Raw genomic sequence first — 55,973 nt, 5'->3', positions numbered from 1 at the left:
AGATAGGTGATGTCGAAAGCGCCGGCATGGGTCGCGCCATCCGCCCCCACCAGCCCGGCGCGATCCAGCACGAAGCGCACCGGCAGCCCCTGCAAAGCCACATCGTGCACCACCTGGTCGTAACCACGCTGCAAGAAGGTGGAATAGATGGCGCAGAAAGGGCGGAACCCTTCAGATGCGAGCCCGGCGGCGAAGGTCACCGCATGTTGCTCGGCAATGCCCACATCATAGGTGCGGCCGGGGAACGCCTTGCCAAACTGATCCAGCCCGGTGCCGGAAGGCATGGCCGCAGTGATGGCCACCACCTTGTCATCGCGCCGGGCTTCCTCGATCAGGCTTTCGGCGAACACGCGCGTATAGGTGGGCGCGTTGGATTTGGCCTTCACCTGCGTGCCAGTGAGCACATCGAACTTTGACACGCCGTGATACTTGTCGGCACTGGCCTCGGCGGGGGCGTAGCCCTTGCCCTTCTGGGTAACGACATGCACCAGAATGGGGCCGCCCTTGGCGTCGCGCACATTCTTCAGAACCGGCAACAGATGATCGAGATTGTGCCCGTCGATCGGCCCCACATAATAGAAGCCGAGTTCCTCGAACAGCGTGCCGCCAGAGAGGAAACCGCGCGCGAACTCCTCTGCCCGCGCCGCGCCGCGTTCCACGAATTTCGGCAGACGACCGGCCAGTTGCTTGCCGATCTCCCGCAGCGAGCGATAGGTCTGCCCCGAGATGAGCCGCGCCAGATAGGCCGACATCGCCCCCGTAGGCGGGGCAATCGACATATCATTATCATTGAGAATAACGATAAGCCTGCTGTCCATCGCGCCGGCATTGTTCATGGCCTCATAGGCCATGCCGGCCGACATGGCCCCATCACCGATAACGCACACCACATTGCGATCCACCGCAGCCAGATCACGCGCCACCGCCATGCCCAGCCCGGCTGAAATGGAGGTAGAGGAATGCGCGGCCCCGAACGGGTCATAAACGCTTTCGGCACGCCGGGTGAACCCGGAAAGGCCGCCGCCCTGCCGCAGGGTGCGGATGCGATCTCGCCGGCCGGTGAGAATCTTGTGCGGATAGCACTGGTGGCCCACATCCCAGATGAGCCTGTCATGCGGGGTGTTGAACACATGGTGCAACGCCACCGTCAGTTCCACCACACCCAGGCCCGCGCCGAGATGCCCGCCGGTGACGGAGACGGCATCAATCGTTTCCGCCCGCAATTCATCCGCAAGCTGGGGCAATTGTTCTGGCCCAAGGCACCGCACATCGGCAGCATCCTTGATGGTATCGAGCAACGGTGTTTTCAGGGACGTCACAAACCCACTCCGCGCCGGTCCTTGCCGGCAATCCGAGGCTTACACAGGAGAAGCCCCTGACGCAACGCGAGAGGCCGCTTCTGCTGTTCAACTGGCGATGAACTGTGCGACGGGCAGCAAAGCTGCACCGGCATATGTCTCACTGCCGTGTGTGCCGGAAGGCGCCTCTCATTTCTTCATGGACAGGAACAGGCAGACAGAACGAGATAACAGACGAGTCGACCTGCGCAACCCTTTGCCCTGCAACATAGCGACAGTGGCTCGGCCTTGGAACCTCTGAAAAGGTCGCGCACACATCATCCCCCCTGACGCGCCGGCGGATCGAACACCCCCCGCAGCTTGCCGGCTCGCACCATAACGCGATGCGGATTGGCCAGCAGCGCCGCCAGCAGGCAGCCGCCCACCAGTTTTGCCGCCAGAGCAAGACGGGAGCGGGGCCGGCCATATTTGGCCCGCACATAATTTTCCGATTGCTGCTTGAAGCGATTGATGCGGAAAGTCTGCCTCAGGCCTGGTGTGGAAGAGCCGCCTCCCTCATGCACCACCTGCGCACCGGGCACCACGATGATGGGCACCTGCCGGGCAATGGCCCGCAGGGAAAGATCATCATCCTCATGATAGAGGAAGATCCCCTCATCAAACCCGCCCAGATCGAAAAAGGCCGCCCGCGACACCAGAAAAGCCGCGCCATGCACGAAGCGGGTGCAATAATCTCCCGCAATCTCCTGCGGTTTCAGCCGCGCGCTGCGGGGCACCTGTTCAAAAATGGTGCCTTCCTTGCGCATCAGCCGGCCCTGCTCGCTGACGATGGCAGGCATGAGAATGGCAGGCTCCCCATAGAGGCGGGCGGCGGCCAGCAGCGTTTCCATCGTATCCGGGCCGAGACGGGCATCAGGGTTCAGAAACAGGATGTAAGGCGTGGTTGCGGCGCGGGCCCCGGCATTGCAGGCCGCGCCGAAGCCGGCATTGCGCCCCATCTCCACCAGCCGGGCCGGGCGCGAAATTTCATTATACCAGCCGGTACCCTGTGGGCTGGCATTATCCACAATCACCACATCGCAGCCGGCCGGCACACTGGCCACGGCCGCTGGAATCACCGCCGCACTGTTATAGGTGACAAACACCACGCTCACCGTTGCTGCGGCATGCGCACCGGACTGTTCTGAACCGGAATGTTCCGAAAAAGGCGCGGTTGAAGCGGACAAGACATTCTCGCCGTGGAAGGGCCTGAGGCCGGCCCGCAAAAACAAAGGCGCGCCCGGCCGGGGCAGCCTGCGCACGGAGTGGGACGCTCATATCACGCCCTGCACCTCATGCGATACAGTGAAACGTGAGACGCAGCGCGAGAACCGGAAATGTATATTCCTCCTCATTTTCAGGAAACCGACCCGCAACAGATCCGCGATCTCATCGCGGCAGCCCCCTTGGCCAGCATTGTCGCGCAGACGGAAAGCGGGCTGATCGCAAACCATATTCCCCTGCTCTCTACGCCTGATGGGGCGCTGATCGGCCATATTGCGCAGGCCAATGACATGCATCGGCTGATCCGCGACGGACAGGAGGTGCTGGCCATCTTTCGCGGTGAGGATGCCTATGTGTCCCCGAATTTTTACCCGACAAAGCCGGAACATCACCGCCATGTGCCCACATGGAACTATCAGGTTGTGCACATATATGGCGAAATCCGCTTCCAGCATGATGAGAAATCCAGACGCGCGGCTGTAGGTTTGCTGACACGCATGCAGGAGCGCCGACTGAATGGCGATGCGGCATGGCGCATGGCCGATGCGCCGGCCGATTACATGCAACAGATGCTGGATCATATTGTCGCCCTGCGCATCACCATCACGCGGACGCTGGCGAAATCCAAGCTCAGCCAGAACCGTGGAGAACGCGATTTTACCGGCGTTGTCAGCGGCTTGCGCAAAAGCGGGCATGAGGCTCTGGCCCGTTGCATGGAAGCCTCTCGCCACGACATGCAGGGCAAAGGCTGAAAGCCCGGCCCTGATGGGGCTCCATGCGTCGTCGTGGTTTCAATTGTGCAGTCTAGACTTGTTCTGCAATGCAGCAGGCCCTATCCCCAACGATCAGAACGCCTATGGCTGAACCGGCAGGACCTGGAGAGCCGCCCCGGAAGAGGATGGATGGAATGGACAACAAGGCACAGGCCACCGGCTCCAAGCGGTGGGTGAAGGTTTGGGATGGCCCTGTCAGGCTGTTCCACTGGGCCCTCGTGGCGCTGGTTGCCACGGCTTATATTTCCGCCGAAACGGGCAAGCTCGATCTGCACTTCATGGTGGGGTACACCATCCTCACTCTGGTGCTGTTCCGCATTCTGTGGGGGCTGGTGGGTTCTGATACAGCGCGCTTCACCCAGTTCATCAAGAGCCCGGCCGCGGCCTTTGCACATCTGGGCCATGTGCTGCGTCGCCAGCCCGAGGATGAAACCGGCCATAATCCGGCTGGTGCTTTCATGGTGGTGGCTCTGCTGGCCCTGCTGCTGTTCCAGACCATCACTGGCCTGTTCTCCAATGATGGCCTGTTCGAGGAAGGCCCCCTCGCCCACCTTCTGGGCGGCGGCTGGAGTGATACACTGACCATCTGGCACGGATTCAGCTTCGATCTGATCGTGATCGCCGTGGTGGCCCATGTGGCGGCCATCCTGCTTTATGCGGCACTGCTGCGGCAGGATCTGGTGCGCCCCATGGTGACAGGCTGGAAGCGCCTGCCGCAGAGCTTCTCCGCGCCGCATATGGCCCCTGTCTGGCTGGCGCTGGCCATGCTTGTGCTTGCCGCCGTGGTCGTCTGGGTAGTGGTCAATATGATTGGCGCGGCCTGAACTGCCGCTCTTTCATGCAAAAGGCGCGGACCACTCAGGGTGGCCGCGCCTTTTTTCGTTTCTGCCCCTGCTTCACACTCAGGCCGCAGGCTCCGCCCGCAACCGGCCATAGGCCACCGAGAGAAAGGCGCAGGACAACACCACCTGCAAGGGCAGAAGCACCAGTTGCACCATATCCCCCATTTCCATGGAGATGGTCGCGCCAATCGAACCCAGAATGACAAAGGGGATGGAGAGCACCATCGGCACAAAAACCAGCTTCAGCGTATTGCCCCGCCCCATCGCCCAGGCATCAGCCCATGGCATGGGCGTGCCCAGCGCGCGGGACGGCAAACGCAGCGCCAGCCGGGAAACAACCACAATGCCGACGACAGACAGCGCCATGAAGACAAGGGCTGCGAGAATAATCATCGGCGTACTGTCCTCCAACGAGAAGAACAGCAGCGCCATCAGCAGCGAGGGGCCCATCCAGATCGCGGTCATGATGAGAATCAGCAAGATACAATCCAGCAGATAGCTGAAAAGCCGCCCGCCTCCATGGCCCAGAACCGTGGAATCCAACTGCGCCTCACCACGCAGCACCTCATTATGAGTGAGCAGCGCCAGACCGATGCTGGCAATGCCCAGCATCAACCAGCCCATGCCGCCCAGTAGCGGATCAACGAAGTTCAGCAGCCCCACCAGCGCGCCGGCGGCCATATAGGCGGCCACTGCAAGCTGGTGCCGCAGCACAATGGCCACACTCCACTGGATGCTCCATTGCAGGGACTGCACGAAGGGAAGTTTGCCGGACGATTCGGACATGAAAACACCGCCACATTTCAGCATTTCGGTTTTCGGCCGGCAGCAGCCCCCAAACCATAGCCCATGGCCACAGCGCCCGCCCCTCACCCTTTCGCATTGAAGCGGGTTGAACGCAAACCCGACCACAGGGCGCCTTGCCTTCCTGTTCCACGCTGGCCACCTCCTGTGCAGAGGCCGCAAAGCAGGAGCCTGACATGAAAGCGGCTCCAGACCAGAAGGCGTGGAGCCGCAAAACTAAAATTCTGCAAGATGAGGTGCTGCAAGATAAGCCCCCGCAGCACTCACAGGCTCAGCGCGCCTTGAAGGTCTGGTGGCAGGAGCGGCAGCCCTCGCCCACCGCCGCGAATGCGGTCTTGAAACCTGCTTCAGTCACACCCGCAGTGCGGTTTTCGGCGACGGAAGCCTCAAACTTGGCAATGGCGGCCTCAAAACCGGCGCGATCGCTCCACACGGCCGGCTCAGCCTTGGTTTCACCCACATCCGAACCCGCAGGGAACAGATCGGCATAGCCCTTCATATTGTTCTGAAGGGTGGTGAAAATGGCTTCAGCCTTGGCGGCGTCGAAGGGAATATTGCCCTTCGCCATATCGGCGCCAATCTTCATCTGGCCGCCCATTTCCTTCATCAGCGTCTGGCGCTGCTGAAGGACATTTTCCGCATGAGCCACAGAGAAGGTCGCCGTTGCAGCAGCAAGGCCGGCAAGAAGGGCGGTGGTCACGGTCAGACGCATTGTCAGCTCCCGGTCAGGATTCGAATGTGTGGATTATAAGCATTCAAATTTCAAAATGACGCGACGGAAGCCGGGTTAAAGCGTGACCGAGGCCGTTTTGTGCCCATATCCGGCAAATATTCACAGTCTGCGCCACAGAAACACGACAGGTCAGCCCCTCACCAGCATATCGGAGCATTGACGGCCGCATGGGAGAAAGGCATCAGACATGGGCACATGCCTTTCATCCGCATGACGAGCCCAGTAAGAAGGCCCTTTGTACCGGAGGGTGAAACGCACATCGTGACGGGCAACACTTCCAGCATTTCCGCATCCCGGCTTTCAGGCCGCCCCGTTCTTGTCACCGGCGTGGCTGGATTTATCGGCGCGGCACTGGCGCACCGCCTGCTCGGGCAGGGCATTCGCGTGGTGGGGGTGGATAATCTGAATGATTATTATGATGTACGCCTGAAGCTGGCCCGGCTTGCCACACTGCAATCCCAGCCCGGCTTCACCTTCGAGAAGCTGGATCTGGCCCAACGGGTGGAAACAGCGGCCCTGTTTACCCATCATCAGCCTGTTCAGGTGGTGAATCTGGCGGCGCAGGCCGGGGTGCGTCACTCGCTGGAAAACCCGGCGGCCTATGTGGATTCCAACCTCGTGGGTTTCGCCAATGTGCTGGAAGGGTGCCGGCATAATGAGGTGGAACACCTCATCTTCGCCTCCTCCTCCTCCGTTTATGGTGCCAACACCCTACAGCCCTTCTCTGTGGAACAGGGGGCGGATCACCCCATCAGCCTCTATGCCGCCACCAAAAGGGCCAATGAGCTGATGGCCCACAGCTATAGCCACCTCTATCGGTTGCCGGCGACAGGGCTGCGTTTCTTCACCGTTTATGGGCCTTGGGGCCGGCCGGATATGGCCGTGTTCCTGTTCACGGACGCCATCTGGCACGGACGCCCCATTCAGGTGTTCAATGATGGGCATATGAGCCGCGACTTCACCTATATCGACGATGCTGTGGAAGCGGTGATGCGCCTGCTGGACCATGTACCGGGGCCAAACCCGCAGTGGAGCGGGAAAGCGCCGGACCCGGCCAGCTCCAGCGCACCGTGGCGTCTCTACAATATCGGCAACCACGCCCCCGCCCCGCTGAGGGAACTGATCTCCCATATCGAGGCGGCGCTGGGCCGCAAGGCTGTTCTGGATTTTCAACCCATGCAGGCCGGAGACGTGGAAACCACCTATGCGGATGTTTCCGCCCTGGCCCATGCGGTGGATTTTGCCCCACGCACCGATCTGAAAACCGGAATCACCGCTTTCGTAAACTGGTATCTGAACATCTATCTGCCCCGGATCGTGGCGGGTTGAACGCAAACGCGCCCTTGCGAACGCGCCCTTGCAAAACTGCGGGGCAGCCCTTTTCAGGCCCGCCCCCGCAAATGCGTCATGCCCGCCCTTTTCATGTTCTGCCGGGGGGGGGTGCCCGCAACTCAGGCGAAAGGGGCCACCAACTGTTCCAGCTCGGCCGTTACCTGCTCCAGCAACGCCTTATCCCGCGTGCGGGCAACCAGATGGGTCTTGAAGCCGCCATCTTCATCACGGAACGGATAAGAGCCGATCAGCACCTTCGGATAACGCCCGGCCAGCTCTGAAAGCCCGGCGGCAATATCCCCCTCGCCCGTATTGGCCTTCACCGTATGGGAAAGCATGGGCCGGCCCTTTTCCAGATCCGGCAACACCACTTCCAGCATGGATTGCATGATGCGTGGCACACCGGCCATCACGATGACATTTCCGATGCGGAAGCCCGGCGCCTTGGAAACAGCATTGGCCACCAGCTCCGCCCCCTGCGGAATCCGGGCCATGCGCAAACGCGCCTCATTGAGCCTGTCTTCGGGAATATATTCCAGCAGCAGCTTGCGGGCGCGCGGGTCCACATCAATCGGCACGCCAAAGGCGCGGGCGATGGAGTCCGCCGTGATGTCATCATGGGTGGGGCCAATGCCCCCCGTGGTGAAGACATAGGTAAAACGGGCGCGCAGGGCATTCACGGCGGCCACGATGTCCTCTTCGACATCCGGCACAATGCGGACCTCGCGCAGATCTATGCCCACTTCGGTCAACCGCTCGGCGATATGGCCGATATTCTTATCCTTGGTGCGCCCGGACAGAACCTCATCACCAATAATAACCAGCGCCGCAGTGACCAAATGGGCATCGTCCGCCTCAAACATGACCATCCTCTTTCAAATTCTGCCCAAGGGTAGCGCACATTCAGCCCATTTCATGGGCAAACAGGGCGCGAGAATCTATCTGAACAGATGTCTTTTCCTGTTCTCACTTGTTTGGCACGATGTTTGTAAGGTTCCAAGACGCTCCACCCGCACATGGAGAGGCAGTCTAGATGCAAAAAGCCTTCAACGAGATGTCCTTTTCCGATGGGCAGGTCCGTCCTGCCTATGAAGCCTTGCAGCGCTGGCTGGAAGGCGTGCCCCAGGACGTGCTGGACCATCGACGCAAGGAGGCTGAATATATTTTCCGGCGCATCGGCATCACCTTCGCTGTGTATGGCGAACAGAATGCGCAGGAACGCCTGATTCCCTTCGATATCGTGCCCCGCATCCTCACCCAGGGCGAGTGGGGCACCCTCGCGCGCGGGCTGGAGCAGCGCGTGAAGGCGCTCAATCTCTATATCCGGGATGTCTACAGCAAGCGCGAAATTCTGAAGGCGGGCCTGCTGCCGGAAGAACTGGTTTACCAGAACCCGGCCTTCCGCCCGGAAATGAATGGCCAGCGTGTGCCACATGACCTGTATGTGCACATTGCGGGCATCGACATCGTGCGCACTGATCCAGACACATTCTATGTACTGGAAGACAATGCCCGCACGCCCTCCGGCGTCTCCTACATGCTGGAGAACCGGGAAATCATGATGCGCCTGTTCCCCGAGTTGTTCGCCATGCACAAGGTGGCGCCGGTGGAACAATATGCCGATGACCTTCTGGCCACACTGCGCTCGCTCTCGCCGCGTGGCGGACATGAGCCGAATGTCGCCATCCTCACCCCCGGCATCTACAATTCGGCCTATTACGAACATTCCTTCCTCGCCGACAAGCTCGGCGTGGATCTGGTGGAGGGACGCGACCTGTTCGTGAAGGATGAGGTCGTCTATATGCGCACCACCGAGGGGCCCAAGCGGGTGGATGTGATCTACCGCCGGCTGGATGATGAATTTCTGGACCCTCTGGTGTTCCGCCCTGACAGCATGCTGGGCGTACCGGGGCTGATGAGCGCCTATCGCGCCGGCAATGTCACCCTCACCAATGCGGTGGGCACCGGGGTGGCGGATGACAAGGCCATCTATTCCTACATGCCGGAAATCATCCGCTTCTATCTGGGCGAGGAACCGCTGCTGCCCAATGTGCCCACCTGGCGCTGTCGCGAACCCGATCACCTGAAATATGTACTGGAGCATCTGCCTGAGCTGGTGGTGAAGGAAGTCCACGGCTCTGGCGGCTATGGCATGCTTGTCGGCCCCGCCGCCGACAAGGCGCAGATCGAGGCGTTCCGCGCCAAGCTGATCGCCGCGCCGGACAATTTCATTGCCCAGCCCACGCTCGCCCTCTCCACCTGCCCCACGCTGGTGGAAAAGGGGCTGGCCCCGCGCCATGTGGATCTGCGGCCGTTCATTCTGAGCGGATCGGACAAGGTGCGCATCGTGCCCGGCGGGCTCACCCGCGTCGCCATGAAGGAGGGTTCTCTCGTGGTCAATTCCAGCCAGGGCGGCGGGACGAAGGACACCTGGGTTCTCGACACCTGAGCCGGCAGGCCGGCGCGCCCCGCGGGCGCACACCGGATGTCTCTCCCCGTCCAGCCCTTTCACCCCTCCGATGATGGGTTACTCAGATGCTCTCCCGCACCGCTGATAATCTCTTCTGGCTCAGCCGCTATGTGGAACGGGCCGATTGCCTCGCCCGCATTCTGGATGTCGCCCAGCGCCTGGCGCACACACCCGTGGGGCCTGGCGTTTCCACCAATGAATGGGGCTCCGCCGTGCTCAGCGCCGGATGCGCCGATCAGTTCACCGAACGCTATGGGCCGCTGGATGAGGCCACGGAAGAGAATGTGGTCTCCTTCCTCGCCTTCGCGCCGGATAACCCCTCCTCCATCCGCAGCTGCTTCGAGGTGGCGCGCACCAATGCGCGTTCCGTACGTACTGCACTGACCTCGGAAATGTGGGATGTCATCAATTCGGCCTGGATCGACCTGCGCAACTTCCCCAACCGTGCCCTGACACGGGAGGAACTCTCCCGCTTCCTGGCCTTCGTGAAAGAAACCACGCTGCGTTATGATGGCGCGACCTTCCGCTCCATGCTGCGCAACGATGCCTACTGGTTCGCCCGCTCCGGCGCACAGATCGAGCGGGCCGACAACACCGCCCGCATTCTGGATGTGAAATATCATGTGCTGCTGCCGGAGCAGGAGCATGTGGGTGGCCCGCTGGATTATTTCCAGTGGTCCTCCATTCTGCGCTCGGTCTCCGCGCTCACGGCCTTTCACTGGGTGTATCGCGACAGCGTGAAGCCCTGGCTGGTGGCGGATCTGCTCATTCTCAACCGCCAGATGCCGCGATCCCTGGCCTCCTGTTATGAGAGCCTGACGCGCAATCTGGATGAGCTGGCCGGCGAATATGGCCGGCAGGGCCCTTCCCAGCGCCGGGCCCGCGCCATGCTGGCCCGGCTGAGCAATTGCGAGATTGAAGACATATTCCAGACCGGCCTGCATGAATTCATCACGGAATTCATCTCCGACAACAACAAGCTCGGCGGCGCCATTGCGGAGCAATATCTGACCTGAGCCCATCCACATGACGGGACGGCGGCTCCGCCCTCCGCCCCGCCCCAACCCCATTCAGGCTGCGACCAGGAGGCTGCCATGCGTGTCCGCATCCGTCACGAAATCACCCAGCATTTCGAACCCGGCAGCCGCAATATGGCTGCCATCGCCCGCCTTACACCCCGTTCCTGCGAGAGCCAGTTCATCCAGCGCTGGACCCTTGATGTGGATGCGGATTGCTGCCTGCACACGCAGGAAGACGCCTTTGGCAATCTGTGCCATGCCTTTACAATTGATGGGCCAACCGACAACCTCACCATTATCGCCGAGGGCGAGGTCGAAACGCAGGATACATCCGGCATTGTGCGCGGCACGGTGGAGCGCCAACCCCTTTCGCTCTATCTGCGCCAGACCGAGCTGACCCAGCCGGATGCTGCCATCATCTCCTTTGCCGAGAAACTCTCCCGCAGCAAGGAAGACCCGCTGGCAGACCTGCATGCGCTCATGGCCGCCGTGCATGACAGCGTGAAGGAAGACACCCGGACCGTGAACGGCCACACGCTGGATGCTGCCAGCGCGCTTGAAAAGGGGGCGGCCTGTTCGGGCAGCATCACCCATCTCTTCACCTCCACGGCGCGACATCTGGGCCTGCCGGCGCGACATGTTTCCGGCTATTTCCGCACTGATGACAAGGGCGCGGTGCGCCACTGGGCCGAGGCCCATGTGCCGGAAATCGGCTGGATCGCCTTTGATTGCGGCCAGAAAATCTGCCCCACAGAGAACCATATCCGCCTGTCCATCGGGCTGGACGCTCTGGCTGTGCTGCCCCTGCGCAGTGTGGGCGAGGAGATTGAGGAGCAGGTTATCATCCAGAACGGCCGCAAGCCGCGCTGCCATCCGCGCTGCCACCAGAGCCAGGAAGATCTCAGCAATCCGCGTGTGGAAGCTCCGGATACGGTGGACATGGCCCATGCCCGCAACCAGAGCCAAAGCCAGCAACAAAGCTGAATGGCGCACATATGGCCGCGTCCCGGACACCCCCATTCAGGGCGGCGCGGCTGCATTGCGCCTTTATCCCTCTTGACCGCGGGCACGTGGCCTGCATTCTCGGCGCAGATCCATCCAGCGGGAGCCGAGAACACCATGAGCACCAGGCCGGCCTATGACAATGAGAATATCTTTGCCAAAATCCTGCGCGGCGAAATGCCGGCCCACAAGGTCTATGAGGATGACAGGGCCTTCGTGTTTCTGGATATCTTCCCCCGCGCGCCCGGCCATGCACTGGTGATCCCCAAGGCACCGGCCCGCAACATCTTCGATATCACGCCCGAAGATCTCGCCCATGTGGCGAAGGTGGCCCAGACTGTGGCCCATGCCGCAATCGAGGCCTATGACGCGGATGGCATCACAGTGATTCAGTCCAATGAGAAGGCCGGCGGGCAGGAAGTGTTCCACCTGCATGTGCATGTGATTCCCCGCTATGAGGGCCAGCGCCTCAAGCCCCCGGCGAGCGAGATGGAAACCCCGGAGGTTCTGGCCGGGCAGGCTGCCAAACTGCGCACGGCTCTCGGCCAGTAAAGCCGGGCCTCAAGCCCCGCCCTTCAGCCGGGGCACCTTACCAGAACGCAACTGGGCATGGACCGGACGCACACAGCACAATGCTGAGGTCTGGCCCGCTTGCCTGTCCCGTCTTTTCCGTGCGCGGCCCGGCTGCGCACGTTTTGCCTGCCGAGGCTGCGCGGGCATCGTCTCACGGCAGGTAGTATTTCATGGATCTCGCCATCGTCTCCCTCTCCGCCCGCCCGCTGGTTGCCAGTGCGGCCCGCGCCGGCCTGTCCGCACTTGCGCTGGATCTCTATGGACGGCCGGATCTGTGCCGCAAGGCCGGCAAGGCGGTGCAGGTTCCCTCACGCCCCCAGGCTGGGGCCAATGGCCTGCCCGGCTTTGATGGCCCGGCCCTGCTGGACGCCCTCGCCACCCATGCCCCCGCCGGCATGCCTGTGATTCTGGGAGAAGGGTTGGATGCGGAACCGGAGTTGCTGGCCCATATCGCCGCCCGCAACCCCATTCTGGGCAACACCCCCACAACGGTGCAGGTGCTGAAAGACCCCATGGCACTGGAAGCCCTGTGCGGCCATCTGCGCATTCCCTTCCCCGCCATCTGCACCGAGGCTCCCGTGCCGGAATTCTTCACCCGGCCGGTGCTGGAAAAGCGGATTGGCGGTAGTGGCGGCTTGCTGGTGCGCCTGCGCGCAGCAGATGACCATGGTGCGCCTGCACCGGGTTTCTATCTCCAGCGAGAGGTTGAGGGCCGCCCCTATGCCCTGCTGCTTCTGGCCAATGGACGGGAGGTGGTGGAACTCGGCGTGGCGCGCCTGTGGCAGGCCGGCGAAGAGACCGCCCATTCTTTCCGACACAATGCGATGACCGGCCCGGTGGAGCTGCCCGCCGCCCTGCAACCCGCCATCAGCGCCGGGGCTCGCAATATCGCCCTCGCCTGCGGCCTTGTGGGACTGGTGCGCGTGGATGTGATGGCGAATGACAGCGGCTGGCATGTGCTGAATGTCACACCGCACCCGGACGCCAGCCTTGACCTGCTGGACACCGAAAGCCAGCCCGCTTTGCTCGGGCTTCATCTGGCGGCATGCGGTGGCCGCCTGCCCGCCCGGCACCCCACCCTGTCTCAGGTGCGCGCTCTGGCCCGCCTGCGTGCACCGCGCCGCATGACCATGCCGGAAGCTTTCCTGCATCCACACTTCCCCGCCAATGCCGTGCATGATCTGGCCCCGGCCGGTGCCATGCTGGAGGAAGGCGCGCTGATTGCCAGCCTGCATGTCAATGCGCCTCGTCCCGCAGAGGCGGAAGCCAGCCTGAACGATCTGTTGCGCCCGCTGCAACACGCGCTCTCCCGGCAGGTCTGAGGACAAGACGGGCCAGCCGGCCCCCATCCACATTTCCCGTCTTTACAGCGCCCGGCTGATCTGTACAGGAAAGATCAGCCGGCATCTGGTGCCAGCATCCCCGCTGGTCAATGCAGACGGAAGAACAGATGGTAGATCCTTCCCTTCCCTTGAATGCGGATGTCTTCACCCATGTTCGGGTTCTCATTGCCATTGTCATGGGCCTCAGCCTCACCCGGCTTCTGACGGGGCTCAGCCGCTTCACGCAGCCCTCGCACAAAAGAAGGGTCTGCTTTGTCCATATTGGCTGGACCCTCTATCTGATCCTCTGTCTCATCAATTTCTGGTGGTTTCAGATCCGGCTGGCGAACATCACGGCCTGGACCTTCGAGCATTACGCTTTCATATTTTTTTATGCGGCCCTCTTCTTTTTTACATGCGCCACGCTTTACCCCGACAAGCTGGACGACATTGATAAGATGGATGAGTATTTCCTCTCTCGCAAAACCTTGTTCTATGGCTTGATTGTCGCCATCAACCTGACAGATGTGATTGATACCTCTATAAAAGGCAGTCAATACATCAAGTATCTGGGCGTCAGCTACCTCATTCATATTGCCATCATTTCTATTCCCAGTCTCTTTATCATGCGCTCCACCACGCGTTTTTATCATATGATTTTCGTTAGCTTCGCCATAGTGGAGCAGATGCTCTGGATTTACTTTCACTACAGCTCCCTCGCCTGAAGCCGCCGGCCGCCTCCCCGTGTTTGCCGTGGCCGCCGGCTTGCGCCATAAGGGTGCAAACAACAGCAGCGGCCATGAGACAGGCCGCACGCCAGCCAATGACCCAACCGGCGGCCGGTGCAGGACAGGAGAGTGAGCGTGGTGAGCGAAATCGTGACCCTTCAGGCTTTTCTGGAGCAGTGGGCGGGCGAAGACCCGACAAAGGCGGAGATTGCCAGCACGGTGCGCACCATTGCCAGCACAGGCGTGGGCATTGCCGACCTGGTGGCGCGCGGCCCGCTGGAAGAGGGGCTGGCCAGCGCACGCGGCACCGATCCCAACGCCGGCGGCGACACCCAGAAAGAGCTGGATGTGATCGCTGAAGAATGCCTGCGCGCCGCCCTGCGCGAAACGCCCGTGGCCTATCTCGCCTCCGAGGAAAGCGAAGAGCTGATCGCCCTGAACCCGCGCGGCAACCTCGTTGTGGCGGTAGACCCGCTGGATGGCTCATCCAATATCGACACCAATGTGTCGGTCGGCACTATCTATTCCATCCTGCCCTTCAGCGATGAAGAGCGGGAGAACCCGAACGCCGCCGTGATGAAGCCCGGCACCAACCAGCTCGCCGCCGGCTTTCTGGCCTATGGGCCCGCCACCATTCTGGTTTCCACCCTGGGCGATGGTACGCAGGTCTTCGTTTATGACCGCGACCGCTCGGAATTCATTCTCGCCCGCGAGAAAGTGGAAATTCCCGTCGAAACCAAGGAATACGGCATCAACCAGTCCAATATGCGCCAGTGGGATGCGCCCATGAGCGCCTGGATCAAGGATTGCCTGGCTGGCGCGGAAGGCCCGCGCGGCAAGAATTTCAACATGCGCTGGGTGGGCTCCATGGTGGCGGATGCCTTCCGCATTTTCACCCGTGGCGGCGTCTATCTCTACCCTTCCGACAAGCGCAAGGGCTATGAGAATGGCCGCCTGCGGCTGATCTATGAAGCCTTCCCTGTCGCCATGCTTACCGAGCAGGCCGGCGGCGGCGCCACCGATGGCAAGACCCGCATTCTGGACATTACCCCCCACCATATTCACCAGCGCATTCCGCTGGTGTTCGGCTCGAAGGCCGAGGTGGAAAAGATCGCCTCCTATTACTGAACTTGTCCGGGCAGGGTGCATGCGCCCTGCCCGCGCCTCACAGCCGGGAAGCTGACATGAACACGCCGCTGATTGCCCCCTCCATGCTCGCCAGCGATTTTGCCCGCCTTGGCGAGGAAGCGCGCGACATCACCACCGCCGGTGCGGATTATATCCACCTGGATGTGATGGATGGCCATTTCGTACCCAACCTCACCTTCGGGCCGGATGTAGTGCGCGCCCTGCGCCCCCACACAGACAAGCCCTTTGATGTGCATCTGATGATCTCGCCGGTGGAGCCTTATCTGGAGGCTTTCGCCAAGGCGGGCGCGGATATCATCACCGTGCACCCGGAAGCAACGCCCCATCTGGATCGTTGCCTGCAAGTCATTCGCGGGCTTGGCAAGAAGGCCGGCGTGGCGCTGAACCCGGCCACCCCGGAAAATGTGCTGGAATATGTACTGGACAAGGTGGACCTTGTGCTGGTGATGAGCGTGAACCCCGGCTTTGGCGGGCAAAGCTTCATCCCTGCCATTCTGCCCAAGATCGAGCGCGTGCGCGACATGATCCGTGGTCGCGATATCCGCCTTGAGGTGGATGGAGGCGTCAACCCGGAAACCGCTGCCCTGTGCGCCCGCGCGGGTGCGGATGTGCTGGTGGCCGGTTCTGCCGTCTTCAAGGGCGGTATTGAGGGCTATCGCGCCAATATCGCAGCCATTCGCGGCTCTGCGGCCAATGCCATGGGGCTGATGGTGTAATTGAGCGCCCCATCTTCGTGCCTCGCGGGTCATATGCCTGTTTGCAAAGGCCGCCTCACATGGGTGAGGCGGCCTTTGGCATATGCGACGGAAATGGGCGGAAGGATATGCCCCCACCCCGCAGCCCCTATTTGTGAAACGCCTTTGCAAGAATCTTTGCCGGCCAGAGAGGGGCCATATAAATTTCTCACAGACAGCGGCTGAGAATCTGATTGCCCTGCCAGCCATTCGAGCCCGACCGGATCTCTCCAGCATTGAAAGGCAGCCCTGGAATGCGTTTCATCAGCGGTGTGCTTGCGCTTCTTGCCCTGCTCCTGGCCCTGCCCGCGCAAGCCCAGACCACCGGCCCGCTGGAGCCTATCAACAGATCAAGCCCGTCTGAAACCTATAATTCCTTCCTCGCCACGGCCAAGCGGCTGGAACATGGCTATGCTGACTATGTGCAGGACAAAAGCCCTGCCAAGGTCAAGGCCATGCAGCGGGATTTGCGGCGCATCCGCCAGCTGATGGATCTGAGCACCCTGCCCCATGCCACCCAGGCCAAGACAGGCAACGCAGCCGCCGGCTATCTTTATGATATTCTGGCCCGGTTGCCCGCACCTGCACCAGACAGCATTCCAGGCGCAATCCCCGGTGAAGACAAGCTGCCCGAAAAATGGACTATTCCGGGCACAGATATTCAGATTGCCCGCGCTCAAAATGGGCCGCGCGCGGGGGATTATCTTATCACGGCAGAGAGCATCTCCAATATTCCTGAATATTATTTCAGTATTATTGATAGCCCTGTCCTCCAGAAGCGCATCTACCCTTACCTGCATCGAGAGCAGGTCAGCGCAACCGGCCCTCTGATTCCAGATTCACTGACCCAGAATATCCCGGATCAGCTCAAGGTTTACCACCTCAACTCCCCCCTCTGGAAGATTCTTGCCATTGGCGTGGTCATTCTGCTGACATTGGTCTTGAGCCTGTTGTGGACAAGAGTGGCGCGAAAACTGGCCCGTACAGGTGGAGCCATACGGCAATGCTGGTGGAAGCTGACCATGCCGCTGGTCTTTCTGGGGCTATTCTCTCTCAGCGAGTGGTTCATCTTTTCCCAGATCAATCCGGCAGGCATGATGGCCGCAGGCGAGAGCCTGTTTGCCACCTTCATCTTCTATACGGCAGGTGCATGGGCTGTATGGCTGGCCTGCTTCCTGATGATCGCCATTCTCATTCATTCTCCGCACCTTCCAGAGAACAGCAACAATGCCACGCTGATCCGCCTGACAGGCCGCATATGCGCGCTGCTTCTGGCGGGCGGCATACTGGCCTATGGTGCAAATGAAATGGGCATTCCGGCGCTGGGGCTTGTCGCGGGTCTGGGCGTGGGCGGTTTTGCGCTGGCCCTGTCCTCCCAATCCACCATAGAGAACCTGTTCGGCGGGCTCTCCCTGTTTGCCGACAAGCCCTTGCGCATTGGCGACTATATTGAATTTGGAGAAGAAGTCGCGAGTGTTGAGAATATAGGGCCGCGCTCCACCCGTCTGCGCGCCCTCAGTGGCGTTCTCTACACCGTACCCAATGCCGACATCGCGAAAATGCCCATCGTCAATTACACGATGCGCGAAAAATGCTTTCTCAAGCAGGATATTGCCGTACGCGGAGATACACCCCCGGAAAAACTGCGCGCCTTGCAGGACAGGCTTCTGGCCATGCTGATTGCTGAAGAGATAGTGGAAAAGGATACCGGCTGGCCGCGCGCGCGTATTGATACGATTGGCTATGGGCGCATCAATATTCAGCTCAGGGCCATTATCGAAACCTCCGAATATTATGTCTTTCTGGCCTGGCAGGAACAGATCATCCTCGCCACACTGGAACATATGCGCGAACTGGGCGTGGAACTGGCCCAGCCCCTGCCCGACCTGCGCAATATGCAGGCTCCATAAAGCGTGACACGGCTCGGGAGCCGGCCTGCCCGGCTCCAAACGGCCACAAGAAAAGCCATGGCTGACCGGCGGATGCGTATGGGACGCTTATCTGCCCCCTCAGCCGCGCGCAAGAAATGCGCCGATCCGCTCCACCGCCTCCCGCATATCCGCCGCCGAGCCCGCATAGGAGAAGCGCAGATACTGGCGACCATGGAAGGGGTCAAAATCCAATCCGGGCGTAGTGGCCACATGCGCCGCATCCAGCAGCTGCGTGGCAAAGGCCACGCTGTCATCAGTGAAGGCCGAGACATCCGCATAGAGATAGAAGGCACCATCCGCCGGCAGAAAATGCTTCAGCCCCGCAGCCGGCAGCCCTTCAGTAAGAATACGGCGGTTTTCCTCATAGCCGCGCTTCACGCCATCCATCTCCTCGCGACCATCAAAAGCCGCCTCGGCCGCAATCTGCGAGAGGGTTGGCACCGAGATGGAGAAATTCTGCTGCAACCGCTCCATGGTGCGGGAAAGGCCGGGAGGAACCACCATCCAGCCCACGCGCCAGCCCGTCATGCAGAAATATTTGGAGAAGGAATTGATGACAGTCACATCTTCCCCGATCTCCGCCGCACTCACGGCCGGGAAGGCATAATCCAGCCCGTGATAAATCTCGTCCGAGATGAAGCTGATACCCAGATCCCGCGCGCAGCCATGCAAGGCAGAAAGCGCCGCGCGGTCCATCATGGTGCCGGTGGGGTTGCCTGGACTGGCCACCAGAACGCCCTTGAGAGGCGCCTCGCGATGAGCTGCGACAAGCTGCTCCGGCGTCAGCGCGTAACGATCTTCCGGCAGGGTTTCGATCAGCACCGGCTCACAGCCCAGCGCCGAGAGCACATGGCGATAGGGCGGATAACCCGGCGAAGCAATAGCCACCCGGTCTCCAACATCAAACAGCCCCAGAAAGGCGAGAATGAAACCGCCGGAAGAGCCATTCGTCACCACCACCCGTTCCGGGTCCAGCTCCAGCCCGTGCTGTTCGGCATAATAGCGGGCGATGCGGGCGCGCAGAGAGGGAAGCCCCAGCGCCGCCGTATAGCCTACCTGCCCGGCCTCCAGCGCGCGGGCAGCGGCCGTGCGGGCGGTGAGTGGCGCGGGGGCCGCCGGCTGGCCCACCTCCAGATGCATCACCCGCCCGCCACCGGCTTCAATACGTGCGGCATGTTCCATCACATCCATCACGATAAAGGGGGCGACCTCACTGCGCTGCGAGGGGCGCACGGCCACCAGAGCGGGCGCAGGACGGGTGAGGCGGGAGGCAAGCGTGTTCATGGTCACTCAGCTTTCAGGGCGGCGCGACAAGTCGCGCACACCGCAAGGCACAAAAACAATAGGGCGGAGAACAGCAGAAAGCGCGGCATACCGCAACGCCGTGCACCATAACCCATAATGGACGCGGGCTTTTTGCGGGCACAACCGGCTCTTGCCTCAAATTATCCGCGAAGAGCATGGTATGGGGGATTGTCCCCTCTCAGCTTCCCGCAAAGGTGGGAGGCTGCCAGTATAACCAGCCGGCTCGCACCGGGCCATCAGGAGACGATGACAAAGGCCATCTGGAAAAAGGCTGCCAGCGCCCCCTTCGCCGCACCGCCAGCCCCTTCCCCTGCCTGCGCCCCGCGCCAATGGCTGGCTCCGGCCCTGCGCGCCCTGCTGCTGGGCGCAGCTCTGCTGACGCCACTTCAGGATGCCGCCCGTCACTCTGCCCAGGCGCAAGCACAGCAGAACAGTCCGGTTCTCATTCGCGACACCGAGATTGAAAATCTCATGCGCGATTACACCACCCCCATCCTCTCTGCGGCTGGCCTTGGACGGCAGAATGTAGAAGTGGTTCTGATTCAGAACCCTTCCTTCAACGCCTTCGTGGCGGATGGGCGACGCATCTTCGTCAATACCGGCGCGCTGATGGATTCGGAAACGCCGAACCAGATCATCGGCGTGCTGGCGCATGAAGCCGGCCATATTGCCGGCGGCCATCTGGCCCGGATGCGTGAGCAGATGGCCGGGGCGCAGGCCATGGCCGTGGTCGCCATGATGCTGGCGGGTGCAGGCGTTGCAGCCGGCGCGGCCGCCGGCATGGATGGTCGCGATCTCGGACAAGCCGCCGCCGCCGGCATGACCCTGCCACAGCATATGCTCCACCGCTCACTCCTCTCCTACAAGCGCAGCGAAGAACAGACCGCAGACCGCGCCGCCGTGCGTTATCTGGACGCCACCGGCCAATCCGCGAAGGGCATGCTGGAAACCTTCCGGCGTTTTCAACGCGACCAGTTTTTCGTGAGCCAGCGGATTGATCCCTACATGCTCAGCCACCCTCTGGCGCATGAGCGCATCGCCGCGCTGGAGACTTTGGCCAAGGCCAGCCCCAATTATCACCGGAAGGATTCGCCTTCCCTTCAGGCCCGGCATGCTCTGATGCGCGCAAAGCTTGTGGGCTTTACCCAGCGGCCGGATATGGTGGCCCGCAAATATCCCTCTTCCGACCATTCCCTCGCGGCGGATTATGCCCGCGCCATCTCGGCCTATCGCCATTCCGACATGAACAGCGCCCTGCGCCGGATTGATGCACTGATTGCCCGCGCGCCGGACAATCCCTATTTTCACGAACTGAAGGGGCAAGCCCTGCTGGAAGGCGGACGCCCGGCACAGGCTGTCGCCCCCCTGCGCAAGGCCGTGGAGATGACAGGTGATGCGCCATTGATTCGCGCCATGCTCGGCCAGGCGCTGGTCGGAACTGGCAAAAGCGGGCGCGGCAAGGGTGCGGCCAAAAGTACAGGTTCCACCACGCAGGATGCGATTTATGAGCTCATAAAGGCTACGGTGAGGGAGCCGGATTCGCCCTCCGCATGGCGACAGCTCGCCATTGCCTATGGCCAGCGGGGAGACAAGCCGAATGCCGACCTTGCCGCCGCCAATGCCGCATTGGCCTCTAGCGAATTTGAAACCGCGCGGCATCTGGCCGCCCGTGCCCGCAGGGGCTTTTCTGCCGGCTCGCCCGGCTGGCTGAAAGCCGATGACATTCTCAAACTCGAGCCGCCCAAGCCCAAGGCTTCGTCTCGCCGCTGAGCACCCCATTCCTGTTTTGCAGTTTTATCTGAGGGAGAACTTCATGCGTCCTCGTTTCGGCCTTGGCGGCCGCCTTGTTCCGCTGGCGCTCGCCGCCTCTGTCGTCGCCGCCACGCCGGCTGCGGCCTTCACCGATGAGGAGAAGAAGGAACTCGGCCCCATCATCCGCGAATATATCATCACCCATCCAGAGGTTCTGGAAGAAGCCATCACCGTGCTGGAGGCCCGCCATAACGAGGCCCAGGCCGAACAGCGCACCAAGGCGCTGGAGCAGGTGCGTGAACTGGTGCTCACCAGCCCTCACAATGTGGTGATCGGCAACCCCAAGGGCGATGTCACCCTTGTGGAATTCTTTGACTACAATTGTGGCTATTGCCGCAAGGCCATGGTCGATCTCAAGCAGCTCATGAAGAACGACCCTAATCTGCGCGTGGTGCTGCGGGAATTCCCGGTGCTCGGTCAGGCTTCCGTGGAAGCGGCCCAGGTGGCCATTGCGCTGCATATGGTGGCGCCGGATAAATACCTGGCCTTCCATGAAGCCCTGTTCAACACCCCCGGCCCGATCGACCGCGAGAAGGCCCTTGCCGCCGCCGAAAGCGTGGGCGTGAATGTGGAAGAGCTGGAAAAGAAAGCCTCTTCGCCCGAGCTGAACGCCTCACTGGATGAAACAATGAAAATTGCTTCCGTCCTCGGCCTCAATGGCACGCCCTCCTACATTGTGGGCGATCAGGTGGTTGTCGGCGCTGTCGGCCACGACAAGCTGAAGGCCGCCATTGCCGCCACCCGCGCGCAGAAAAAGGCCGCGCAGTAAGGTCTTTCCTTACGTTTCTCCGGCAGATTAGGCCGGTGCAGGTTTCAGGCAGCTCCACCTTTGGCGCAAACCGCCAAAGGTGGATAAAGGCCGGCTGGAGCCTGCCGCTTTCGTGGGGGGCTTTCCTTGTGGCGAGAGCGCTCCTATAACCGGCGCAACCCGGCCATATGGGGCCGGTCGACAGATCAGGCAGGATGTCCAATACCATCCACGTCCTCAACGGGCCTAACCTCAATCTCCTCGGCACGCGTGAACCCCAGATTTATGGGGCCGACACTCTCGCCGATATCGAAGCCTTGTGCCGCCGCGAGGCGGAACGCCACGGCTTTGCCCTTGTGTTCCAGCAAACCAACAGCGAAGGCACGCTGGTGGATCTGGTGCAGGCGGCCCGTGGTGCGCGTGGCATCGTGCTGAATGCGGCGGCCTATACCCACACCTCGGTTGCCCTGCGCGATGCGGTGGCGGCGGTGGGCGTGCCCACCATAGAGGTGCATCTGTCCAATGTTTTCGCCCGAGAGGCGTTCCGTCACCACTCCTATCTTTCTCCGGTGGTGCGGGGTGTCATCTGCGGCTTCGGGCCACAAAGCTATGCTCTGGGCATAGCGGCGCTGGCTTCCACCCCAACAGCATGATCGCCACTGCCCCTTTCCACCCTCGCGCCGGCCAGATGAGCCGGCATGCGAACCGGCGGAACGGAGCGGCAAGAGCAGGAACATGATGAAACCCACCAAAGCCCCGTTCGATACCGAACTCGTCAAGGAAATCGCCAATCTGCTTGCTGGAACCGATCTGACCGAGATCGAAGTGCAGCATGAGGATCTGCGTATCCGCGTGGCCCGCACCCCGGCGCCCGTCACTGTCACCCAGATGGCTCCGCAGGCTCTGGCTGCGGCCCCTGCTGCTGCGCCTGCGGCGGCCCCTGCCGCCCCCGCAGCCGAAGCTGCCACCCCGGCAGACCTTGCCAAGCACCCCGGCGCCGTTCCCTCCCCCATGGTGGGCACCGCCTATCTCTCTCCCGAGCCGGGCGTCGCCCCCTTCGTGGATGTGGGCAGCACGGTGAAGGAAGGCGACACGGTGCTGATCGTGGAAGCCATGAAGACCATGAACGCCATTCCCGCGCCGCGCTCCGGCACGGTGACGCGGGTTCTGGTGGGCAATGCCCAGCCAGTGGAATATGGCGAGCCCCTCCTGATCATCGAATGATGTGCGCAAGCTGAGGGCCGGCTGATGTTCAAGAAAATCCTGATCGCCAATCGCGGCGAGATCGCCCTGCGCATTCTGCGCGCCTGCAAGGAACTGGATATCGCCACGGTGGCGGTCCACTCCACGGCCGATGCCGACGCCATGCATGTGCGCCTCGCGGATGAGAGCGTGTGCATTGGCCCGCCTCTGGCGCGCGATTCCTATCTCAACATTCCCTCCTTGCTCGCGGCCTGCGAGATTACGGGGGCGGATGCGGTGCATCCCGGCTATGGCTTTCTCGCCGAGAACGCCCGCTTTGCCGAGATTCTGGAAGAGCACAATATCCACTTCATCGGCCCCAAGGCGGAGCATATCCGCATTATGGGCGACAAGATCGAAGCCAAGAAAACCGCGCAGAAGCTGGGCATTCCGGTGGTGCCGGGCTCAGATGGCGGCATCACCGATGATGGCGAAGCGCACCGCGTAGCGGCCGAGATCGGCTTCCCCGTGCTGGTGAAAGCCGCAGCCGGTGGTGGTGGTCGCGGCATGAAAGTGGCCTATAGCAAGGACGACCTGTCCTCGGCCCTTTCCACGGCACGTATCGAGGCCAAGGCCGCCTTTGGCGATGATGCCGTTTATCTGGAAAAATATCTCTCCACGCCGCGCCATATCGAGGTGCAGGTACTGGGCGATGGCCAGGGCAACGCCATTCATCTGGCCGAGCGTGATTGTTCACTCCAGCGGCGTCACCAGAAAGTGTGGGAAGAAGCGCCCTCCCCGGTCATCTCAGAGGCCCAGCGCGCAGAAATCGGCGAAACCTGCGCCAAGGCCATGCGCGAGCTGAAATATCTCGGCGTGGGCACCATCGAGTTCCTCTATGAGGACGGGAATTTCTATTTCATTGAAATGAATACCCGCATTCAGGTGGAACACCCGATTACCGAGATGATTACCGGCATCGACCTCATCAACGAGCAAATCCGCGTCGCCGCGGGTGAGCCCATGACGGTGAAGCAGGAAGACATCAAGGTGGATGGCCACGCCATTGAATGCCGCGTGAATGCCGAGCACCCCACCAGCTTCCGCCCATCTCCCGGTCGGATCTCCCATTACCATGTGCCGGGCGGCCTTGGAGTGCGTGTCGATTCCAACGCCTTTCAGGGCTATGTGATCCCGCCCCATTATGACAGCCTGGTAGGCAAGCTGATTGTGCATGGCCGCACCCGCGATGAATGCCTGAGCCGGCTGCGCCGCGCGCTGGATGAATTCGTGGTGGATGGAATCGACACCACCCTGCCCCTCTTCCGCACGCTTGTGCGCACGCGGGACATTCAGGAAGGTCGTTACGACATTCACTGGCTTGAGCATTTTCTTGCCGATATTGACGGCAAGATCGTCATATCATGAACCGGAAGGCGGGTTCGCATGGGCCCGCCCCCGCAAAGCATGGCAAGCCGGGCTTCAACTGGCTTGCCTGAAACGCAGGGCTTCGGATATGCCGGCTTCAGGGCACAGCGCCCGGCATGGCGAGAAGCCTTCCGTCATGAATTATAATTTCAGGTTTCATCTCCACAGGCGTGGCAGGAGCGATCAGATGAGCGCGACGATGCAGAACAGCACCATGATGCAGAAGGGCATGCGCCGCGGCATTGCCGCAGCTCTCGGACTGTATATGGCCACCTTCGCCCTGCCGGCCATGGCCGAAACGGCCAAGGATGCCGCCCCTCAGGATACGGCTACCAAGACCGAGCAGGGCACAACGCAGCCGGAACAGTCCGCCACCAAGACCCTTTCCGTGCACGGCGACTGGACTGTGCGCTGCAAGGAGGCCGAGGCCGAACAGGGTGGTGGTGCTGACGGCAAGATCTGCGAAGCAGTGCAGACCCTGCAAACCCCGGATATGAAGACCATTCTGGCCCATATCGCCGTGAACGCGCAGAAAGATGGCCCTGTCTATCTCGTTGTGCAGGTGCCCCCGCGCGTATGGCTGCCGGCCAATGTGGTGCTGAAGGTGAAGGGTGTTGAAGACATCGTGCTGACCTACAAGCATTGCGGCATAGCCTGCACGGCTTCCGTCAAGCTTTCCGAAGCCCAACTCAAGGCGCTGATGGCCAGCTCCGGCAATGGCGAGCTGGTGTTCGAGGCCGGCAACCGCAAATCCGTCCTGCTGCCGATTTCCTTCACGGGCCTGCCGGCTGCGATGGAAGCCACGCCCGTCGAGTGAGCTTGCCGCTCCAGAACCGAGTTTCAAAATGGCGGGAGAGCCTGGCTCTCCCGCCATTTTCATATCCGCCTCAGCAGCGCGTGCCCTCTGTACTTTGGCTCTGACAAAATGCTCTAATCCCGTCATGAGCCGAATGAGCGATGAAAATCACGGGATCACACCCGATGTCTTGCTGAAGGCCTATGCCTGCGGCATCTTTCCCATGGCCGAGAGTGCGGATGACCCCGGCCTGTTCTGGATTGAGCCAGAGCAGCGCGGCATCATTCCCCTCGATCGTTTCCGCGTGCCCTCTCGTCTGGCCCGCACAGTGCGCTCGGACAAGTTCGAGATTCGGGTCGATTCGGATTTTGAAGGGGTCATTTCCGGCTGCGCCGCGCCACAGGAAGGACGCGAGAATACCTGGATCAATGACGTCATCCGCCAACTTTATGGCGAGCTGTTCCGTCGCGGGCACTGCCACACGGTTGAAGCCTGGCGCGATGGCAAGCTGGTAGGTGGCCTTTATGGCGTGAGACTGGGTGGCGCCTTTTTCGGGGAAAGCATGTTCCACCGTGAGCGCGATGCTTCAAAGGTTGCCCTTGTGCATCTCGTGGGCCGGCTGATTGCAGGCGGTTTCAGGCTGCTGGATACGCAGTTCGTAACCAGCCACCTTTCCGGCTTCGGCGCGGACGAAGTGCCACGCCAACGCTACCAGCACATGCTCGAGACCGCGCTGGCCTGTGATGCGAACTTCTACTGCTGGCCCCCTGCCGGCCCGGCCATAACCGGGGCCGGGGCTTTGCAGCCAATCAGCCACACATCATAAATCGGGTGTTCCACAGCGTGCAGGCCGGGGCTGGAAGCAAACATCCAGCCCGTGAAGATACGCTTTGCCTCACCCTTGAGGGTCACCTCATTCACTTCGCTGAAGGAGGTGATGTTCTGCGTCTCTGTAGGGGGGCGCGTGTAGCATACGCGTGGCGTGACTTGCAGAGCGCCAAATTGTGCCGTTTCACCAATGGGCACATCGAAACTGGTGATCCGCCCGGTAATTTTGTCGAGCCCGGCGAAAACCGCAATACGATTGGGCACCTTCACCGATGGTGGCTGCACCACGGTGACATCACCCGTCTCGTTTGGCACCACAATAGTGGAGCCAGCAGGCGCAAATGCCCCCCCATCCTGCGGGGCGACAACCACACCTTCCTGACCGGGGCGCGCATCAAAGCCCTGCCCGGTGCGAAAGCGCTGGTCCGCCGCGCCGCCATAAGGGGTCTGGTTGGTTGAGGCACCAAAACTGGAAGGCGGTGGCAGGAAGGATTGTTCGATTCCCTCACGCCCCTGCGCCAAAGCCAGCACCCCGAAGCCGGAGCCGCCGAGCAGCGCGAGGGCAAGAAGCGGAGCGATAGGGGTCAGGCGCATGGATAACTTCATCCGTCGGGCCGGAAACACATGCCCGACCATGTGCCGCACCGGGTGAATACGGCTTGGCTTCTTTTTCACCAGCAATCCGACATGAAGAAGGCAGGTGCCCGGCGGCGCACCGCACAGGCCACACCACGCCTTGACATGCACACAGGCCCAAATGGGCCTGTGACATCTTTCAGCGGATCAGTTCCCTGGGGTCCAGGCCTGATAATCGCCTGTTACTTCAGGGCGATGCCCACCCGAAAGCAGAGAACCCTGTGGGCGATAGGCCCCTGCGCTGCCTGTCAGATTCGGCTGATGCGGCTTCTGCCAGGGATGCGGCTTGTAATCTTCATCAACCGGGGCGACGTCCACGCGATGATGCATCCAGCCCCACCAGCCCGGCGGAATCGCGGAACCTTCGGCGTAGCCATTATAGAGCACCCAGCGACGCTCAAAGCCCAGCGTGGGGTCAATAGCGCCACCCTTGGTGCGATAGTAGCGATTGCCGAACTCATCCTGCCCGACCAACTCGCCATAGCGCTTGGTCCACCACCAGGTTCCGATGGTCTGCCGGTGCCACCAGGTGAAGATATAACGCAGCAGGTTCTTCACGGCTCATGCCTCATTCAGAAATTGGCGCGAACATGCCACCAGCACCGGGCCATGTCCACCCGGCAGAACTTATCCCACACTGTTTCAGGCATCAAATCGCCCTGCCGCACAATGTGGAACGTGGTGCCGTGGACAATAGCATGAAACCACGCCCCCGCACCGTTCACAGAAGGGGCTGCCTCCCGGCAGAATCATTTCGACATGATGTGAATCGTGGCGCGAGACATCCGCGCGGCAGAACGGAACTGGAGGCACAAGGCCCTCAGCTTGGGCGCGGCTCATGCGTGCGGGCGCTGCGACGGCGCGGGCTCATCTCGGCCTTGGTCACGCGGTCCATCTCGCCGGCGGCTTCGGCCAGGGCCAGATCAGCTTCAAGCTCGGTCAGGGTGGCGCGGGCGCCATCGCACTGGGAAGTCAGCTCTTCAATGGAATTCTGGAGATTATCGCGCCGCCCCCGTGCGGCCTGCGCCAGTGGCGGATAAGCGAAATGGCGCGGATCGCTCACACCGGAGCGCTCCTCCTCGGCCGCAATATCGCGATCCAGATCAGCAACCATCCGGCTGAAATCGGCAACCATGCCTTCAATCTGCGCGATGCGCCGACGCACATCGTCCATCTGAAACTTTTTGGCACGGATCAAAGGCTCACGCGACTTCATCGCCGTAAACTCCGCTACTCAATAGAAAAAGCGGCCCGGCGGTGCGGGCCTTTCAACAGCGCCATCCTGCCGGCTGAGCGTTGCCTCTTGGTTACCGCCGCCACATTTTGAACGGAAATCTCCACAGGGGCCGTCTCGGCAACCAATCGTTTACCCCCTTCGTTAATGATGGGCTCATGGATCGGGGGGGCGCACATCGGGCGCGAACCCGGAAGCCGCCGGAGTTTGGCGGGATGTGTGGCCCCAAGGGCTTTTGGAAAATGCTTAAGTGTCTGGAACAGAGTCACTCCTCTCGCCCATGCACAATGTTTTTTCCAAGCACCCTTGTGCGGCGGAATCCGGGTCTGTTAACGATTCGGAACACACACCGCGAATCACACCGTCGGCCGAGCAACGAAAGCCGGTTTTCTTGCCGTCTTTCGAACAGTTGCGAGGAAGGGGATAGCCATGCGCGTCTTGCTCATCGAGGACGACAGTGCGACGGCCAAGGGCATCGAACTGATGCTCAAGACCGAGAACTTCAACGTCTACACGACCAACTTCGGTGAGGAGGGCGTGGATCTCGGCAAAGTTTATGAATACGACATCATCCTGCTGGATCTGAACCTGCCGGATATGTCGGGCTTCGAAGTCCTGCGCTCCCTGCGGGTGGCGAAGGTGAAGACGCCTATTCTTATTCTTTCCGGCCTCGCCAACACTGAGGACAAGGTGAAGGGCTTCGGCTTCGGTGCCGATGATTACCTCACCAAGCCGTTCCACAAGGACGAGATGGTGGCGCGCATTCACGCCATTGTCCGCCGTTCCAAGGGCCATGCCCAGTCCGTTATCCAGACCGGCGATCTCGTCGTGAACCTGGACACCAAGACGGTGGAAGTGGATGGCAACCGCGTGCATCTGACCGGCAAGGAATATCAGATGCTCGAGCTGCTCTCCCTGCGCAAGGGCACCACGCTGACCAAGGAGATGTTCCTCAACCATCTCTATGGCGGCATGGACGAGCCTGAGCTGAAGATCATTGACGTCTTCATCTGCAAGCTGCGCAAGAAGCTTTCCACCGCATCGGGTGGAAAGAATTATATCGAGACCGTGTGGGGCCGTGGCTATGTGCTGCGCGAGCCCGTTGCAGGTGCGGAGAAAATCGCGGTCTGATCCGCCCTCTCCCCGGTCCTCGCCTGTTCAGTGCCCCGCTCTTCAGCGGGGCATTTGCTTTTGGGCCGAGAACAGTGCGGCGCGAAGAAAGGCCAGCGCTGTGTACGCTGGCCCCGGTTCAAGCTGCTTGATGCCAAGCGGGTTCAGCGCACCGGCGCACGGAAAGCCGGAATGTTTGCCCCGCGCTTTTCCAGCCACGCCTTCATGAAGGCGATCTCCTGCGTCTGCGCCTTCACCACGTCTTCAGCCAGCTTGCGGATCAGCGGATCTGCCCCGTGCTCCAGCGCGATCCTGGCCATGGCCACGGCCCCCTCATGATGGGGGATCATGCCACGAACGAAATCCACATCGGCATCACCGGAATAGGTCATGTCCATTTCGCTGTGCATGGCCGCATTGGCTGCCTTATAGGCGGCGATGGAAGGCACTTCTTTCGCGTCTTCACCCCCGTGTTCCATATCACGGCGGCCACCATGCCCCTCCATCGCCAGAGCCGAGGGAGCAAGCGGAGCCGACATGGCAAAAGTCACGACGAGAAGAGCAGCCACGCGGGAGCGGGCCGGGAAATATGTCAAAGACATGAGAAATATCCTGAAATCACATTGAACGGGCTGATGGCCGGAAGAAGGCTGCTCAGCCGATATGGCGAAAGCTCGAAACCGAGCTCAGGCCGCCATACGGGGTGGCGGGGCAGCCACCTCAGGCGCAACGGACTCAGGATGGGTTGAAGCTGGAAAATCATGCCGCAGGGGCGCGGGGACACTCAGCGCAAGGGATGAGGCAAGAAGGCCCATACCCTGACAATGCGACTGGCACAGGCTATCGCAGTTCCCCCAATCGCCTGCCGCCCCCTTCTCATGAACATTGCAGGCCAGGCATGCCTTTCCAGAAAGGCTGGCCGGAACATGCACCGTAAACGCCAGATCTTCGGCAGCATCCGAGAAGCTCACCACGGATGTCACCATGGAGAGGCCGCTGGTTTCCGCATTCAGCATGCCTCCCGCGCCCAGCCAGGGGCCGAACGCGATAAGCAGAGCGAGAACCATCTTGCGGGCCGCGCTCATATGCCGGTGCAGAAAAGACATCATGCCACCCGTCTGAATGCGGATCATGGCAAAAGCGCGTCAGGCCGGGCGGGCTTCCACACGCACCGTCTCTCCATCCAGCGAGAAGGAGATGACCATGCCGCAATCGCGCGCCAGCATGCCGGTGTAATAAGGCTGGATGACATGCGCATCGAGCCCGCTTTCCGGCAATTCACCGGCCAGCAGCGCTTCCACACCCTGCGGAATGCGCGCGCTGGTGCCCGTGGCCACGAGGGCAAAGCCGGAAAGATCCCCAGGCGTCAGCGTCTCCACCCGGATCACCCCGCCACGCGGAATGGTGCCGGCGGAGAGCAGCGCCAGATTAAGCAGCATCTTCACCCGGTTCTTGGGCAGAAATTCGCGCGGGAGCTGCCAGTCGATACGGGTGCGATCATCCTCGATCATGCCGCACACCACCTGCTCGGCGTCGCCCAGATCCAGCTGGGCCCCGACAGAACCGGCCGCCCCAAAGGCCAGACGCGTGAATTGCAAACGGGCTGAAGCCTGACGCGCGCTCTTGGCGATCAGATCCAGCGCGACATCGCGCATATCCGCCGCGTCTTCATCCTCCAGCACCTCGATGCCGTTGACGATCGCCCCCACCGGGCTGATGACATCGTGGCACAGGCGCGAGCACAGCATGGCCGCCAGCTCAAGGGAAGAAACCTCCGGCAGTGTCTTGCCGGGCCGGGTCTCGCTCTGGTTCATGGACATGCCCCTCGCATCGGATATGGCTGTGTAGACTCTCGACATGCGGGAGCGCCGCCCCTTCCACCTGTGCCAGCGCGTGACACCGGAAAATGCGAGCGTGATTCCACGCGGTGCAGGCCTTGTGGAATACACCTGCCCGCCCTTCTCTCACAAGCACACGCGCCCCCTGCATCGACAAGCTGATGCGTGAAGGTTAATGAGGCGCATCCTTTACCCTGCGTCGCCCGGTTTGGGGCACGCCCGCTGAAAGAGGCCCAGATGCGACCTGCCGCCCCGACAGACGCTCCCCTTCTTGCCAGCCTTGCTGAGATCGCTCTTCAGGCCGGCATTGTCATTCGCCGCATTGAGGCTGATGGCATCACGGCTCTGCAAAAGAATGACCGCAGCCCCGTGACCGAGGCGGACAGGGCCGCGGAAAAGCTCATCTGCGCCGCCTTGGCGAAACTGCTGCCCGGCACGCCCGTGGTGGCCGAAGAGGCCATGGCAGAAAAAGGCGTGCAGGCCCTGGCCGGGATGGGGGCCGAACTGGCTGAGCGCTTCGTGCTGGTGGACCCGCTGGACGGTACCAAGGAGTTCATCTCCGGCAATGGGGAATATACGGTCAATATTGCGGTGATTGAAAAGGGCGTTCCGGTGCTGGGCGTTGTCTACGCCCCTGCTCGCAACCTGCTGTTCGCCGGCCGCCCCGGCGCGGCCTTCCGGGCCACCCGCGCACCGGGCGATGCAGTCGCGATGGAAAGCTGGGAGGCGATTTCCTGCCGGGAGGTGCCGCAAGGCCCCATCACTGTGGCCGCCAGCCGCTCACATGGAGACCCCAAGACGGACGCTCTCATCTCGCAATATGAAGTGGCGGAGCGTATCCCTGCCGGTTCGGCGCTGAAATTCGGGCTGGTGGCGGAAGGCCGGGTGGATCTTTACCCCCGCCTTGGCACGGTGATGGAGTGGGACAGTGCAGCGGGCCATGCGCTGGTGAGCGCGGCCGGCGGCGTCATCACGCGCCCGGATGGCAGCCCGCTGACCTATGGCCACCCGGAGAACGATTTCAAGGTGCATGGCTTCATCGCCTGGGGCAAACGCGGCTGAGACTCTGCGCGCAGCCACTGCATCTCTCCTTCAGGACTTAACCCTCTGATAAGGCAAAGCAGGGAAGCTGGCAGCCGACAAGGCTGCGGCCTCTCTGCATGTCATGTTTCGTCTGGGCGTTTTTCAGCGGAAGACATGGTGGAGAGATTGCCACATTCAGGTGGCAATCTGCCGTGCGCGCCGCTTCTGAAGCCCACAGCGAGATTCATGATGCGCCCCCTCTTGAGCTTCCTTTCTTCCCCTTCCCGCGCAGGCGCACACCCGGCCCGCAGACGCATGGCCGCCCTCTCCGTGCCTGTCGCCACAGCCGCGCTTCTGGGCGCCACGCTGCCGGCTGCCGCGCAATATCAGCAGCAATACCAGCCCCAGCAACAGCAGCCCTATCAACCTCAACAATACCAGCCGCAACCCCAGCCCTATCGGCCGGCACAACAACAGCCCACCTACTCCAGCAGCGAGCTGGTGAGCCAGGGGCATTCCTTTTTCGGCAGCGTCTCACGCGGGCTGGCTCTCACCATTGAGCAGGCCGTGCAGCAATGGGGCGAGCCCAATGGCTATATTCTCGGCCAGGAGGGCACCGGGGCCTTTGTGGGCGGGCTGCGTTATGGTGAAGGCACGCTCTATACCCGCAATGCCGGTGATATGAAGATCTACTGGCAGGGGCCCTCCATCGGCTGGGATTTCGGAGGCGATGGCGCGCGCACCATGATCCTCGTCTACAACATGCGCCGGGTGGATGACATTTTCCGCCGCTTCGGCGGCATTTCCGGCTCGGCCTATGTGGTGGCCGGTTTTGGCATGTCCGCCCTGGGAGCAGATGGCATGGTGATTGTGCCAATCCGCTCCGGTGTCGGCGTGCGGCTCGGGGCCAATGTGGGTTATCTGAAATTCACGCCCAACCCCACCTGGAACCCCTTCTGATCCATTCTGGGCGCGCCGGACCCTGCCGGGGCGCTGGCGCATGCGCCGCGCCCATGGCACAACAGGCAGAAGAAGCGGAGGAACGGGCGCAAGGTGATCGAGCAGATCATGTATTTCGTGCTGGGTGCGCTGGTGGCCGCACTCGTGGCCCTGCTCATCCTGCCCGCCGTCTGGCACCGTGCCGTGCGCCTCACCACGAAGCGGGTGGAGGCTGCGGTTCCAGTTTCTCTGTTTGAGGTGGAAGCGGGAAAAGACCAGCAACGCGCCCAGTTCGCTATTACCGAGTGCCGGTTGAATATGCAGATGCAGGCCCTGCGCACCACCATTGCAGAGCAGGCCACCACAATGGAGCGTCAGCGCCTGCGGCTTCTGGAGCTGGAGCGCCCGCAGGAGCCCGCCCCCGGCCCCCCCTCGGCAAACCATGCGGAACAGGGCGAAGCTGCGGCGTCAACCGCCCTGCCTGAAGGCTCCGCACAGGCCACTCCACCGGAAACCTCAGAGACCGCAGCCGGCTCCACCGGGAAGGTTCGCGCTGCACAAGCTCGGCTGAAGACCCTGGAAGCCGAGATTTCCGAAAAAGAAAGCATTATAGCCAGCCAGGCAGCGCGGCTGGCGGCGCTTCATGTCACACTGGAAACGCGCAGCAGCGAGAAAGAGGCGCTTGAAACCATGGTCTCCCGCCTCCAGTCCGAAAAGGATGTGCTCAATGATACGCTGCTCGTGACCCGCGGTGATCTTGAAGCCAATCAGGCCGCGCTTCATACGCTGGAGCGTCGCCGCGCCAACGATCATGATGAGGCCGAGGTTGAGGCCAATCGTGTACGACTGGCCCTGCACCAACTGGAAGCAGACCATGAGCTGATGCAGCAGGCGCTGGCGAAGGCGCGCGCCACTCATGGCGATCTGCCCGCCCTGAGAAACGAGCTGAAAGATCTCGCAGCGCGCATGGCCGCGCTTACCGCACAGATGGAAGGCTCCGCCTCTCCCATTCCTGCCCTTGTGCATGCGGGGCCAGAGACGGCCGGGGGCTCTTCCGAAACCAGCCTGGCCGCCCGCATCCGCACCCTTCTGGCGCAGCAGAAGCCGCCAGACCGGGAGGGATAATCACCCCCCGTTCCGATCAGAGGACGCCATGGTCAACTCTTTCAGCCGCTGGCGCATTTCCTTCGAGAGACGCGGAAATTTGGAAGGCTGCACGAAATCGGCATCGCGATAGGGCGGCCCCTTCTTGCGGCTGCCGGTAAAGATGCGCGGGCCGGTTTCCGTCATCACCACATCGCCCTTGCGCAGGGTGGGATCATTCTTGATGTCCACATGGCGCAGACCGCCAACGCTTCCCCCCGTGCAACTGCATCCCTCCACCAGCTTCTTGCGGAAGAGATAAGCCGTCGGCATGGAAACATAGGATGTGCCGCGAATGCTCACAGCCGTATCAATGCTGCCGGAACTGGTGAAAAGCTGCATGTCCGCACCCGGACACATGGACTGGCACTGAGACTGCCCGGCCCCATAAGAAGCTCGGCTGACCCGTGCGCCGAGAGGAAAGAAACGGCCGTCACAACTGCGCACGCAAAAGGCGGTGGAACCCCCACGCGGGCGGGCGCGTTCAACCGCACCTGCTCTGCCAGTCCCTGCCTCCCCAGGCGTGATGAGAACGCGCGGCCGGGGCGCTTCCTGCTGTGGCGGCGGGCGTCGTCCACCTCCGAACAGGGTGGAGAAAAAACTTTCGATGGGCGAGGCCGGGCGGCCCCATTGCGCCACCCGCACACCTTTCGGCCCCTGCGCCTGCCGCTGGGCAGCCGATGGAAACAGTGAAAATACCGGGGTTTCCGCCCGGATTATCTGCTGTTCGGGTGCCTGTGCCCTAAGCCCCTCAAAGGCCATGACAGCATGATGCGCGCCATCCTGAACGGAATGCCGTGCGCCATGCGCCTGCACAGGTCCGGCCCACAAGGCCAGCGCCAGGGCTGCAAGGCTCCAGAGCGCCCCCTGACGGGCCACTTTGCTTCCCTTCATCTTCACACGCCGCCTCCCCGGAACACGCGTACCGCGCGACGCTTCCTTCGCAGAACAGACGGGAACCCACGCTCCCCACCCCTCAGGCGATACACCGCAGGGAGGGATAGCGTCCAGCATCACTCGAAGAGAAGATTAACGCCGGTGTGGTCGCCCTCAGGCAAACCGGGTTGGCTGGGGCAGCATATGCACAGGCTGAACCGGAGGATCTGCCGGAAGGCTCAACAACGCCAGCGCTGGCGTGGCCATCAGAAGCACGGCAAACAGCAGCATGACCAATGCGATAAGGAAAGAACCTTCCGTGCGCCTCCCCCCTTCTCCACCGGGTTGGCGGCCCATGCCACCAGCCCGTGCCGTGGAAGACGGGCGCGCAACATATCCACCGGAGGTTGAAAAAAAAGCCATGACATTCACCCTCCCCCTTCCGCCCGGACGAATCGCCGGCGGGCATATATTGAGAAAAGGTTAAAGCCGGCCCGGATGTTCCACGGGCCGGCCCCAGAGGCCATCACACTCTCGTGAATGCGCTTCTGCGCCAAGCCTGTTTGGCCTTAGCGGCGGCGACACACCTCGCGCCAGCGCCAGTCTCCACTCCGGTCGCGCACCCGCTCCCATCGGCAGGAATTGTTGCGCGGCGGCCCCCAGGAGCGGGCATAGCTCGGAACCCGCCCACGAAAATTAGGGTCCCAGGTGCAGCGATTCTGCCGGCACACCCACCCCACCGGCTCCGCCGACAAGGTTTTCGCCGCAACAGCATCCTGAAGAAGCGTGTGCACGCCCCCTGCGGGAAAAGCCATGGCCGGGCTGCTCACGCCCCCGTTGACCATTATGCCCCCAGCCATGCCCAGAATGAGCGCCCAGCCACGCATGGATAAATGCATGTTTTGTGCCTCCTGCCCTCAGGCCCCAGCAGATATGGCAGGCCCTGACGGTGTGAAAATGAAGAGGCATTTCAGCTCAGGTAAAAACAAAAGCACAGTCTTTCAGCAGATTTGAAACTCGAGTGTTGCACCCCTGCTCATCTGCCCGTGATACTGCGCGCATGATCGACAAGCTCGAATATCTCATTGCGCTCTCGCGGGAGCGGCATTTCGGTCGTGCGGCAGAATCCTGCGGCATTTCCCAGCCAACACTTTCAGCGGGCATCAAGCATCTTGAAGATGTGCTGGGCGTGCTTCTTGTGCAGCGTGGCTCACGCTTTGTAGGGTTCACCCCCGAAGGCGAGCGCGCGCTGGATTGGGCCCGGCGCATTGTGGGCGATACACGGGCCATGCGACAGGATATCGAGGCACTGAAACGCGGCCTTTCAGGGCCGGTGCGCATTGCCGCCATCCCTTCGGCCATGCCCATGGTCGCGGCGCTGACAAGCGCCTTCTGCACCCGCTATCCAGATGTGCGCTTTACCATCATATCCGGCAATTCGGAGGAGATTCTCACGGATCTGGAGAATCTCGCCATTGATGCCGGGCTAACCTATCTGGACAATGAGCCGCTGGGCCGGGTCAACACCGTGCCGCTTTATCAGGAAAGCTACCGGCTGATCGCGCGCACCTCACTTCTGCCCGAGGCCCCCGAAAGCATCAGCTGGAAAGATGTCGCCAGCCTGCCCCTCGCCCTCATGACATCGGATATGCAGAACCGCCGCATTATTGATGGCGCCCTGTCCGCCCTTGGCCAGCGCGCCGCGCCCATGCTGGAATCCAACTCCATGATCGCCCTGCTCTCCCATGTGCGCAGCGGGCTATGGGCCAGCGTAATGCCCGCCATGCTGGCCGAGGCATTGGGCATACTGGAAGGCGTGCGCGCCATCCCCATCATGGAACCGGAACTCTCCCATTCCATCGGCCTGGTCGCCCCCTATCGCGAGCCTTCAAGCCCCATCACCACAGCACTGATTGCCGAAGCCCGACGCATCGCACCGACTCTGCAAGATGGGATCTGGCCGGAGCGCCCCCTTGCTGCATCGCAATAAAGTCGCTCGATGTCTCCGATAACCGAGGCGGAAAGCCATGCCGAGGCACCGGGTCTTTCCGCCAAAACATCATTTCTGGACAATACCTTAAAGACAATATGGCCGGTGCCCCACCGGGCTGCTCTCGCAACCACGTCACCTCAATAGAAATGTTCTATCGCAGCATGAAACTGCGGCATTGATCCCCCTGCCATTTGTGACACTCTTTTTAAAACGATCACAAGGAGGCAGTTGCGCAGGCCAGCAGCGCGACTGCCATCAGGGAAGGCGGACGCCTATGGCTGTCTATGAGGATTGGAGCACCGAGCGCGCTGCTCAGGTGATTGCGGAATATCAGAGCCTTGAAGGGGCCACCCTGCCCATCCTGCATGCGGTGCAGGAAACCTTCGGCTATGTGCCTGATCCCGTCATTCCCATGATCGCCGAACAGCTCAATCTCTCACGGGCTGAAGTTTATGGTGTTGTCACCTTCTATCATGATTTTCGCCGTGAGCCGCCCGGCCGCCATGTGGTGAAGCTGTGCGCGGCGGAAGCCTGCCAGTCCATGGGGGCGAAGGCGCTGATTGCCCATGCGGAAGAGCGCTTCGGTGTTTCCATGGGTGAAACCACGCCGGATGGCGCAGTGACGCTGGAACCCATCTACTGCCTCGGCCTGTGTGCCTGCGCCCCTTCCGCGCTGGTGGATGGCCGCCTTGTGGGCCGGCTGGACGCTGAAGCCATTGACGAGATCTCCGAAGGTTTCGTGAACGGAAAGGGCGCACAATGACCGTCCACCGCATCTATGTACCCAATGACGCCACCGCCCTTGCCTGTGGCGCAGACCGGATCGCCCGCAAGCTGGAGGAAGGCCTCGCCGCGCGGGGCATCACCTATGATATCGTGCGCAATGGCTCGCGCGGCCTGTTCTGGCTGGAGCCACTGATCGAAATCGAAACCGATAAGGGCCGGGTGGGCTATGGCCCGGTGAAGCCTGCGGATGTGGAAGAACTGCTCCACGCCGGCCTTCTGCACGGGGCCGATCACCCGCTCTGCGTGGGTGTGGTGGATGAGCTGCCCTTCCTGAAGAAACAGACCCGCCTCACCTTCGCCCGCATCGGCATTATCGACCCGCTCTCCCTCACCGATTATGAGGCCCATGGCGGCTATCGTGGCCTGAAGCGTGCGCTGGAGCTGGGGCCGGAAGCGATTGTGGAAGAGGTGCTGGAAAGCGGTCTGCGCGGTCGTGGCGGCGCAGGTTTTCCCACCGGAATCAAGTGGCGCACCGTGGCCCAGACCGAGGCTGACCAGCGCTATATTGTCTGCAATGCCGATGAAGGCGACAGCGGCACCTTCGCCGACCGCCTCATCATGGAAGCTGACCCCTTCTGCCTGATTGAAGGCATGACGATTGCCGGCATCGCGGTGGGGGCCACCAAGGGCTATATCTATTCCCGCTCGGAATATCCCATCTCCTTCGTGGCGATGGAAAAGGCCATCGCCAAGGCGCGCCATGCCGGCCTTCTTGGCCGGAACATCGCCGGTTCGGATTATCATTTCGATATGGAAATCCGCATGGGCGCAGGCGCTTATGTCTGCGGCGAGGAAACCGCCCTGCTGGAAAGCCTGGAAGGCAAGCGCGGCGAAGTGCGCGCCAAGCCCCCATTGCCCGCCATAAAGGGGCTGTTCGGCCAGCCCACCGTCATCAACAATCTCGTGTCTCTGGCCACCGTGCCCATCATTCTTGACAAGGGCGGCGCCTATTATCGGGATTTTGGCATGGGCCGGTCTCGCGGCACCATGCCAATCCAGCTCGCCGGCAACATCAAGCATGGCGGTCTGTTTGAAACGGCCTTCGGCATCTCGCTCGGCGAACTGGTGAACGAGATTGGCGGCGGCACCGCATCCGGTCGTCCGGTGCGCACGGTGCAGGCTGGCGGGCCGCTGGGAGCTTACATGCCCGTCTCCCAGTTCGATACGCCGTTTGATTACGAAGCCTTCACCGCCAAGGATGCCCTCATTGGCCATGGCGGGCTCGTCGTGTTCGACGATACGGTTGATATGGCGCAAATGGCGCGGTTCTCGATGGAGTTCTGCTCCGTTGAGAGTTGCGGCAAATGCACCCCCTGCCGCATCGGCTCCACCCGTGGCGTTGAAACGCTGGACAAGGTGATGGCCGGGCAGGATCGCGCGGCGAATCTCGTGCTGCTGCGCGACCTCTGCAACACCATGAAGCTGGGCTCTCTATGTGCACTGGGCGGGTTTGCGCCCTATCCCGTGCTGAGCGCCCTCAACCACTTCCCTGAAGATTTCGGCGATACGACCGAAATGCCCGCGGCCGCGGAATGAGCCCGGAGGACCGCCCGATGGACACCACTTCTGCCCCCCACATCAATTCCACCATCACCATTCATGAGCGGGATTACGGCACCCCGGCCGCCACCTCCGACAAAATGGTGACGCTGACCATTGACGGTACACAGGTGACGGTGCCCGAAGGCACCTCCATCATGCGCGCCGCGATGGAAATCGGCACGCAGATCCCCAAGCTCTGCGCCACCGACATGCTGGACGCTTTCGGCTCCTGCCGGCTGTGTCTGGTCGAGATCGAAGGCCGCAACGGCACGCCGGCCTCCTGCACCACGCCGGTGGCGGAAGGCATTTCGGTGAAAACCCAGACCGAGCGCCTCAAGCAGATCCGCAAGGGCGTGATGGAGCTTTATATCTCCGATCATCCGCTGGATTGCCTCACCTGCTCCGCCAATGGTGATTGCGAATTGCAGGATATGGCCGGCGCGGTAGGCCTGCGCGAGGTGCGCTATGGCTATGAGGGCGAGAACCATCTGGCCCTCGCCAAGGATGAATCGAACCCCTATTTCACCTATGACGCCTCCAAGTGCATCGTCTGCAACCGCTGCGTTCGGGCCTGTGAAGAGGTGCAGGGCACCTTTGCGCTGACCATTTCGGGCCGCGGCTTCGAAAGCCGGGTTTCGCCCGGCATGTCGGAATCCTTCCTGTCGTCCGAGTGCGTCTCCTGCGGGGCGTGCGTGCAGAGCTGCCCCACGGCGACCCTTAATGAAAAGACCGTGTATGAGATCGGCACGCCCGAACATGCGCTGGTGACGACCTGTGCCTATTGCGGCGTCGGCTGCACCTTCAAGGCGGAAATGCGCGGTGATGAGCTGGTGCGCATGGTGCCCTACAAGGAAGGCAAGGCCAATCGCGGCCATAGCTGTGTGAAGGGCCGCTTCGCTTATGGCTACGCCACCCACAAGGATCGCATCCTCAAGCCGATGATCCGTTCATCCATTGATGAGCCGTGGAAGGAAGTGAGCTATGAGGAGGCGATTGCCTATGCCGCCTCCGAGTTCAAGCGCATTCAGGCCAAATATGGCCGCCGCGCGGTGGGCGGCATCACCTCTTCGCGCTGCACCAATGAAGAAACCTATCTGGTGCAGAAGCTGATCCGCGCCGGCTTCGGCAACAACAATGTCGATACCTGCGCCCGCGTGTGCCATTCGCCCACCGGCTATGGCCTCTCGCAAACCTATGGCACCTCCGCCGGCACACAGGATTTCGACAGCGTTGAGAAGACCGATGTGGTGCTCATCATCGGGGCCAATCCCACTGATGGCCATCCCGTGTTCGGCTCCCGCCTCAAGAAGCGCCTGCGTGAGGGAGCGAAGCTGATCGTCATTGATCCGCGCCGCACCGATATTGTGCGCTCGCCCCATGTGGAGGCTTCCTATCATCTGGCGCTGAAGCCCGGCACCAATGTCGCCATTGTCACCGCCATGGCCCATGTGATCGTGACCGAGGGCCTTGTGAATGAGGCGTTCGTGCGCGAACGCTGCGATTGGCAGGATTTCCAGGAATGGGCCGCCTTCGTCGCAGATGAGCGCCACAGCCCGGAAAATGTGGAGCAATATACCAAGGTGCCGGCGGAACTGGTGCGCGGTGCAGCCCGGCTTTACGCACAGGGTGGCAATGCGGCCATCTATTACGGCCTTGGCGTCACCGAGCATTCGCAGGGTTCCACCACGGTGATGGCGATTGCGAATCTGGCCATGGCCACCGGCAATATCGGCCGCGAGGGCGTGGGCGTGAACCCGCTGCGCGGACAGAACAATGTGCAGGGCAGCTGCGACATGGGCTCCTTCCCCCATGAGCTGCCGGGCTATCGCCATGTCTCCGGCGATGCCGTGCGAGAGAGCTTTGAAGCGTTGTGGAACGTGCGTCTGGATGAGGAACCCGGCCTGCGCATTCCCAATATGTTTGATGCCGCCGTGGATGGTTCCTTCAAGGGCCTGTATGTGCAGGGCGAGGACATTCTCCAGTCCGACCCCGACACCAGGCATGTCTCGGCCGGCCTTGACGCGCTGGAATGCCTCGTGGTGCAGGATATCTTCCTGAACGAGACAGCGAACTACGCCCATGTGTTCCTGCCCGGCTGCACCTTCCTGGAAAAGGACGGCACCTTCACCAATGCCGAGCGTCGCATCCAGCGGGTGCGCAAGGTGATGGCCCCCAAGAATGGCTATGCCGATTGGGAAGTCACCATGATGCTCTCCAATGCGCTGGGCTACCCCATGCCTTATGAGCACCCCTCGCAGATCATGGATGAGATCGCAGCCCTCACACCCACCTTTACGGGCGTCTCCTATCAGAAGTTGGAGGAGCTGGGCTCGGTGCAGTGGCCCTGCAATGATGCCGCCCCCGAAGGCACCCCCGTGATGCATGTAGATGGCTTCGTGCGCGGCAAGGGCAAGTTCATGCTCACCGAATATGTGCCAACGGATGAGCGCACCGGCCCGCGCTTCCCGCTGCTGCTCACTACCGGGCGCATTCTCTCGCATTACAATGTGGGGGCGCAGACCCGGCGCACCGCCAATGTGGCCTGGCACAAGGAAGACCTGCTGGAAATCCACCCCCATGATGCCGAGAACCGCGGCATTCGTGATGGTGATTTCGTGAAGCTGGACAGCCGCTCCGGTTCCATCTCACTGCGGGCGCACATTACCGACAGGGTGGCGCCGGGGGTGGTTTACACCACCTTCCACCACCCTGAGACACAGGCGAATGTGGTGACCACCGATTTCTCCGACTGGGCCACCAACTGCCCGGAATACAAGGTGACAGCGGTACAGGTTTCCCCATCCAACGGGCCCACCGCCTGGCAGGAGGCCTATGAGGACCTCTCGCGAAAAAGTCGGCGCATCGCTGTGGATGCGGCTGAATAGTCCCCCAGCCGCAAAACCGGGCCTGTTCCCTCCCCCTTGCAGGCTCCGGTTTCCACATCGCGCCGCAGGGCCCATGGTGTACCCTCCGCCATGGGCCCTCTCTTCTTTCCCGGCCGGGCAACGGGCTGTTCCCGCCTCTGCCCAGCCCTTTCATAAGGCAGGTTCGCGCGGATGGCAGATCTTCCCGACATCAGCGACGAGATGATCTCCGCCCCCCTCAAGGCGCCACCGCCCGCCCGTCGCGTGGGGCGTATCCAATGGCGTGAAGGCGTGCTGAGCGAGGGCCTGCGCACGGTGCCGGAAGAGGTGCCCGTGGCCCTCACCTATAATGGCACCACCCATGCGGTGATGATGGCGAGCCCCACCCATATCGAGGATTTCGCCCTCGGCTTCTCTCTCACGGAAGGCATTATCAGCAGCCCTTCCGAAATCGAGAGCTGCGAAACCCTCATTCTTGATGAGGGCGTCGAAGCCCGCATGTGGATTGCCGAAGAGCAGATGCGCACCCTCTCTGCCCGCCGCCGTACATTGGCCGGGCCAACAGGTTGTGGCCTGTGTGGGGTAGAAAGCCTGGCCGCCGCCATCAAGCCCGCAGCCCATGTCACCTCCAGGGCCCGGTTCGAGCCGGAGACCGTGCGCAGCGCCATGTCCAGCCTTGGGCCGCTTCAGCTTCTGGGCCATGAAACCCGCGCAGTTCATGCCGCCGCCTTTTTCCAGCCCGGCGCGGGCATTCTGGGGCTGGCGGAAGATGTGGGTCGCCACAATGCGCTGGACAAGCTGGTAGGCAGGGCCGCACGCGAACAATGGCAAACATCGTGTGGCCTGCTGCTGCTCACCAGCCGCGTCTCCATCGAAATGGTGCAGAAAGCGGCGGTGCTGGGTTGCGGCATCATCGTCGCGGTGTCCGCCCCCACCTCGCTGGCCATCCGCATGGCCGATGCCGCCGGCATCACGCTGTGCGCCGTCGCGCGCGCGGATGGTTTCGAGATTTTCACCCATGCCGGACGCATTCTGCCCGGCGACAGGCTTCAGGCCCTCTCTGGCACAATGGAATGACAGCCATGGAACAGCACGATACCTCATCCCACAATAGCGGCATGGACAAGCTGGTCTATATGGCCAACCAGATCGCCACCGCCTTCGCCCAACAGCCGCACGAACAGGCCGTGAAGGAAACTCGCACCCATATCCGCAAGTTCTGGGACCCGCGCATGCGCGCCAAGATGGCCGAGCATGTGGCCGCAGGTGGTGAAGGGCTCTCGCCCGTGGCGCTGGAAGCCATGAAGGAACTTGCCGCCACTTCTCCCGCGTGAAACGCCACACCCATATGCCACATTTGCATGCCAGCCTTTCACGCCTCGCCTTTCATGCACACGCCTTGATGTGACGGCGCGGATCGCCCATCTTCCGGCCAGATCCGCCGCTGCTCGGGGCTGCTTCACATGAGGAAAAGGGCATGAACCGCCTGTTGCTTGTTCATACCGGCGGCACCATCTGCATGGGCCAGACAGCGCAGGGCCTTGCCCCGCAGGATGGGATTGTGGAAGCCGCGGTGGCCGCAAGGCTCGCGACGGGTGTCAGCCTGATAGTGGAACGCTTCGCGCCGCTGGTGGACAGCGCGGATATCGGCCCGCGCGCCTGGAACCGCATGCTGGATCTGATCGAGGCGCATCCTGGCACATCCGTTCTGATGACCCATGGCACCGATACCATGGCCTATAGCGGTGCGGCGCTGTCACAGGCCCTTGCCGGCACGGGGCGCAGCGTGGTGCTGTGCGGCTCCATGGTGCCACTCGGTATGGGCGGCGATGCGGAAAGCAATCTGGAGCTTGCCCTCAGCCATGCGCTGGCCGGTGCGGCCGGAGTGCGGCTCTCCTTCAATGGCGCAGTGCTGCCAGCAGACGGGCTGGTGAAGGTGCATAGCCAGAACGCCAATGCCTTCCGGGCCATTCCGCAGGCCCCGGCCACATCACCGCTGCATCGCCGTTTTGATCCGTCCCGGCGGCTGGCCATTCTCCAGCTCACCCCCGGCCTGCCCGTTCCCGCGCTTGCCGCCGCGCTTGAGGCGCTGGATGGTGCAGTGCTGCGCATTTATGGCGCGGGTACCGTGGCCGATGATGAGGCGCTGTTCGCTACGCTGGCCGCGGCCATCAGGGCCGGCAAGCGGCTGCGCGCCGTCAGCCAGTGTGAGAGCGGAGGGCTGAAGCCCGGCACTTATGCCGCCGGGCAGAAATTTTGGAATTGCGGCGTGGAAAATGGTGGGCAGGAAACACCAGAGGCAGCGCTGGTTCATCTGTGGCTGAACTGAAACCAGCCCTTATCCATCTGGCCCGCTGGCCCCAGCCATGAAAAAGCCGCCCCCGCAGCGGGCGCATGGCCCATGCGGAGACGGCGAAATTCTGCAACCGGGAAAAGTCCGGGGCGATCAAGCCGCTCAGTCTTCCATGTCGTCCAGGTCGGTATCGAGAATGGCCATCTCGAAATTGTAGGACAGATCCTCGTCCTCATCGTCCTTGAACATCACACCGATGAACTCATCACCCAAATAGACCTCGGCCGAATCCTTTTTCTTCGGGCGACCCACCACCTTGATATGCGGGTTTCCGAACAGGGTCCGCATGTAGCGCTGGAGACGCGCGAGCTCGGTTTTATCCAAAGGTTCCTCCTGAGGTGAACTGGTTCGCCTTATGGCCTTCGCCTGCATGGCATTCAAGGCATTCGCCCCGAAAATTCACCATGATGGGGGAAGACGGGGATAGACGCGGTTTTATGGGGAAAGCTGAAGCTGGCTCAGATATCCGCCCCGGCGAAAATATCCATATCCTCGAACATCTGATCCATTGAGCGGGCAGGTTCGGCGCACCCCGCCTGGCCCACCACGCGGGCGGGAATACCTGCCACGGTGGAATTGCGCGGCACCGGCTTCAGCACCACGGAGCCGGCGGCCACACGGGCGCAGCGCCCCACCTCGATATTGCCCAGCACCTTTGCGCCCGCGCCAATCAGCACGCCACGGCGAATTTTGGGGTGCCGGTCCCCCCTCTCCTTGCCGGTGCCGCCCAGCGTCACATTCTGAAGAATGGACACGTCATCCTCAATCACCGCTGTCATGCCCACCACCACGCCGGTGGCATGATCCAGAAAGACCCCCCGGCCCAGCGGCACTTGCGGGTGAATATCCACCCCGAAGACCGAGGACATGCGACTTTGCAGATAAAGCGCGAAATCGCGCTGCCCCCGCCCCCATAGCCAATGGGAGAGGCGATGGCCCTGAATGGCGTGAAAGCCCTTGAAATACAGCACCGGGTCCAAAGTCCGGGTGGCAGCCGGGTCACGATCCACCACCGCCATGATGTCCGCGCGCAGGGCCTGGGCGATGGATTTGTCATCCGCCACCGCTTCCAGATAGGCCGCGCGGATCACGGCTGCCGGCAGATCGGCATGATCCAGCCGGGCGGAGAGGCGTTCGGCGATCACCGCTTCCAGGCTGGGCTGGCCCAGAATTGCGCCGATGAGGAACGCCGAAACCAGCGGCTCGCGCGCGGCGGCGTCTTCCGCCTCGCTGCGCAAACGGGCCCAGACCGGGTCCACCACATCATGCCAGCGATCCGGCGTGGCATTGGTGATCTTGAAAGCAGTATCATCAATGGACTGGGGCGTGGTGCCCTGCTGGAGCATTTCGGTTTCCGTGGGCACGGAAGACTGCGCCATGCCTGCCTCCTGCGGGTGGGTGTGCTGTGTTTCGGGCACTTTAACATGGGCACTGCGCCACGTCAGGCGCAGTGCGGAAAATGCGATACATTCCCGATCACGGTCTGCGGAGCAGAAAATCCAGAACGCCCTGCTTGAACACCTTGTCGCCGACGGCGGGATTATGGTCCCGGTTGGGAATATCCAGCGCCTCACCATCGGGCAGAAGGGCGGCAAGAGCGTGGGCGTCTCCGGCCACCTTGTCCCGCGTGCCCACCGCCACCAGCACGGGCTGATAGATGCGGGCCACCTCCTCCCGCGACAGCTCCTGCCGGGAGCCGCGGATACAGGCCGCGAGGGATTTGAGATCCTGCCGGTTATTATCGGCGAAGGTGCGGAACATCCGGCCCATCGGGTCTGTCACATCCTCAAGGGAAGGAGCGTCCATCGCATCGGCGATGGTCTGCGGCAGACCCACGCCATCCACCAGATGAATGCCCAGCCCGCCCAGCACCAGAGAGCGCACTCGCGCCGGATAAAGCAGCGCCATGAAGGCACCCACGCGCGCACCCATGGAATAGCCGATCACATCGGCCCGCTCCACGCCCACATGGTCCAGCAGGCGCACCGCATCCGCTGCCATTTCGGTGGTGTGGAACCGCTCTGGCTCATGCACCTTGCCGGATTCGCCATGGCCGCGATGATCGAAGGCAATGACGCGATAGCCCGCCTCAATCAGCGTGCGGGTCCAGGAAGGGCCCACCCAGTTCACGTCCTTTGAAGAGGCAAAACCATGGATAAGCAACACCGGATCGCCCTGGCCCTCATCAAAATAGGCCAGTTCAACACCATCGGAATTGAAATGGGGCATCTTCCATCCTTCGCGCGGGCCGGCGGCTGAACCTTGCCGGATGACATGTTTCGCTGCCCCGCTTTAGAAGCTTGGCGCACCGCTGCCAACCGTATCCGGCTCATTGCGCCTGTTTGCCGGGCGCATGTCCTCTTTCCCATTCATCTTCGTGACGCGGGATTTCCGGCCGCGACGCCCATCCCAGAGCGGACGCACACAGGCCACGCACAAGCTGCGCAGGGCCGCTACCAGAACGAAGAGATAAAGCAGCACCCCCAACCCGAACCACACCAACTTGAGCAATGCGCCGGAAATGACCAGCGCACCGCGCCCCACTGTCTTCAATATGGCGAGGGTTTGCGGCCCCCGTGCCTCGGCCAGCTTCGCCACGCGTGACAGGTCGGCCCCGCTATCAGCCACCTTCAGCCCTTCCATGGCGGCGCGCGTGCCGGCCCTGGCCTGCACTGTGGCCACATCATCCAGCATGGCCCCGAGGCGGGCGAGCTTCTGCGGGCGCACCACCTGCTTCAAGGCGGCCTTATCCAAAACGCCACTGCGGACCAGTTGTGACAGAGCCGGAAGATCCACGCTTTCACGCGCCGCACGCACAAAACCGCGCCCCAGCCCGGCAGAAAGCTTGCCGGTGCGCTTGGCCACCTTCACCACACTCACTCCGGCACGGGCCGGCAAGCCGGAACCCACAGTGGCATAAGTGCCGCCCGTAATGGCCAGACCCGCGACGGAAAGACCGAGAATCAGCTCATCGGCATCTTCACCCATGGCCAGACGCCAGCCTTCGCGGCTGGCATCGCGAATATCACCCCACACCATCAGGTCTCCGGCCAGAGCACCGGCAAAGCCCGCCATTTCATCCGGCTCACCCAGCGCAAAACCCAGGCTGAAATCCTTTGCGGCGCGTAGGGCCACGGCAAGATCGCCATTTTCCGCCTCCACACGCGCCCGCAAGGCTGGCGCCACCGCAAGGCCCTGCCCATCAGCCAGCGCCAGACAGGATGCGGCCAGCGTAATATCGTCGGCCGCCAGCGCCTTTTCCATCTCCTGCGTGACTGTGCCGGAATCAACATGCGCCAGCGCCAGATCCGAGAGCACGGCCGGGTTATCCCGCGCCTCCAGCAGGCGCACGCTCTGCTTCGCCACCGGCAGCAACCATGGCGAGGCTCCCAGCAAAGCGGCGCACAATGCAAGACGTGTGAGAATGCGGCCCATCATGCCCTTTCATATGGTGCACAAGGTGAAGGCCGCCAGACGTCACCCTCTTCATCACCCTTGTGCACCGGCCAATCGACGCGGCCACAGGGCTTTTGTCTCTGGCCCCTTTTCTGGAAGCGATACAAGGGGTATGGTCCCGGCAAATTCAGCTCGCGGAACGGACAGGACCATGGCGGAAACCGGCATCCCTCATTTCTGCAACGACCTTGGCGTCACCGTGATTGAGGTGGGCAGCAAGGAGTTCATGTGCGTCGGCGCAAAGCCGCCATTTGACCATCCCCACATCTATCTGGATCTGGGTGAGGACACCGAGAAGGTGTGCCCCTATTGCTCCACACTCTATCGCTACAATCCGCAGCTTGCCGCCGGTATGGCCAACCCTGCGGAATGCGTGTGGCACGATGAGGACAAGGCGCTCTCCGCCGCTTGAGCCTCTTCGCGTAGAGCCGGTGGTATTGGCCCATAAAGGGCGCAAAGCACCGGCTATGCTTCGTGCGCACGCAATTTCTGCGTTCTTTCTGGCCATGCTCCTTCTGGCCATGCCTGCGCATGGCCACAAATGGCCGAGATACCGGCCTGGAAGTCATGCCTGAACCTATCCCCTTTCCCGCCCCCACCCGTCTGGCTGCCCGCAGCGCTGTCGTGGTGGGCGGTGGAATCGGAGGGCTGGCCTGCGCCATTGCCCTGCGCCGGGCCGGGCTAACCGTGCAGATCATTGAGCGCGCCCGCAAACTGCGTGAAGTTGGTGCCGGGCTTCAGCTCACACCCAACGCCACCCGAATCCTGCGTGATATGGGGCTGATGCCCCGGCTTGAAGAGGTGGCTGTCGCCCCCCGTGCGCTGGATGTGCGCAGCGGTCGCAGCGGTTCCACCCTCGCCCGTGCGGAATATGGTCCGGCCACCACCCGTTTTGGCGCCCCCTTCATGGTTGTGCATCGGGCGGACCTTCAGAAAATTCTGGCGGACACCGCCGAGGCCGAAGGCTGCGCCATAGCGCTGGACAGTGAGCTGACCAGCCTTGAACCTTCTGCCCGCAGTGTGCGCGCCGTGGTGCGACAGGGGCAGAATCTGTTTGCCCATGGTGCCGACATTCTCATTGGAGCCGATGGCGTCCGCTCCACCGTGCGCAACCATCTCTATGCCGGTTATGACGGCCGCAAAGGCCCACCAGCCGGCCCTGTCTTTGCCCAGCGGGTGGCCTATCGTACCACCATAAATGCGCCGGATAATTACCCCCCGGAAGTGCGGCTCTATCTGGGCCCGAACGCCCATCTGGTGGCCTATCCGGTCAAGGGCGGCAACACCCTGAACATCGTGGCGATTGTGAAGGAGACCAAGCCGGTAGGGCGCTGGAATGCGCCCGGCAACAGTCTTGATGTCTTGCGCCCCTTTGCCAATTGGGCCCCGGAAGTGCTCAAACTGCTGGAAAGCGCCCCCCACTTCCTGTGCTGGGGGCTCTATGACATCGCCCCCCTGCCCCGCTGGAGCTTCGGGCGCATGACCCTGCTGGGCGACGCCGCCCATGCCATGCTGCCTTTCCTCGCCCAAGGCGCTGCGCAATCCATTGAGGATGCTGCGGAGCTGGCCCGCGCCCTGCAACACAACAGTGATGCTGAAGCCGCCCTCCACGCCTATGAGGCGGCCCGCCGCGCCCGCACCGCCCGCATTCAGACAGACGCCCGGCGCAATGGCTCCATCTATCATTTTTCCGGCCCGGCCCGCATTGCGCGGGATCTGGTTATACGCCGCACCGGCCAGGGCCTGCTGGATCGTTATGACTGGATCTACAGCGCGTGAGCCTGTGCTCCGCGCGCTGTTTCCTTTCCCCGGAAACCGAATCAGCACCTGACAACATCAGCCGGCCCGGCTCTGCAAGGCCGGCTGAAAAGATGCGCCTTCCGCACTGGCATCTTCATATGCTTCTGGCGCTTCAACGCCGATAAGCCTGAAAATTTCAGCCACCGGCACCTTTTCCGGCACTGCGCCACGCTGCACCAAAACCGCGCGCACAATAGCCGTTGCAGCCACTTCACCGGCCTGCGGACCGGATATGATCACGAATTGCTGTTTCAGAAATATGGAATGGTCCCGCCAGCCGGAAATGCGCGTTTCCAGCCGAAAACGCTGAAAAGGCGCAAGTGAACGACGGTAATGCACCTGCGCTTCAGCCAGAACAGGCATCCAGCGCCGGGAAAAAATGAACTTCAACACGCCCCCGCGCGCCATGAGATCAACCCGGCCCAAATCCATCATGGACAGATAGCGCCCGTTATTCAGGTGCATGTTCAGATCCAGATCGTTCGGCCACACCCGAAGGGTAAGGGTGGAAACGCCAAATGGCAGCGCCAGACGCGGGCCGAAACGGGTTCCAATCAGCACACGCAAAAAGCGTAGCCATAGATTCATGACAACCTCCTCTTCCTTCCGGGGCAAAATGCACCTTTAATGGAAAAGCCCCTCTTGCAGAATGTTTACGTATACGTATACTCCTATTCGTAAAGGTGAAACATAATCACCAGGTCAATCGCCCCAAAAAGAGGCCGATGACACCCAGGAGGAAACGTGACAGGGGACTTCAGGCAAGGCCTGCAAGGCCAGCGCGAGGGCGCGGCTGAAGGGTCAGCTTTACCTGGTTCCATTTCTGCACCGCCAATGGATGCAGATGCGCGGAACCGAACCGACCGGCCGGACACACTTCCGGCCCTTCTGGATCGCGCTGTGGCGCGGTTCTCTGATCGCCCGGCCATAGATTTTCTTGGGCGGCAATGGACATATGGCGAAGTGGGCCAGCTGGTGGACAGGCTGGCCGGCGGGCTGCGCAAGCTGGGCGTCGACAAGGGCGTGAATGTCGGCCTGTGCCTGCCCAACACGCCTTATTCCGTGCTGTTCTACTTCGCGGTTCTCAAGGCCGGCGGCGTGGTTGTGAATTACAACCCGCTTTACACGGCGCGTGAGCTTCTCTCGCAGATCCGCGATTCCGAAACCACCATCATGGTGGTGATGGATCTTCAGCGCATCTATGAGCCTGCCGCCTCCATCGCCCGCGAGGCAGGGCTGAAGCATCTGGTGGTGTGCCCCATGGCCGGGGCGCTGCCGGGGCTGAAATCCACCCTCTTCCGCCTGTTCAAGCGGCGGGAAATGGCCTCCATTCCGGCAGATGCGCTGCATGTGCATTATGAAACGCTGGCTGCCAGCGCGCCCATAGGCTCTGCCGTGGCGCAGCCCCTCCCGTCAGAGCTGGCGGTGCTGCAATATACCGGCGGCACCACCGGCGTGCCCAAGGGCGCGATGCTGACGCACGCCAATCTCATCGCCAATATGCGGCAGATTATCGAGCATGCCGGCGAAGAAACGCTCCATCCAGGCCAAGAACGCATATTGTGCATTCTGCCTCTGTTTCATGTGTTTGCACTCACTGTTTCCATGGATGTGGCCGTCGCCATTGGGGCAGAAATGATCCTGCTGCCGCAGTTCAAGCTGGAGGAGGTGTTCGCCACCATCCGGCGGCGGCGCCCCACCCTTCTGCCAGCAGTGCCCACCATTTATGGGGCCATCAATGGCGCGGCGGAAAAGCAGAAGGTGGATCTCACCTCCATCCATCTGTGCATTTCCGGCGGCGCGGCCCTGCCACAAGAGGTCGCCTCGCGCTTTGAGGAGCTGACGGGCTGCCGTTTGGCGGAAGGCTATGGGCTCACTGAATGTTCGCCCGTCGTCACCGTCAATCCTCTGGATGGAAGCCCCCGGCGGCCCGGCTCCACCGGCATTGCCGTACCTGGCACCACTATTGAAATTCGCGACCCGGAGCAGCCCGAACGGCTGATGCCAACGGGCGAGAAGGGCGAGGTGTGCGTGCGCGGGCCTCAGGTGATGGCCGGCTACTGGAAGCGCCCGGACGACACCCGCGCGGTGATGATTGATGGCGCGCTGCGCACCGGCGATATCGGCTATCTTGATGCGGATGGGTATCTTTATCTGGTCGACCGTATCAAGGACCTCATCATCTGCTCCGGCTACAATGTGTATCCGCGCGTGATTGAAGAGGCGCTCTATGAGCACCCCTGCGTATCTGAAGTCATCGCCATCGGCATTCCCGACAAATATCGCGGCGAAAGCCCCAAAGCCTTCGTGACACTGCGCGAGGGGGCCGAGGTGACACCCGAGCAGCTCCACCAGTTCCTCAAGGAGCGGTTATCCAAGATCGAGATGCCCTCCAGCATCGAGATCCGCGCCTCCCTGCCCAGAACCATGATCGGCAAACTCTCCAGAAAGGAGCTTATTGCGGAAGAAAAAGCCCGCGCCGCGGCGACCAGCGCCACCTCCACCAGCTTGTCAGAACATTGACGCATGGGATAAGCTATGAACAACATATACAGCTTTATCTCTCCAAGGCGCACAATGGCCGAGCAGTACTACACGGTGACACAACTGGCCCGTGATCTGGGTATTTCGGCCCGCACTGTGCGTTTCTATGAAGACAAGGGCCTGATAAGCCCGGACAGGATCGCCAACAACCGCATCTATAATGTGCGGGATCGTGCACGGTTGATCCTGATCCTGCGGGGCAAACGCCTTGGCTTCACCTTGCAGGAGATCAAGGAATATCTTGATCTCTATGATCTCGATCGCACCCAGAAAGAACAGCTTCGCATGTTGCTGAAGGGCGTGCGCTCGCGCATCACCCGGCTGGAAGACCAGCGTGTGGCTTTGGAAGAGACCCTGACGGAATTGAAGGTCATTGAGCATCAGGCTGAAACAGCCCTGGCCGATGATGACCTGTCGGATTCCGGCCAGCTCAAGGTGGGCTGAAGGCTTCTTCCTCAAACGGTAGCAGATAGCGCCATTTCCGCATGAGCCAGAAGGCCATGTGGTCGGCATCCTCGCGGACGCACGCTCGAAGTGCGCCCGTCTTCAGGCACATCCCATTCTGAAAGGTACCATGATGAACGTGGTCATTGCGGGCTATGCGCGCTCGCCCTTCACGCCCTTCCGCAAAGGTGGTCTTGCCCGTGTGCGCCCGGATGATCTGGCTGCAACGGTTGTGCGCGAGCTGGTGACGCGCACTGGCGTGAAGCCGGAAGATATTGAGGACATCATTGTGGGCTGCGCCTTCCCGGAAGGTGAGCAGGGCTTCAATATCGGCCGCCTTGTGGGGCTCATCGCCGATCTGCCGCTTTCCGTGGCGGGGCTCACCGTCAACCGCTTCTGCGGCTCCTCCATGCAATCTGTCCATATTGCTGCGGGGCAGATCGCGATGGGTGCGGGTGAAGCCTTCATCTGCGCCGGCGTGGAAAGCATGAGCCGCGTGCCGATGATGGGCTTCAACCCCATGCCGAACCCCGGCCTGCATGCCCGCAACCCCGGCGCATATATGGGCATGGGCGATACGGCGGAGAATGTCGCCAGCCGCTGGAAAATCAGCCGTGAGCAGCAGGAAGCCTTCGCGGTGCGCAGCCATGCCCGTGCGGCAGCAGCCGCAGCCGCCGGCAAGTTGAAGGATGAGATTGTCCCCATTCAGGCCAATGGCGCAATGGTGGATGCGGATGGCTGCATCCGCCCGGAAACCACGGCCCAAACCCTCGCCGATCTAAAGCCCGCCTTCCAGAAGACCGGCACCGTGACGGCCGGCACCTCCTCCCCCATCACCGATGGCGCATCTGCCGTTCTGGTGTGCTCGGAAGACTATGCCATCCGCAATGGCCTCACCCCGCTGGCGCGCATCACCTCTGTCGCGGTGGCCGGCTGTGACCCGGAGATCATGGGCATTGGCCCGGTGGCGGCCACCCGCAAGGCGCTGCAACGCGCCAACCTCACCATTGACGCCATGGATGTGGTGGAACTGAACGAAGCCTTTGCCAGCCAGGCGCTGGCCTGCGCACAGGATCTGGGCATCCGCGAGGAAACGCTGAACCTTGATGGCGGCGCCATCGCCCTTGGCCATCCGCTGGGGGCCACCGGGGCGCGCATTGTGGGCAAGGCTGCTTCTCTTCTCGCCCGCGAAGGCGGCCGTTATGCGCTGGCCACCCAGTGCATTGGCGGCGGACAGGGTATTGCCACCATTCTGGAGCGCGTGTGATGACGGAAATCCGCAAGGTCGCCGTTATAGGCGCAGGCGTCATGGGGGCCGGCATCGCCGCCCACATCGCCAATGCCGGGGTGCCGGTTCTGCTGCTGGATATCGTTCCAGAAGGTGCGGAAAACCGCAATATCATCGCCGAAACGGCAGTGGCCCGGATGAAGAAGGCCGACCCCGCCCCCTTCATGTCGCCCCGCGCGGCAAAGCGGGTGGAAACCGGAAATGTGGAAGATGATCTCTCCCGCCTTTCCGAAGTGGACTGGATCATCGAGGCTGTTGTCGAGCGGCTGGATGTGAAGCAGGCGCTCTATCATCGCATCAATGCGGTGCGCAGGCCGGGCACGGCGGTGTCTTCCAACACCTCCACCATCGCCATTTCGGCGCTGACGGAAGGCATGCCGGAGGACTTCCGTCAGGATTTCCTCGTGACCCACTTCTTCAATCCGCCGCGCTATATGCGCCTGATGGAGCTGGTGACGGGGCCCGATACAGATACGGCGCTCGCCGGACGCATCGCCGATTTTGCAGATCGTGCGCTGGGCAAGAGCGTGGTGCGCTGCCTTGACCGGCCGGGCTTCATCGCCAACCGTCTGGGCGTGGCGTGGATTCAGCGCGCCATTGTGGAAGCCTTCGAGCAGGGCCTGACCGTGGAAGAGGCCGATGCCATCATGGGCCGCCCCTTCGGCTTCCCCAAGACCGGCGTGTTCGGGCTCGTGGATCTGGTGGGGCTGGATCTCATGCCCCATGTCAGCGCCAGCCTGAAGGCCGCACTGCCACCGGAAGATGCCTTCCACGCCTCCAATCGCGACATGCCCCTCATCAACAAAATGATTGCGGAAGGCTATACCGGCCGCAAGGGCAAGGGCGGGTTCTACCGCCTCAACCGCGCCAATGGCGGCAAGGTGAAAGAAGCAATCGACCTGGTGACGGGGGATTATCGCCCTTCCGTGAAGGCCCAGATTTCCGGCCTCTCCCGGCCAGATCTGCGCAAGCTGCTCTCGCGGGAGGATCGTTTCGGCCAATATGCCTTCCGGGTCATCGCCGAAACCCTGACCTATGCCGCCGGTCTGGTGGGCGAGGCCAGCCATGACATCACCTCCATCGATGAGGCCATGCGCCTCGGCTATAACTGGAAATGGGGGCCCTTCGAGCTGATCGACAAGATTGGTGGGGCCTGGTTCGTGGAAAAGCTGAAGGCAGCCGGCTACACCCTGCCTGCGCTGCTGGAAAATCTTGGCGACAAGAGCTTCTACCGCATCGAGAATGGCCGCCGCCAGGCGCTTGGCCCAGATGGCGTTTATGGCGCCGTCCAGCGCCCCGATGGCGTGCTGATGCTGGAAGACATCAAGCTTTCAGCCAAGCCTCTGCTGAAAAACGCCTCCGCCAGCCTGTGGGATATTGGCGACGGAGCCGTCTGCTTCGAGTTCACCTCCAAGGGCAACTCGATGGACGAGCAGATCATGGCCCTGCTCGAGAAGTCGATTGCGCTGGTGGAGAAGAAGTACAAGGCCCTTGTCATCTATAATGAGGGCTCGAACTTCTCGGTGGGTGCCAATCTGGGGCTGGCGCTGTTTGCCGCCAATATCGCCGCCTGGGGTGAAATCCAGAAGCTGGTGGATCTGGGGCAGAGAACCTACAAGCGCCTGAAATATGCCCCCTTCCCCGTAGTGGCTGCGCCTTCCGGCATGGCGCTGGGTGGCGGCTGCGAAATCCTGCTGCATTCTGATGCCGTGCAGGCGCATGCTGAAAGCTATATCGGGCTGGTGGAATGCGGTGTCGGCCTCATTCCCGCCTGGGGCGGCTGCAAGGAAATGCTGGGACGTTGGCAAAATGCGCCCAAAATGCCGAAGGGCCCCATGCCCGCTGCGGCCAAGGTGTTTGAAACCGTCTCCACAGCCACGGTCGCCAAATCTGCCGATGAGGCGAAGGATCTGCTGTTCCTGCGGGCTGATGACGGCATCACCATGAACCGTTACCGCCTGCTTGCGGACGCCAAGGCCAAGGCGCTGGCGCTGAGTGAAAACTACACGCCACCCGAGCCTTTTGAACTGGT

General features: G+C 61.8%; 56 protein-coding genes (2 of these 56 only partly in view). 36 read left to right on the top strand and 20 right to left on the bottom strand.

What is annotated here, in order from left to right; all coding sequences use genetic code 11:
- Both dxs and ACT6QH_RS08865 read right to left on the bottom strand, forming a co-directional pair.
- A protein-coding gene (gene dxs, locus ACT6QH_RS08870) for a 1-deoxy-D-xylulose-5-phosphate synthase (RefSeq protein ID WP_444974460.1) crosses the window boundary here: on the bottom strand, positions 1-1,319 show its 5' portion. Its footprint begins 613 nt before the window's first position; 1,319 of the gene's 1,932 nt are visible here — the first part of the coding sequence; its start codon is at positions 1,317-1,319; the stop codon falls past the left edge of the window.
- 296 nt (positions 1,320-1,615) lie between these two features.
- Entirely contained in the window at positions 1,616-2,524 is a 909-nt protein-coding gene (locus ACT6QH_RS08865; protein ID WP_444974459.1) for a glycosyltransferase family 2 protein, read from the bottom strand.
- A 150-nt stretch (positions 2,525-2,674) separates the two neighbouring features.
- Here ACT6QH_RS08865 and ACT6QH_RS08860 point away from each other — a divergent pair, with 150 nt between their 5' ends.
- Positions 2,675-3,313 carry an FMN-binding negative transcriptional regulator gene (locus ACT6QH_RS08860; protein WP_444974458.1) on the top strand — a complete coding sequence of 213 codons (639 nt, stop codon included), beginning with the start codon at positions 2,675-2,677 and terminating at the stop codon, positions 3,311-3,313.
- 155 nt (positions 3,314-3,468) lie between these two features.
- Positions 3,469-4,158 carry a cytochrome b/b6 domain-containing protein gene (locus ACT6QH_RS08855; RefSeq protein WP_444974457.1) on the top strand — a complete coding sequence of 230 codons (690 nt, stop codon included), beginning with the start codon at positions 3,469-3,471 and terminating at the stop codon, positions 4,156-4,158.
- Positions 4,159-4,236: 78 nt separating this feature from the next.
- On the opposite strand, the gene ACT6QH_RS08850 is transcribed toward ACT6QH_RS08855, so the two are convergent.
- Both ACT6QH_RS08850 and ACT6QH_RS08845 read right to left on the bottom strand, forming a co-directional pair.
- On the bottom strand, positions 4,237-4,962 hold the full coding sequence (locus tag ACT6QH_RS08850; protein WP_444974456.1) for a hypothetical protein: 726 nt from the start codon (positions 4,960-4,962) through the stop codon (positions 4,237-4,239).
- Positions 4,963-5,251: 289 nt separating this feature from the next.
- Positions 5,252-5,692, bottom strand: a complete 441-nt coding sequence (locus ACT6QH_RS08845; RefSeq protein WP_444974455.1) for a c-type cytochrome — start codon at positions 5,690-5,692, stop codon at positions 5,252-5,254.
- Positions 5,693-5,974: 282 nt separating this feature from the next.
- On the opposite strand from ACT6QH_RS08845, the gene ACT6QH_RS08840 reads away from it, so the two are divergent.
- A complete protein-coding gene (locus ACT6QH_RS08840) occupies positions 5,975-7,042 on the top strand; it encodes an NAD-dependent epimerase (RefSeq protein ID WP_444974454.1) in 1,068 nt (355 codons plus the stop codon).
- 122 nt (positions 7,043-7,164) lie between these two features.
- On the opposite strand, the gene ACT6QH_RS08835 is transcribed toward ACT6QH_RS08840, so the two are convergent.
- Complete coding sequence (locus ACT6QH_RS08835) at positions 7,165-7,908, bottom strand: competence/damage-inducible protein A (RefSeq protein WP_444974453.1); 744 nt, start codon at positions 7,906-7,908, stop codon at positions 7,165-7,167.
- 170 nt (positions 7,909-8,078) lie between these two features.
- Here ACT6QH_RS08835 and ACT6QH_RS08830 point away from each other — a divergent pair, with 170 nt between their 5' ends.
- The 9 genes from ACT6QH_RS08830 to ACT6QH_RS08790 all read left to right on the top strand — a co-directional run bounded on the left by ACT6QH_RS08830 (position 8,079) and on the right by ACT6QH_RS08790 (position 17,952).
- Positions 8,079-9,494 (top strand): circularly permuted type 2 ATP-grasp protein, encoded by a 1,416-nt coding sequence (locus tag ACT6QH_RS08830; protein WP_444974452.1) that lies wholly within the window; start codon positions 8,079-8,081, stop codon positions 9,492-9,494.
- Positions 9,495-9,580: 86 nt separating this feature from the next.
- A complete protein-coding gene (locus ACT6QH_RS08825; RefSeq protein WP_444974451.1) occupies positions 9,581-10,531 on the top strand; it encodes an alpha-E domain-containing protein in 951 nt (316 codons plus the stop codon).
- Between the two features lie 78 nt (positions 10,532-10,609).
- Positions 10,610-11,518 (top strand): transglutaminase family protein, encoded by a 909-nt coding sequence (locus ACT6QH_RS08820; protein WP_444974450.1) that lies wholly within the window; start codon positions 10,610-10,612, stop codon positions 11,516-11,518.
- Between the two features lie 135 nt (positions 11,519-11,653).
- Positions 11,654-12,088: an HIT family protein gene (locus tag ACT6QH_RS08815; RefSeq protein WP_444974449.1), complete on the top strand. Its 435-nt coding sequence runs from the start codon at positions 11,654-11,656 to the stop codon at positions 12,086-12,088.
- Positions 12,089-12,279: 191 nt separating this feature from the next.
- Positions 12,280-13,431 carry an ATP-grasp domain-containing protein gene (locus ACT6QH_RS08810; RefSeq protein ID WP_444974448.1) on the top strand — a complete coding sequence of 384 codons (1,152 nt, stop codon included), beginning with the start codon at positions 12,280-12,282 and terminating at the stop codon, positions 13,429-13,431.
- 128 nt (positions 13,432-13,559) lie between these two features.
- Positions 13,560-14,156, top strand: coding sequence for a hypothetical protein (locus ACT6QH_RS08805; protein ID WP_444974447.1), 597 nt, complete (start codon positions 13,560-13,562; stop codon positions 14,154-14,156).
- A 138-nt stretch (positions 14,157-14,294) separates the two neighbouring features.
- A complete protein-coding gene (locus tag ACT6QH_RS08800) occupies positions 14,295-15,287 on the top strand; it encodes a class 1 fructose-bisphosphatase (protein WP_444974446.1) in 993 nt (330 codons plus the stop codon).
- A 56-nt stretch (positions 15,288-15,343) separates the two neighbouring features.
- Positions 15,344-16,024 carry a ribulose-phosphate 3-epimerase gene (gene rpe / locus ACT6QH_RS08795; RefSeq protein WP_444974445.1) on the top strand — a complete coding sequence of 227 codons (681 nt, stop codon included), beginning with the start codon at positions 15,344-15,346 and terminating at the stop codon, positions 16,022-16,024.
- Positions 16,025-16,296: 272 nt separating this feature from the next.
- Positions 16,297-17,952 carry a mechanosensitive ion channel family protein gene (locus ACT6QH_RS08790; RefSeq protein ID WP_444974444.1) on the top strand — a complete coding sequence of 552 codons (1,656 nt, stop codon included), beginning with the start codon at positions 16,297-16,299 and terminating at the stop codon, positions 17,950-17,952.
- Between the two features lie 99 nt (positions 17,953-18,051).
- Here ACT6QH_RS08790 and ACT6QH_RS08785 read toward each other — a convergent pair whose 3' ends face one another.
- Positions 18,052-19,257: a pyridoxal phosphate-dependent aminotransferase gene (locus ACT6QH_RS08785; protein WP_444974443.1), complete on the bottom strand. Its 1,206-nt coding sequence runs from the start codon at positions 19,255-19,257 to the stop codon at positions 18,052-18,054.
- A 267-nt stretch (positions 19,258-19,524) separates the two neighbouring features.
- Between ACT6QH_RS08785 and ACT6QH_RS08780 the strand changes: the two genes are divergently transcribed.
- From ACT6QH_RS08780 to aat, 7 genes are all read left to right on the top strand, one after another.
- Positions 19,525-21,048, top strand: coding sequence for a M48 family metalloprotease (locus ACT6QH_RS08780; RefSeq protein WP_444974442.1), 1,524 nt, complete (start codon positions 19,525-19,527; stop codon positions 21,046-21,048).
- Between the two features lie 43 nt (positions 21,049-21,091).
- On the top strand, positions 21,092-21,859 hold the full coding sequence (locus ACT6QH_RS08775) for a DsbA family protein (protein ID WP_444974441.1): 768 nt from the start codon (positions 21,092-21,094) through the stop codon (positions 21,857-21,859).
- Between the two features lie 194 nt (positions 21,860-22,053).
- Positions 22,054-22,491, top strand: coding sequence for a type II 3-dehydroquinate dehydratase (gene aroQ, locus ACT6QH_RS08770; protein WP_444974440.1), 438 nt, complete (start codon positions 22,054-22,056; stop codon positions 22,489-22,491).
- Between the two features lie 85 nt (positions 22,492-22,576).
- The gene (gene accB, locus ACT6QH_RS08765) at positions 22,577-23,062 is read left to right on the top strand and encodes an acetyl-CoA carboxylase biotin carboxyl carrier protein (protein WP_444974635.1); all 486 of its coding nucleotides are present in this window, start codon (positions 22,577-22,579) and stop codon (positions 23,060-23,062) included.
- Between the two features lie 24 nt (positions 23,063-23,086).
- Positions 23,087-24,448, top strand: coding sequence for an acetyl-CoA carboxylase biotin carboxylase subunit (gene accC, locus ACT6QH_RS08760; RefSeq protein WP_444974439.1), 1,362 nt, complete (start codon positions 23,087-23,089; stop codon positions 24,446-24,448).
- A gap of 187 nt (positions 24,449-24,635) precedes the next feature.
- Positions 24,636-25,265 carry an invasion associated locus B family protein gene (locus tag ACT6QH_RS08755; protein WP_444974438.1) on the top strand — a complete coding sequence of 210 codons (630 nt, stop codon included), beginning with the start codon at positions 24,636-24,638 and terminating at the stop codon, positions 25,263-25,265.
- A gap of 124 nt (positions 25,266-25,389) precedes the next feature.
- Positions 25,390-26,070 (top strand): leucyl/phenylalanyl-tRNA--protein transferase, encoded by a 681-nt coding sequence (gene aat / locus ACT6QH_RS08750; protein WP_444974437.1) that lies wholly within the window; start codon positions 25,390-25,392, stop codon positions 26,068-26,070.
- Here the strand turns inward: aat and ACT6QH_RS08745 are convergent.
- The 3 genes from ACT6QH_RS08745 to ACT6QH_RS08735 form a co-directional block, all read right to left on the bottom strand.
- The gene (locus ACT6QH_RS08745) at positions 25,998-26,666 is read right to left on the bottom strand and encodes a DUF2155 domain-containing protein (RefSeq protein ID WP_444974436.1); all 669 of its coding nucleotides are present in this window, start codon (positions 26,664-26,666) and stop codon (positions 25,998-26,000) included. The genes aat and ACT6QH_RS08745 overlap by 73 nt on opposite strands.
- Before the next feature lie 189 nt (positions 26,667-26,855).
- Positions 26,856-27,266, bottom strand: a complete 411-nt coding sequence (locus ACT6QH_RS08740; RefSeq protein WP_444974435.1) for an NADH:ubiquinone oxidoreductase subunit NDUFA12 — start codon at positions 27,264-27,266, stop codon at positions 26,856-26,858.
- 262 nt (positions 27,267-27,528) lie between these two features.
- Entirely contained in the window at positions 27,529-27,924 is a 396-nt protein-coding gene (locus ACT6QH_RS08735) for a flagellar export protein FliJ (protein WP_444974434.1), read from the bottom strand.
- 447 nt (positions 27,925-28,371) lie between these two features.
- Between ACT6QH_RS08735 and ctrA the strand changes: the two genes are divergently transcribed.
- Complete coding sequence (gene ctrA, locus ACT6QH_RS08730) at positions 28,372-29,073, top strand: response regulator transcription factor CtrA (RefSeq protein ID WP_444974433.1); 702 nt, start codon at positions 28,372-28,374, stop codon at positions 29,071-29,073.
- A gap of 143 nt (positions 29,074-29,216) precedes the next feature.
- On the opposite strand, the gene copM is transcribed toward ctrA, so the two are convergent.
- The 3 genes from copM to chpT all read right to left on the bottom strand — a co-directional run bounded on the left by copM (position 29,217) and on the right by chpT (position 30,866).
- Positions 29,217-29,654 carry a CopM family metallochaperone gene (copM, locus tag ACT6QH_RS08725; protein ID WP_444974432.1) on the bottom strand — a complete coding sequence of 146 codons (438 nt, stop codon included), beginning with the start codon at positions 29,652-29,654 and terminating at the stop codon, positions 29,217-29,219.
- 84 nt (positions 29,655-29,738) lie between these two features.
- Complete coding sequence (locus ACT6QH_RS08720) at positions 29,739-30,161, bottom strand: hypothetical protein (protein ID WP_444974431.1); 423 nt, start codon at positions 30,159-30,161, stop codon at positions 29,739-29,741.
- Positions 30,162-30,197: 36 nt separating this feature from the next.
- Positions 30,198-30,866, bottom strand: coding sequence for a histidine phosphotransferase ChpT (gene chpT, locus ACT6QH_RS08715; RefSeq protein ID WP_444974430.1), 669 nt, complete (start codon positions 30,864-30,866; stop codon positions 30,198-30,200).
- A 261-nt stretch (positions 30,867-31,127) separates the two neighbouring features.
- Here chpT and cysQ point away from each other — a divergent pair, with 261 nt between their 5' ends.
- The 3 genes from cysQ to ACT6QH_RS08700 all read left to right on the top strand — a co-directional run bounded on the left by cysQ (position 31,128) and on the right by ACT6QH_RS08700 (position 33,977).
- Entirely contained in the window at positions 31,128-31,952 is an 825-nt protein-coding gene (gene cysQ / locus ACT6QH_RS08710) for a 3'(2'),5'-bisphosphate nucleotidase CysQ (protein ID WP_444974429.1), read from the top strand.
- Positions 31,953-32,228: 276 nt separating this feature from the next.
- Positions 32,229-32,873, top strand: coding sequence for a DUF1134 domain-containing protein (locus tag ACT6QH_RS08705; protein WP_444974428.1), 645 nt, complete (start codon positions 32,229-32,231; stop codon positions 32,871-32,873).
- A gap of 93 nt (positions 32,874-32,966) precedes the next feature.
- A complete protein-coding gene (locus ACT6QH_RS08700; RefSeq protein ID WP_444974427.1) occupies positions 32,967-33,977 on the top strand; it encodes a hypothetical protein in 1,011 nt (336 codons plus the stop codon).
- On the opposite strand, the gene ACT6QH_RS08695 is transcribed toward ACT6QH_RS08700, so the two are convergent.
- The 3 genes from ACT6QH_RS08695 to ACT6QH_RS08685 form a co-directional block, all read right to left on the bottom strand.
- Positions 33,978-34,889 (bottom strand): DUF2865 domain-containing protein, encoded by a 912-nt coding sequence (locus ACT6QH_RS08695; RefSeq protein ID WP_444974426.1) that lies wholly within the window; start codon positions 34,887-34,889, stop codon positions 33,978-33,980.
- A 156-nt stretch (positions 34,890-35,045) separates the two neighbouring features.
- Positions 35,046-35,294 carry a hypothetical protein gene (locus ACT6QH_RS08690; protein ID WP_444974425.1) on the bottom strand — a complete coding sequence of 83 codons (249 nt, stop codon included), beginning with the start codon at positions 35,292-35,294 and terminating at the stop codon, positions 35,046-35,048.
- 146 nt (positions 35,295-35,440) lie between these two features.
- Entirely contained in the window at positions 35,441-35,770 is a 330-nt protein-coding gene (locus ACT6QH_RS08685) for a hypothetical protein (RefSeq protein WP_444974424.1), read from the bottom strand.
- Positions 35,771-35,931: 161 nt separating this feature from the next.
- On the opposite strand from ACT6QH_RS08685, the gene ACT6QH_RS08680 reads away from it, so the two are divergent.
- The 7 genes from ACT6QH_RS08680 (at position 35,932) to ACT6QH_RS08650 (ending at position 44,385) form a co-directional block, all read left to right on the top strand.
- Positions 35,932-36,861, top strand: a complete 930-nt coding sequence (locus tag ACT6QH_RS08680) for a LysR family transcriptional regulator (RefSeq protein WP_444974423.1) — start codon at positions 35,932-35,934, stop codon at positions 36,859-36,861.
- Positions 36,862-37,138: 277 nt separating this feature from the next.
- Positions 37,139-37,627: a formate dehydrogenase subunit gamma gene (locus ACT6QH_RS08675; protein WP_444974422.1), complete on the top strand. Its 489-nt coding sequence runs from the start codon at positions 37,139-37,141 to the stop codon at positions 37,625-37,627.
- Complete coding sequence (locus tag ACT6QH_RS08670; RefSeq protein ID WP_444974421.1) at positions 37,624-39,186, top strand: formate dehydrogenase beta subunit; 1,563 nt, start codon at positions 37,624-37,626, stop codon at positions 39,184-39,186. Before ACT6QH_RS08675 ends, ACT6QH_RS08670 begins: the two co-directional genes overlap by 4 nt.
- Before the next feature lie 17 nt (positions 39,187-39,203).
- Entirely contained in the window at positions 39,204-42,077 is a 2,874-nt protein-coding gene (gene fdhF / locus ACT6QH_RS08665) for a formate dehydrogenase subunit alpha (protein WP_444974420.1), read from the top strand.
- Between the two features lie 171 nt (positions 42,078-42,248).
- Entirely contained in the window at positions 42,249-43,133 is an 885-nt protein-coding gene (gene fdhD, locus ACT6QH_RS08660) for a formate dehydrogenase accessory sulfurtransferase FdhD (RefSeq protein WP_444974419.1), read from the top strand.
- A gap of 5 nt (positions 43,134-43,138) precedes the next feature.
- Positions 43,139-43,390: a formate dehydrogenase subunit delta gene (locus ACT6QH_RS08655; protein WP_444974418.1), complete on the top strand. Its 252-nt coding sequence runs from the start codon at positions 43,139-43,141 to the stop codon at positions 43,388-43,390.
- Positions 43,391-43,533: 143 nt separating this feature from the next.
- Positions 43,534-44,385 carry an asparaginase domain-containing protein gene (locus tag ACT6QH_RS08650; RefSeq protein ID WP_444974417.1) on the top strand — a complete coding sequence of 284 codons (852 nt, stop codon included), beginning with the start codon at positions 43,534-43,536 and terminating at the stop codon, positions 44,383-44,385.
- A gap of 126 nt (positions 44,386-44,511) precedes the next feature.
- On the opposite strand, the gene ACT6QH_RS08645 is transcribed toward ACT6QH_RS08650, so the two are convergent.
- From ACT6QH_RS08645 to ACT6QH_RS08630, 4 genes are all read right to left on the bottom strand, one after another.
- The gene (locus ACT6QH_RS08645; protein WP_444974416.1) at positions 44,512-44,733 is read right to left on the bottom strand and encodes a DUF3126 family protein; all 222 of its coding nucleotides are present in this window, start codon (positions 44,731-44,733) and stop codon (positions 44,512-44,514) included.
- Between the two features lie 134 nt (positions 44,734-44,867).
- Positions 44,868-45,788, bottom strand: coding sequence for a serine O-acetyltransferase (gene cysE, locus ACT6QH_RS08640; protein ID WP_444974415.1), 921 nt, complete (start codon positions 45,786-45,788; stop codon positions 44,868-44,870).
- 97 nt (positions 45,789-45,885) lie between these two features.
- Complete coding sequence (locus ACT6QH_RS08635) at positions 45,886-46,638, bottom strand: alpha/beta fold hydrolase (protein WP_444974414.1); 753 nt, start codon at positions 46,636-46,638, stop codon at positions 45,886-45,888.
- 63 nt (positions 46,639-46,701) lie between these two features.
- Positions 46,702-47,847: a hypothetical protein gene (locus tag ACT6QH_RS08630; protein WP_444974413.1), complete on the bottom strand. Its 1,146-nt coding sequence runs from the start codon at positions 47,845-47,847 to the stop codon at positions 46,702-46,704.
- Between the two features lie 169 nt (positions 47,848-48,016).
- On the opposite strand from ACT6QH_RS08630, the gene ACT6QH_RS08625 reads away from it, so the two are divergent.
- Both ACT6QH_RS08625 and ACT6QH_RS08620 read left to right on the top strand, forming a co-directional pair.
- Positions 48,017-48,277 (top strand): zinc-finger domain-containing protein, encoded by a 261-nt coding sequence (locus tag ACT6QH_RS08625; RefSeq protein WP_444974412.1) that lies wholly within the window; start codon positions 48,017-48,019, stop codon positions 48,275-48,277.
- Between the two features lie 155 nt (positions 48,278-48,432).
- Positions 48,433-49,644: an FAD-dependent monooxygenase gene (locus ACT6QH_RS08620; protein ID WP_444974411.1), complete on the top strand. Its 1,212-nt coding sequence runs from the start codon at positions 48,433-48,435 to the stop codon at positions 49,642-49,644.
- Between the two features lie 57 nt (positions 49,645-49,701).
- On the opposite strand, the gene ACT6QH_RS08615 is transcribed toward ACT6QH_RS08620, so the two are convergent.
- Positions 49,702-50,253, bottom strand: a complete 552-nt coding sequence (locus ACT6QH_RS08615; protein WP_444974410.1) for an acyl-CoA thioesterase — start codon at positions 50,251-50,253, stop codon at positions 49,702-49,704.
- A 312-nt stretch (positions 50,254-50,565) separates the two neighbouring features.
- Here ACT6QH_RS08615 and ACT6QH_RS08610 point away from each other — a divergent pair, with 312 nt between their 5' ends.
- The 4 genes from ACT6QH_RS08610 to ACT6QH_RS08595 form a co-directional block, all read left to right on the top strand.
- Positions 50,566-52,188 carry a long-chain-fatty-acid--CoA ligase gene (locus ACT6QH_RS08610; protein WP_444974409.1) on the top strand — a complete coding sequence of 541 codons (1,623 nt, stop codon included), beginning with the start codon at positions 50,566-50,568 and terminating at the stop codon, positions 52,186-52,188.
- Between the two features lie 15 nt (positions 52,189-52,203).
- Positions 52,204-52,653, top strand: coding sequence for a MerR family transcriptional regulator (locus ACT6QH_RS08605; RefSeq protein WP_444974408.1), 450 nt, complete (start codon positions 52,204-52,206; stop codon positions 52,651-52,653).
- Positions 52,654-52,783: 130 nt separating this feature from the next.
- On the top strand, positions 52,784-53,920 hold the full coding sequence (locus tag ACT6QH_RS08600; RefSeq protein WP_444974407.1) for a thiolase family protein: 1,137 nt from the start codon (positions 52,784-52,786) through the stop codon (positions 53,918-53,920).
- Positions 53,920-55,973 carry the 5' portion of a 3-hydroxyacyl-CoA dehydrogenase/enoyl-CoA hydratase family protein gene (locus ACT6QH_RS08595; RefSeq protein WP_444974406.1) on the top strand. The gene runs 265 nt beyond the window's last position, so only the first 2,054 of its 2,319 coding nucleotides appear in the window; the start codon lies at positions 53,920-53,922; the stop codon falls past the right edge of the window. The genes ACT6QH_RS08600 and ACT6QH_RS08595 overlap by 1 nt, the downstream gene beginning before the upstream one ends.

The organism is Haloleucobacter albus, from assembly GCF_052492075.1.
The sequence above is the reverse complement of the archived record's forward strand: the minus strand, read 5'-3'. Positions and strand labels throughout refer to the sequence as shown.

What these genes read in the sequence shown, in the direction of transcription:
- ACT6QH_RS08860 (WP_444974458.1), top strand. Translation starts at nt 2,675, where the DNA reads ATGTATATTCCTCCTCATTTTCAGGAAACCGACCCGCAACAGATCCGC.
- ACT6QH_RS08855 (WP_444974457.1), top strand. Translation starts at nt 3,469, where the DNA reads ATGGACAACAAGGCACAGGCCACCGGCTCCAAGCGGTGGGTGAAGGTT.
- ACT6QH_RS08850 (WP_444974456.1), bottom strand. Translation starts at nt 4,962, where the DNA reads ATGTCCGAATCGTCCGGCAAACTTCCCTTCGTGCAGTCCCTGCAATGG.
- ACT6QH_RS08845 (WP_444974455.1), bottom strand. Translation starts at nt 5,692, where the DNA reads ATGCGTCTGACCGTGACCACCGCCCTTCTTGCCGGCCTTGCTGCTGCA.
- ACT6QH_RS08835 (WP_444974453.1), bottom strand. Translation starts at nt 7,908, where the DNA reads ATGTTTGAGGCGGACGATGCCCATTTGGTCACTGCGGCGCTGGTTATT.
- ACT6QH_RS08830 (WP_444974452.1), top strand. Translation starts at nt 8,079, where the DNA reads ATGCAAAAAGCCTTCAACGAGATGTCCTTTTCCGATGGGCAGGTCCGT.
- ACT6QH_RS08825 (WP_444974451.1), top strand. Translation starts at nt 9,581, where the DNA reads ATGCTCTCCCGCACCGCTGATAATCTCTTCTGGCTCAGCCGCTATGTG.
- ACT6QH_RS08820 (WP_444974450.1), top strand. Translation starts at nt 10,610, where the DNA reads ATGCGTGTCCGCATCCGTCACGAAATCACCCAGCATTTCGAACCCGGC.
- ACT6QH_RS08815 (WP_444974449.1), top strand. Translation starts at nt 11,654, where the DNA reads ATGAGCACCAGGCCGGCCTATGACAATGAGAATATCTTTGCCAAAATC.
- ACT6QH_RS08810 (WP_444974448.1), top strand. Translation starts at nt 12,280, where the DNA reads ATGGATCTCGCCATCGTCTCCCTCTCCGCCCGCCCGCTGGTTGCCAGT.
- ACT6QH_RS08805 (WP_444974447.1), top strand. Translation starts at nt 13,560, where the DNA reads ATGGTAGATCCTTCCCTTCCCTTGAATGCGGATGTCTTCACCCATGTT.
- rpe (WP_444974445.1), top strand. Translation starts at nt 15,344, where the DNA reads ATGAACACGCCGCTGATTGCCCCCTCCATGCTCGCCAGCGATTTTGCC.
- ACT6QH_RS08790 (WP_444974444.1), top strand. Translation starts at nt 16,297, where the DNA reads ATGCGTTTCATCAGCGGTGTGCTTGCGCTTCTTGCCCTGCTCCTGGCC.
- ACT6QH_RS08785 (WP_444974443.1), bottom strand. Translation starts at nt 19,257, where the DNA reads ATGAACACGCTTGCCTCCCGCCTCACCCGTCCTGCGCCCGCTCTGGTG.
- ACT6QH_RS08780 (WP_444974442.1), top strand. Translation starts at nt 19,525, where the DNA reads ATGACAAAGGCCATCTGGAAAAAGGCTGCCAGCGCCCCCTTCGCCGCA.
- ACT6QH_RS08775 (WP_444974441.1), top strand. Translation starts at nt 21,092, where the DNA reads ATGCGTCCTCGTTTCGGCCTTGGCGGCCGCCTTGTTCCGCTGGCGCTC.
- aroQ (WP_444974440.1), top strand. Translation starts at nt 22,054, where the DNA reads ATGTCCAATACCATCCACGTCCTCAACGGGCCTAACCTCAATCTCCTC.
- accB (WP_444974635.1), top strand. Translation starts at nt 22,577, where the DNA reads ATGAAACCCACCAAAGCCCCGTTCGATACCGAACTCGTCAAGGAAATC.
- accC (WP_444974439.1), top strand. Translation starts at nt 23,087, where the DNA reads ATGTTCAAGAAAATCCTGATCGCCAATCGCGGCGAGATCGCCCTGCGC.
- ACT6QH_RS08755 (WP_444974438.1), top strand. Translation starts at nt 24,636, where the DNA reads ATGAGCGCGACGATGCAGAACAGCACCATGATGCAGAAGGGCATGCGC.
- aat (WP_444974437.1), top strand. Translation starts at nt 25,390, where the DNA reads ATGAGCCGAATGAGCGATGAAAATCACGGGATCACACCCGATGTCTTG.
- ACT6QH_RS08745 (WP_444974436.1), bottom strand. Translation starts at nt 26,666, where the DNA reads ATGCGCCTGACCCCTATCGCTCCGCTTCTTGCCCTCGCGCTGCTCGGC.
- ACT6QH_RS08735 (WP_444974434.1), bottom strand. Translation starts at nt 27,924, where the DNA reads ATGAAGTCGCGTGAGCCTTTGATCCGTGCCAAAAAGTTTCAGATGGAC.
- ctrA (WP_444974433.1), top strand. Translation starts at nt 28,372, where the DNA reads ATGCGCGTCTTGCTCATCGAGGACGACAGTGCGACGGCCAAGGGCATC.
- copM (WP_444974432.1), bottom strand. Translation starts at nt 29,654, where the DNA reads ATGTCTTTGACATATTTCCCGGCCCGCTCCCGCGTGGCTGCTCTTCTC.
- ACT6QH_RS08720 (WP_444974431.1), bottom strand. Translation starts at nt 30,161, where the DNA reads ATGATGTCTTTTCTGCACCGGCATATGAGCGCGGCCCGCAAGATGGTT.
- chpT (WP_444974430.1), bottom strand. Translation starts at nt 30,866, where the DNA reads ATGAACCAGAGCGAGACCCGGCCCGGCAAGACACTGCCGGAGGTTTCT.
- cysQ (WP_444974429.1), top strand. Translation starts at nt 31,128, where the DNA reads ATGCGACCTGCCGCCCCGACAGACGCTCCCCTTCTTGCCAGCCTTGCT.
- ACT6QH_RS08705 (WP_444974428.1), top strand. Translation starts at nt 32,229, where the DNA reads ATGGCCGCCCTCTCCGTGCCTGTCGCCACAGCCGCGCTTCTGGGCGCC.
- ACT6QH_RS08695 (WP_444974426.1), bottom strand. Translation starts at nt 34,889, where the DNA reads ATGAAGGGAAGCAAAGTGGCCCGTCAGGGGGCGCTCTGGAGCCTTGCA.
- ACT6QH_RS08690 (WP_444974425.1), bottom strand. Translation starts at nt 35,294, where the DNA reads ATGGCTTTTTTTTCAACCTCCGGTGGATATGTTGCGCGCCCGTCTTCC.
- ACT6QH_RS08685 (WP_444974424.1), bottom strand. Translation starts at nt 35,770, where the DNA reads ATGCATTTATCCATGCGTGGCTGGGCGCTCATTCTGGGCATGGCTGGG.
- ACT6QH_RS08680 (WP_444974423.1), top strand. Translation starts at nt 35,932, where the DNA reads ATGATCGACAAGCTCGAATATCTCATTGCGCTCTCGCGGGAGCGGCAT.
- ACT6QH_RS08675 (WP_444974422.1), top strand. Translation starts at nt 37,139, where the DNA reads ATGGCTGTCTATGAGGATTGGAGCACCGAGCGCGCTGCTCAGGTGATT.
- ACT6QH_RS08670 (WP_444974421.1), top strand. Translation starts at nt 37,624, where the DNA reads ATGACCGTCCACCGCATCTATGTACCCAATGACGCCACCGCCCTTGCC.
- fdhF (WP_444974420.1), top strand. Translation starts at nt 39,204, where the DNA reads ATGGACACCACTTCTGCCCCCCACATCAATTCCACCATCACCATTCAT.
- fdhD (WP_444974419.1), top strand. Translation starts at nt 42,249, where the DNA reads ATGGCAGATCTTCCCGACATCAGCGACGAGATGATCTCCGCCCCCCTC.
- ACT6QH_RS08655 (WP_444974418.1), top strand. Translation starts at nt 43,139, where the DNA reads ATGGAACAGCACGATACCTCATCCCACAATAGCGGCATGGACAAGCTG.
- ACT6QH_RS08650 (WP_444974417.1), top strand. Translation starts at nt 43,534, where the DNA reads ATGAACCGCCTGTTGCTTGTTCATACCGGCGGCACCATCTGCATGGGC.
- cysE (WP_444974415.1), bottom strand. Translation starts at nt 45,788, where the DNA reads ATGGCGCAGTCTTCCGTGCCCACGGAAACCGAAATGCTCCAGCAGGGC.
- ACT6QH_RS08635 (WP_444974414.1), bottom strand. Translation starts at nt 46,638, where the DNA reads ATGCCCCATTTCAATTCCGATGGTGTTGAACTGGCCTATTTTGATGAG.
- ACT6QH_RS08630 (WP_444974413.1), bottom strand. Translation starts at nt 47,847, where the DNA reads ATGATGGGCCGCATTCTCACACGTCTTGCATTGTGCGCCGCTTTGCTG.
- ACT6QH_RS08625 (WP_444974412.1), top strand. Translation starts at nt 48,017, where the DNA reads ATGGCGGAAACCGGCATCCCTCATTTCTGCAACGACCTTGGCGTCACC.
- ACT6QH_RS08620 (WP_444974411.1), top strand. Translation starts at nt 48,433, where the DNA reads ATGCCTGAACCTATCCCCTTTCCCGCCCCCACCCGTCTGGCTGCCCGC.
- ACT6QH_RS08615 (WP_444974410.1), bottom strand. Translation starts at nt 50,253, where the DNA reads ATGAATCTATGGCTACGCTTTTTGCGTGTGCTGATTGGAACCCGTTTC.
- ACT6QH_RS08605 (WP_444974408.1), top strand. Translation starts at nt 52,204, where the DNA reads ATGAACAACATATACAGCTTTATCTCTCCAAGGCGCACAATGGCCGAG.
- ACT6QH_RS08600 (WP_444974407.1), top strand. Translation starts at nt 52,784, where the DNA reads ATGATGAACGTGGTCATTGCGGGCTATGCGCGCTCGCCCTTCACGCCC.